This is a genomic window from Ramlibacter sp. (assembly GCF_028291745.1).
GTDB lineage: Bacteria > Pseudomonadota > Gammaproteobacteria > Burkholderiales > Burkholderiaceae_C > Ramlibacter.
Map to the genome: position 1 here is coordinate 1 of NZ_JAQGNQ010000112.1, position 52,753 is coordinate 52,753.

Annotated in this window: 63 protein-coding genes, 1 tRNA gene and 1 pseudogene (1 of these 65 cut by a window edge); 25 read left to right on the forward strand and 40 right to left on the reverse strand. The window is 67.4% G+C overall.

Features of this window, described 5'->3' with window-relative positions; genetic code table 11:
- Nucleotides 1-774: pseudogene (locus JWP60_RS20545) on the reverse strand (acetyl-CoA hydrolase); the annotation flags it as partial.
- A gap of 19 nt (nt 775-793) precedes the next feature.
- Entirely contained in the window at nt 794-1,774 is a 981-nt protein-coding gene (locus tag JWP60_RS20550; RefSeq protein WP_299795450.1) for a tripartite tricarboxylate transporter substrate binding protein, read from the reverse strand.
- 66 nt (nt 1,775-1,840) lie between these two features.
- On the opposite strand from JWP60_RS20550, the gene JWP60_RS20555 reads away from it, so the two are divergent.
- Genes JWP60_RS20555 through JWP60_RS20570 form a run of 4 tightly spaced genes read left to right on the forward strand, consistent with a single transcriptional unit; the run spans nt 1,841 to nt 5,817 of the window.
- Nucleotides 1,841-2,635: a GntR family transcriptional regulator gene (locus JWP60_RS20555; protein ID WP_299795451.1), complete on the forward strand. Its 795-nt coding sequence runs from the start codon at nt 1,841-1,843 to the stop codon at nt 2,633-2,635.
- Nucleotides 2,632-3,426 carry an enoyl-CoA hydratase-related protein gene (locus JWP60_RS20560; protein ID WP_299795453.1) on the forward strand — a complete coding sequence of 265 codons (795 nt, stop codon included), beginning with the start codon at nt 2,632-2,634 and terminating at the stop codon, nt 3,424-3,426. Before JWP60_RS20555 ends, JWP60_RS20560 begins: the two co-directional genes overlap by 4 nt.
- A gap of 22 nt (nt 3,427-3,448) precedes the next feature.
- Nucleotides 3,449-4,639 carry a CaiB/BaiF CoA-transferase family protein gene (locus JWP60_RS20565; RefSeq protein ID WP_299795455.1) on the forward strand — a complete coding sequence of 397 codons (1,191 nt, stop codon included), beginning with the start codon at nt 3,449-3,451 and terminating at the stop codon, nt 4,637-4,639.
- 17 nt (nt 4,640-4,656) lie between these two features.
- The gene (locus JWP60_RS20570) at nt 4,657-5,817 is read left to right on the forward strand and encodes an acyl-CoA dehydrogenase family protein (protein WP_299795457.1); all 1,161 of its coding nucleotides are present in this window, start codon (nt 4,657-4,659) and stop codon (nt 5,815-5,817) included.
- Nucleotides 5,818-5,838: 21 nt separating this feature from the next.
- Here JWP60_RS20570 and pcaF read toward each other — a convergent pair whose 3' ends face one another.
- The 3 genes from pcaF to JWP60_RS20585 are packed head-to-tail and all read right to left on the reverse strand — an operon-like array spanning nt 5,839 to nt 8,396.
- Nucleotides 5,839-7,044, reverse strand: coding sequence for a 3-oxoadipyl-CoA thiolase (gene pcaF, locus JWP60_RS20575; RefSeq protein WP_299795459.1), 1,206 nt, complete (start codon nt 7,042-7,044; stop codon nt 5,839-5,841).
- Between the two features lie 15 nt (nt 7,045-7,059).
- A complete protein-coding gene (locus JWP60_RS20580; RefSeq protein WP_299795461.1) occupies nt 7,060-7,698 on the reverse strand; it encodes a 3-oxoacid CoA-transferase subunit B in 639 nt (212 codons plus the stop codon).
- Nucleotides 7,695-8,396: a 3-oxoacid CoA-transferase subunit A gene (locus JWP60_RS20585; protein ID WP_299795463.1), complete on the reverse strand. Its 702-nt coding sequence runs from the start codon at nt 8,394-8,396 to the stop codon at nt 7,695-7,697. The genes JWP60_RS20580 and JWP60_RS20585 overlap by 4 nt, the downstream gene beginning before the upstream one ends.
- An 87-nt stretch (nt 8,397-8,483) precedes the next feature.
- Between JWP60_RS20585 and JWP60_RS20590 the strand changes: the two genes are divergently transcribed.
- On the forward strand, nt 8,484-9,287 hold the full coding sequence (locus JWP60_RS20590) for an IclR family transcriptional regulator C-terminal domain-containing protein (RefSeq protein ID WP_299795465.1): 804 nt from the start codon (nt 8,484-8,486) through the stop codon (nt 9,285-9,287).
- Nucleotides 9,288-9,324: 37 nt separating this feature from the next.
- Here the strand turns inward: JWP60_RS20590 and JWP60_RS20595 are convergent, their stop codons facing one another.
- Together JWP60_RS20595 and JWP60_RS20600 are read right to left on the reverse strand one after the other, a co-directional pair.
- Nucleotides 9,325-9,723: an OsmC family protein gene (locus tag JWP60_RS20595; RefSeq protein WP_299795467.1), complete on the reverse strand. Its 399-nt coding sequence runs from the start codon at nt 9,721-9,723 to the stop codon at nt 9,325-9,327.
- Nucleotides 9,724-9,843: 120 nt separating this feature from the next.
- Nucleotides 9,844-10,782 carry a dihydrodipicolinate synthase family protein gene (locus JWP60_RS20600; protein ID WP_299795469.1) on the reverse strand — a complete coding sequence of 313 codons (939 nt, stop codon included), beginning with the start codon at nt 10,780-10,782 and terminating at the stop codon, nt 9,844-9,846.
- Between the two features lie 122 nt (nt 10,783-10,904).
- Here JWP60_RS20600 and JWP60_RS20605 point away from each other — a divergent pair, with 122 nt between their 5' ends.
- Nucleotides 10,905-11,336 carry a DUF1841 family protein gene (locus tag JWP60_RS20605; RefSeq protein ID WP_299795471.1) on the forward strand — a complete coding sequence of 144 codons (432 nt, stop codon included), beginning with the start codon at nt 10,905-10,907 and terminating at the stop codon, nt 11,334-11,336.
- A gap of 199 nt (nt 11,337-11,535) precedes the next feature.
- On the opposite strand, the gene JWP60_RS20610 is transcribed toward JWP60_RS20605, so the two are convergent.
- Entirely contained in the window at nt 11,536-12,279 is a 744-nt protein-coding gene (locus JWP60_RS20610; protein ID WP_299795473.1) for a c-type cytochrome, read from the reverse strand.
- Between the two features lie 92 nt (nt 12,280-12,371).
- Here JWP60_RS20610 and JWP60_RS20615 point away from each other — a divergent pair, with 92 nt between their 5' ends.
- The 4 genes from JWP60_RS20615 to JWP60_RS20630 are packed head-to-tail and all read left to right on the forward strand — an operon-like array spanning nt 12,372 to nt 15,964.
- Nucleotides 12,372-13,214: a MoxR family ATPase gene (locus JWP60_RS20615; RefSeq protein WP_299795475.1), complete on the forward strand. Its 843-nt coding sequence runs from the start codon at nt 12,372-12,374 to the stop codon at nt 13,212-13,214.
- A 5-nt stretch (nt 13,215-13,219) separates the two neighbouring features.
- Nucleotides 13,220-14,137: a hypothetical protein gene (locus JWP60_RS20620; RefSeq protein ID WP_299795477.1), complete on the forward strand. Its 918-nt coding sequence runs from the start codon at nt 13,220-13,222 to the stop codon at nt 14,135-14,137.
- Between the two features lie 5 nt (nt 14,138-14,142).
- A complete protein-coding gene (locus JWP60_RS20625) occupies nt 14,143-14,748 on the forward strand; it encodes a GNAT family protein (RefSeq protein ID WP_299795479.1) in 606 nt (201 codons plus the stop codon).
- A gap of 25 nt (nt 14,749-14,773) precedes the next feature.
- On the forward strand, nt 14,774-15,964 hold the full coding sequence (locus JWP60_RS20630; RefSeq protein WP_299795481.1) for a VWA domain-containing protein: 1,191 nt from the start codon (nt 14,774-14,776) through the stop codon (nt 15,962-15,964).
- A gap of 158 nt (nt 15,965-16,122) precedes the next feature.
- Here the strand turns inward: JWP60_RS20630 and JWP60_RS20635 are convergent, their stop codons facing one another.
- The 3 genes from JWP60_RS20635 to JWP60_RS20645 are packed head-to-tail and all read right to left on the reverse strand — an operon-like array spanning nt 16,123 to nt 18,217.
- Nucleotides 16,123-16,953: an aldo/keto reductase gene (locus JWP60_RS20635; protein ID WP_299795483.1), complete on the reverse strand. Its 831-nt coding sequence runs from the start codon at nt 16,951-16,953 to the stop codon at nt 16,123-16,125.
- Between the two features lie 4 nt (nt 16,954-16,957).
- Complete coding sequence (locus JWP60_RS20640) at nt 16,958-17,242, reverse strand: PsiF family protein (RefSeq protein WP_299795484.1); 285 nt, start codon at nt 17,240-17,242, stop codon at nt 16,958-16,960.
- Nucleotides 17,243-17,290: 48 nt separating this feature from the next.
- Nucleotides 17,291-18,217, reverse strand: a complete 927-nt coding sequence (locus JWP60_RS20645) for a LysR family transcriptional regulator (protein WP_299795486.1) — start codon at nt 18,215-18,217, stop codon at nt 17,291-17,293.
- Nucleotides 18,218-18,346: 129 nt separating this feature from the next.
- Between JWP60_RS20645 and JWP60_RS20650 the strand changes: the two genes are divergently transcribed.
- From JWP60_RS20650 to JWP60_RS20660, 3 genes are read left to right on the forward strand one after another with little or no spacing between them, the layout of a single operon-like run.
- Complete coding sequence (locus tag JWP60_RS20650; RefSeq protein ID WP_299795488.1) at nt 18,347-19,309, forward strand: ornithine cyclodeaminase family protein; 963 nt, start codon at nt 18,347-18,349, stop codon at nt 19,307-19,309.
- A 25-nt stretch (nt 19,310-19,334) separates the two neighbouring features.
- The gene (locus JWP60_RS20655; RefSeq protein WP_299795490.1) at nt 19,335-20,333 is read left to right on the forward strand and encodes a tripartite tricarboxylate transporter substrate binding protein; all 999 of its coding nucleotides are present in this window, start codon (nt 19,335-19,337) and stop codon (nt 20,331-20,333) included.
- A gap of 25 nt (nt 20,334-20,358) precedes the next feature.
- Entirely contained in the window at nt 20,359-22,110 is a 1,752-nt protein-coding gene (locus tag JWP60_RS20660) for a CocE/NonD family hydrolase (protein WP_299795492.1), read from the forward strand.
- Nucleotides 22,111-22,145: 35 nt separating this feature from the next.
- Here the strand turns inward: JWP60_RS20660 and JWP60_RS20665 are convergent, their stop codons facing one another.
- Nucleotides 22,146-22,892 carry a sulfite exporter TauE/SafE family protein gene (locus JWP60_RS20665; protein WP_299795494.1) on the reverse strand — a complete coding sequence of 249 codons (747 nt, stop codon included), beginning with the start codon at nt 22,890-22,892 and terminating at the stop codon, nt 22,146-22,148.
- 85 nt (nt 22,893-22,977) lie between these two features.
- Here JWP60_RS20665 and JWP60_RS20670 point away from each other — a divergent pair, with 85 nt between their 5' ends.
- The 5 genes from JWP60_RS20670 (at nt 22,978) to JWP60_RS20690 (ending at nt 26,934) form a co-directional block, all read left to right on the forward strand.
- Nucleotides 22,978-23,892 (forward strand): LysR family transcriptional regulator, encoded by a 915-nt coding sequence (locus JWP60_RS20670; protein WP_299795496.1) that lies wholly within the window; start codon nt 22,978-22,980, stop codon nt 23,890-23,892.
- A 481-nt stretch (nt 23,893-24,373) separates the two neighbouring features.
- Nucleotides 24,374-24,733 (forward strand): hypothetical protein, encoded by a 360-nt coding sequence (locus tag JWP60_RS20675; protein ID WP_299795498.1) that lies wholly within the window; start codon nt 24,374-24,376, stop codon nt 24,731-24,733.
- 24 nt (nt 24,734-24,757) lie between these two features.
- The gene (locus JWP60_RS20680; RefSeq protein ID WP_299795500.1) at nt 24,758-25,333 is read left to right on the forward strand and encodes an ImmA/IrrE family metallo-endopeptidase; all 576 of its coding nucleotides are present in this window, start codon (nt 24,758-24,760) and stop codon (nt 25,331-25,333) included.
- Between the two features lie 169 nt (nt 25,334-25,502).
- Nucleotides 25,503-25,625: a hypothetical protein gene (locus tag JWP60_RS20685; protein ID WP_299795502.1), complete on the forward strand. Its 123-nt coding sequence runs from the start codon at nt 25,503-25,505 to the stop codon at nt 25,623-25,625.
- A gap of 982 nt (nt 25,626-26,607) precedes the next feature.
- Nucleotides 26,608-26,934, forward strand: coding sequence for a hypothetical protein (locus tag JWP60_RS20690; RefSeq protein ID WP_299795503.1), 327 nt, complete (start codon nt 26,608-26,610; stop codon nt 26,932-26,934).
- Nucleotides 26,935-26,970: 36 nt separating this feature from the next.
- Here JWP60_RS20690 and JWP60_RS20695 read toward each other — a convergent pair whose 3' ends face one another.
- Entirely contained in the window at nt 26,971-27,372 is a 402-nt protein-coding gene (locus tag JWP60_RS20695; RefSeq protein WP_299795505.1) for a hypothetical protein, read from the reverse strand.
- A 125-nt stretch (nt 27,373-27,497) separates the two neighbouring features.
- On the opposite strand from JWP60_RS20695, the gene JWP60_RS20700 reads away from it, so the two are divergent.
- Nucleotides 27,498-27,773, forward strand: a complete 276-nt coding sequence (locus tag JWP60_RS20700; protein ID WP_299795507.1) for a hypothetical protein — start codon at nt 27,498-27,500, stop codon at nt 27,771-27,773.
- A gap of 179 nt (nt 27,774-27,952) precedes the next feature.
- On the opposite strand, the gene JWP60_RS20705 is transcribed toward JWP60_RS20700, so the two are convergent.
- Nucleotides 27,953-28,306, reverse strand: a complete 354-nt coding sequence (locus JWP60_RS20705; RefSeq protein ID WP_299795509.1) for a hypothetical protein — start codon at nt 28,304-28,306, stop codon at nt 27,953-27,955.
- 132 nt (nt 28,307-28,438) lie between these two features.
- Between JWP60_RS20705 and JWP60_RS20710 the strand changes: the two genes are divergently transcribed.
- Nucleotides 28,439-29,374, forward strand: coding sequence for a terminase small subunit (locus tag JWP60_RS20710; protein WP_299795511.1), 936 nt, complete (start codon nt 28,439-28,441; stop codon nt 29,372-29,374).
- A 7-nt stretch (nt 29,375-29,381) separates the two neighbouring features.
- On the opposite strand, the gene JWP60_RS20715 is transcribed toward JWP60_RS20710, so the two are convergent.
- Nucleotides 29,382-29,687, reverse strand: a complete 306-nt coding sequence (locus JWP60_RS20715) for a hypothetical protein (RefSeq protein ID WP_299795513.1) — start codon at nt 29,685-29,687, stop codon at nt 29,382-29,384.
- 371 nt (nt 29,688-30,058) lie between these two features.
- Here JWP60_RS20715 and JWP60_RS20720 point away from each other — a divergent pair, with 371 nt between their 5' ends.
- Both JWP60_RS20720 and JWP60_RS20725 read left to right on the forward strand, forming a co-directional pair.
- The gene (locus tag JWP60_RS20720) at nt 30,059-30,364 is read left to right on the forward strand and encodes a hypothetical protein (protein ID WP_299795515.1); all 306 of its coding nucleotides are present in this window, start codon (nt 30,059-30,061) and stop codon (nt 30,362-30,364) included.
- Between the two features lie 56 nt (nt 30,365-30,420).
- A complete protein-coding gene (locus JWP60_RS20725; RefSeq protein WP_299795517.1) occupies nt 30,421-31,302 on the forward strand; it encodes a competence protein CoiA family protein in 882 nt (293 codons plus the stop codon).
- Nucleotides 31,303-31,421: 119 nt separating this feature from the next.
- Here JWP60_RS20725 and JWP60_RS20730 read toward each other — a convergent pair whose 3' ends face one another.
- From JWP60_RS20730 to JWP60_RS20815, 19 genes are all read right to left on the reverse strand, one after another.
- The gene (locus JWP60_RS20730; protein ID WP_299795519.1) at nt 31,422-31,877 is read right to left on the reverse strand and encodes a hypothetical protein; all 456 of its coding nucleotides are present in this window, start codon (nt 31,875-31,877) and stop codon (nt 31,422-31,424) included.
- A 510-nt stretch (nt 31,878-32,387) separates the two neighbouring features.
- Nucleotides 32,388-32,639: a hypothetical protein gene (locus JWP60_RS20735; RefSeq protein WP_299795521.1), complete on the reverse strand. Its 252-nt coding sequence runs from the start codon at nt 32,637-32,639 to the stop codon at nt 32,388-32,390.
- A gap of 5 nt (nt 32,640-32,644) precedes the next feature.
- The gene (locus JWP60_RS20740) at nt 32,645-33,463 is read right to left on the reverse strand and encodes a hypothetical protein (RefSeq protein WP_299795523.1); all 819 of its coding nucleotides are present in this window, start codon (nt 33,461-33,463) and stop codon (nt 32,645-32,647) included.
- Entirely contained in the window at nt 33,453-33,980 is a 528-nt protein-coding gene (locus JWP60_RS20745; RefSeq protein WP_299795525.1) for a hypothetical protein, read from the reverse strand. Before JWP60_RS20745 ends, JWP60_RS20740 begins: the two co-directional genes overlap by 11 nt.
- A 47-nt stretch (nt 33,981-34,027) precedes the next feature.
- Nucleotides 34,028-35,029 carry a hypothetical protein gene (locus JWP60_RS20750; protein ID WP_299795527.1) on the reverse strand — a complete coding sequence of 334 codons (1,002 nt, stop codon included), beginning with the start codon at nt 35,027-35,029 and terminating at the stop codon, nt 34,028-34,030.
- Nucleotides 35,026-35,628 (reverse strand): hypothetical protein, encoded by a 603-nt coding sequence (locus JWP60_RS20755; protein ID WP_299795529.1) that lies wholly within the window; start codon nt 35,626-35,628, stop codon nt 35,026-35,028. The genes JWP60_RS20750 and JWP60_RS20755 overlap by 4 nt, the downstream gene beginning before the upstream one ends.
- On the reverse strand, nt 35,625-36,362 hold the full coding sequence (locus tag JWP60_RS20760) for a hypothetical protein (RefSeq protein WP_299795531.1): 738 nt from the start codon (nt 36,360-36,362) through the stop codon (nt 35,625-35,627). The genes JWP60_RS20755 and JWP60_RS20760 overlap by 4 nt, the downstream gene beginning before the upstream one ends.
- Before the next feature lie 14 nt (nt 36,363-36,376).
- Complete coding sequence (locus JWP60_RS20765) at nt 36,377-37,234, reverse strand: helix-turn-helix transcriptional regulator (RefSeq protein ID WP_299795533.1); 858 nt, start codon at nt 37,232-37,234, stop codon at nt 36,377-36,379.
- A gap of 286 nt (nt 37,235-37,520) precedes the next feature.
- Nucleotides 37,521-38,108: a hypothetical protein gene (locus tag JWP60_RS20770; protein WP_299795535.1), complete on the reverse strand. Its 588-nt coding sequence runs from the start codon at nt 38,106-38,108 to the stop codon at nt 37,521-37,523.
- Nucleotides 38,109-38,238: 130 nt separating this feature from the next.
- Complete coding sequence (locus JWP60_RS26795; RefSeq protein ID WP_363320931.1) at nt 38,239-38,703, reverse strand: helix-turn-helix domain-containing protein; 465 nt, start codon at nt 38,701-38,703, stop codon at nt 38,239-38,241.
- Nucleotides 38,700-39,005 (reverse strand): hypothetical protein, encoded by a 306-nt coding sequence (locus JWP60_RS20775; protein ID WP_299795537.1) that lies wholly within the window; start codon nt 39,003-39,005, stop codon nt 38,700-38,702. Before JWP60_RS20775 ends, JWP60_RS26795 begins: the two co-directional genes overlap by 4 nt.
- 65 nt (nt 39,006-39,070) lie before the next feature.
- Complete coding sequence (locus JWP60_RS20780; protein WP_363320932.1) at nt 39,071-39,373, reverse strand: AlpA family phage regulatory protein; 303 nt, start codon at nt 39,371-39,373, stop codon at nt 39,071-39,073.
- 67 nt (nt 39,374-39,440) lie between these two features.
- Complete coding sequence (locus JWP60_RS20785; RefSeq protein WP_299795541.1) at nt 39,441-40,232, reverse strand: hypothetical protein; 792 nt, start codon at nt 40,230-40,232, stop codon at nt 39,441-39,443.
- 28 nt (nt 40,233-40,260) lie between these two features.
- Nucleotides 40,261-40,614, reverse strand: coding sequence for a hypothetical protein (locus JWP60_RS20790; protein ID WP_299795543.1), 354 nt, complete (start codon nt 40,612-40,614; stop codon nt 40,261-40,263).
- 15 nt (nt 40,615-40,629) lie between these two features.
- Nucleotides 40,630-40,926: a hypothetical protein gene (locus JWP60_RS20795; protein WP_299795544.1), complete on the reverse strand. Its 297-nt coding sequence runs from the start codon at nt 40,924-40,926 to the stop codon at nt 40,630-40,632.
- Nucleotides 40,927-41,603: 677 nt separating this feature from the next.
- Complete coding sequence (locus JWP60_RS20800; RefSeq protein ID WP_299795545.1) at nt 41,604-42,851, reverse strand: integrase arm-type DNA-binding domain-containing protein; 1,248 nt, start codon at nt 42,849-42,851, stop codon at nt 41,604-41,606.
- Nucleotides 42,852-43,026: 175 nt separating this feature from the next.
- Nucleotides 43,027-43,101, reverse strand: a tRNA-Arg gene (locus JWP60_RS20805).
- Nucleotides 43,102-43,135: 34 nt separating this feature from the next.
- Complete coding sequence (locus JWP60_RS20810; protein WP_299795547.1) at nt 43,136-43,930, reverse strand: alpha/beta fold hydrolase; 795 nt, start codon at nt 43,928-43,930, stop codon at nt 43,136-43,138.
- 26 nt (nt 43,931-43,956) lie between these two features.
- The gene (locus JWP60_RS20815) at nt 43,957-45,204 is read right to left on the reverse strand and encodes an ABC transporter substrate-binding protein (RefSeq protein WP_299795549.1); all 1,248 of its coding nucleotides are present in this window, start codon (nt 45,202-45,204) and stop codon (nt 43,957-43,959) included.
- A gap of 190 nt (nt 45,205-45,394) precedes the next feature.
- Between JWP60_RS20815 and JWP60_RS20820 the strand changes: the two genes are divergently transcribed.
- The 3 genes from JWP60_RS20820 to JWP60_RS20830 all read left to right on the forward strand — a co-directional run bounded on the left by JWP60_RS20820 (nt 45,395) and on the right by JWP60_RS20830 (nt 48,086).
- Nucleotides 45,395-46,084 carry a GntR family transcriptional regulator gene (locus JWP60_RS20820; RefSeq protein WP_299795551.1) on the forward strand — a complete coding sequence of 230 codons (690 nt, stop codon included), beginning with the start codon at nt 45,395-45,397 and terminating at the stop codon, nt 46,082-46,084.
- 29 nt (nt 46,085-46,113) lie between these two features.
- Nucleotides 46,114-47,637: an aldehyde dehydrogenase gene (locus tag JWP60_RS20825; RefSeq protein ID WP_299795553.1), complete on the forward strand. Its 1,524-nt coding sequence runs from the start codon at nt 46,114-46,116 to the stop codon at nt 47,635-47,637.
- Between the two features lie 221 nt (nt 47,638-47,858).
- A complete protein-coding gene (locus JWP60_RS20830) occupies nt 47,859-48,086 on the forward strand; it encodes a hypothetical protein (protein WP_299795555.1) in 228 nt (75 codons plus the stop codon).
- A gap of 144 nt (nt 48,087-48,230) precedes the next feature.
- Here JWP60_RS20830 and JWP60_RS20835 read toward each other — a convergent pair whose 3' ends face one another.
- The 6 genes in view from JWP60_RS20835 to JWP60_RS20860 are tightly spaced (at most 6 nt apart) and all read right to left on the reverse strand, a layout consistent with a single transcriptional unit that may run on beyond the window.
- On the reverse strand, nt 48,231-48,968 hold the full coding sequence (locus tag JWP60_RS20835; protein WP_299795556.1) for a lysophospholipid acyltransferase family protein: 738 nt from the start codon (nt 48,966-48,968) through the stop codon (nt 48,231-48,233).
- Nucleotides 48,965-50,269, reverse strand: coding sequence for a dihydroorotase (locus JWP60_RS20840; protein ID WP_299795558.1), 1,305 nt, complete (start codon nt 50,267-50,269; stop codon nt 48,965-48,967). Before JWP60_RS20840 ends, JWP60_RS20835 begins: the two co-directional genes overlap by 4 nt.
- On the reverse strand, nt 50,266-51,237 hold the full coding sequence (locus JWP60_RS20845) for an aspartate carbamoyltransferase catalytic subunit (protein ID WP_299795560.1): 972 nt from the start codon (nt 51,235-51,237) through the stop codon (nt 50,266-50,268). Before JWP60_RS20845 ends, JWP60_RS20840 begins: the two co-directional genes overlap by 4 nt.
- Before the next feature lie 6 nt (nt 51,238-51,243).
- Complete coding sequence (gene pyrR, locus JWP60_RS20850; RefSeq protein ID WP_299795562.1) at nt 51,244-51,765, reverse strand: bifunctional pyr operon transcriptional regulator/uracil phosphoribosyltransferase PyrR; 522 nt, start codon at nt 51,763-51,765, stop codon at nt 51,244-51,246.
- Complete coding sequence (gene ruvX, locus JWP60_RS20855; protein ID WP_299795564.1) at nt 51,762-52,181, reverse strand: Holliday junction resolvase RuvX; 420 nt, start codon at nt 52,179-52,181, stop codon at nt 51,762-51,764. The genes pyrR and ruvX overlap by 4 nt, the downstream gene beginning before the upstream one ends.
- Nucleotides 52,178-52,753 carry the 3' portion of a YqgE/AlgH family protein gene (locus tag JWP60_RS20860; protein WP_299795566.1) on the reverse strand. 24 nt of this gene lie beyond the right edge of the window, so 576 of the gene's 600 nt are visible here — the last part of the coding sequence; its start codon lies off the right edge, out of view; its stop codon occupies nt 52,178-52,180. Before JWP60_RS20860 ends, ruvX begins: the two co-directional genes overlap by 4 nt.

Here is a 52,753-nt window from a genome sequence, read left to right on the forward strand (position 1 = left end):
GACGCTGATCCCCGCATCGACCGTCTTGCGTGAATTGGTGATCACGCCGGCGCGCACCAGCTGCGCGGCCGCATCGCCCATCACACCGGAGTGGAAGCCGAGATCGCGCCGGTCGACCAGCTGGCGCAGGATCGCCTCGGGCAGGCTGCCGATGCCCACTTGCACGGTCGCGCCATCCTCCACCAGGCTGGCGACCTGGCGCGCCACCCCGGCCTCGGCGGGATGCGACTTCGCGGCCGGCGCCTCGAGCGGGGCACGGTCCGTGTACAGCACGTAATCGATGTCTTCGGGCGCGAGCGCGTGCGGCCCGCAAGTCGCGGGCGCCTGCGCGTTGACCTCCGCGATCACGACGCGGGCCCGCGCGATGGCCGGAACCAGGTAGTCCGCGGCCAGCGACAGGCTGTGGCGGCCATCCGGCCCGGCCGGTGCCAACTGCAGCAGGACGACGTCCACCGGATAGCTGCCGTCGGCGACCATCCGGCCGAACTCCGAGTAGTGGCAAGGCAGGATGTCCAGCTTGCCGGCGCGTGCCAAGCTGCGGTTGTTGCCCGCCGCGCAATACGAGACGAATGACACGCAGTCGGCATGCGCGGTCTGCACCGCGTCGGACCAGGAGATGCCCACGAAAGCGGTGAAGGCGCCGATCGCGTGGCGCTGCGCCATCAGGGCAGCGGTCAGCGGCGTCGGCTCGGCGGCGGCCTGGCCCCACATCACCACGTCGCCGGGACGCACGATGCCGTCCAGGCGCGGGTCGGCGGCGGCCAGCGACTTCACGTGTCGTTGCGATGAAGGCTCAGTCGACCTGCGCGCCCGAGTCCTTGACGATCCTGGCCCAGCGCACGAGGTCCTCGCGCACCAGGCTGGCCAGCTGTTCGGGCGTGCTGGCCGCCGGCTCCACGCCCAGCGCCAGGAAGCGCTCCTTCATCTCGGGCGTATCGATCGCCTTGGCGATCTCGCCATGCAGCTTCAGGACGATCTCGTGCGGCGTGCCGGCCGGGGCGAACAGGCCGTACCACGCGTTCGCGTACAGGCCTGGGATGGTCTCGGCCAGCGTCGGCAGGTCGGGCGCGAGCGCTGTGCGCTTCTCGGTGCACACCCCCAGCGCGCGCAACTGCCCACTCTTGACGAAGGGCAGCAGGCCGGCAATGCTGCCGAAGGTGATCTGCGCCTGGCCGCCGATCACGTCGGCGGCCGCGGCCGCCGCGCCGCGATAAGGCACGTGCACGATGTCGATGCCGGCGGCGGTCTTGAGCATCTCGCCCAGCATGTGGTTGACGGTGCCGTTGCCGGCCGAGGCGAAGTTGATCTTGCCCGGCTGCGCCTTGGCCAGCGCCACCAGCTCCCGCAGGTTGCGCACCGGCAGCGCGTTGTTGACGGCCAGCATGTAGGGCGCGACACCCACCTCCATCACCGGCTCGAAGTCCTTCACCGGATCGAAGCCGGCCTTGCGGTACAGGAAGGGGTTGATGGTCTGCACGCTCTGCGCGTTCAGCAGCAGCGTGTAGCCGTCTTTCGGCTGGCGGGCAACGTAGCCCGTGCCGAGATTGCCGCCGGCACCCGGTCGGTTGTCGACGATCACCGCCGCGCCGATGGTGCCCGCAAGCTTCTGCGCCAGCGCCCGGCCGATCACGTCGTTGGCGCCGCCGGGCGCCTGCGGCACGACGATGGTGATCAGCCGGTTCGGATAAGGATCCGCCGCGCGGGCGAGACCGGCGAACAGCAGGGACGTGGCCAGCGACGTCGCTCCGGCAAGGAAGGTTCTTCGGGTGCTCAAGGGCTGGTCTCCGTGCGCTCGGTCGGCGCTTATACTTGTCCGTACAAGCAGACAGCATAGCAGCCGATGCCTCCCTCCACAACGCGCAAGACCCCGCACTCCGAGACCGTCGGTGGGGTCGCCGCAAGCCTGCCCAAGCACGGCCGGGTGGCGCAGGCGCTTTCGGCCGAGATCCAGCGTGGCAAGTACAAGGTGGGCGATCTGCTGCCGTCGGAGGCACTGCTCAGCCTGCGTTTCGGCGTCAGCCGGCACACGGTGCGCGCGGCGCTGCAGACCTTGCAGGGCCTGGGCCTGGTCAGCAGCCACCAGGGGGTGGGCACGCAGGTGCGGGAGAGGCACCCCGTCCCGCGCTACAGCCACTCGTTCACCTCCGCCGAGGACCTGCTGCAGTACGCCACCAGCACGCCGGTGCGCACGCTCGATCGCAAGGAGGTGGCGGTGACCGCCGCGATGGCGGCGCAATTCGGCTGCGAGCCGGGCGAACACTGGTGGCGCGTGCGCACGGTCCGCATGGACCCGGCCAGCCGCACGGTGGTCGCCTATTCCGAGATCCACATCCCGCTGGCTTTCGGCGCCGTGCTGGCGGAGACGGCGAAGAGCCGCCAGCCGATCTTCGCGCTGATCGAGCGGCGCTTCCAGGAAGCCATCGTCGAGATCCAGCAGGACATCACCTGCATCGCCCGGCTGCGCGCCGAGGAGGCGACGCAGCTGCAAGTCGCGCGCAACGCGCCCGGCATGGAGATCACCCGCCGCTACATCGGCCGCAAGGGCCGCGTGCTGGAGGTGGCGCGCTCCGTGCACCCCAGCGAGGTCTTCAGGTATTCGATGCGCGTGCAACTGCGCCACGAAAGCGATTCATGAATTTCCCCGGCTACGACACGGTGCAGGTTGTGCCGCACGACGAGCACGTGCTGCTCGCCACCTTGAACCGGCCGCCGGTGCTCAATGCGCTGAACACGCAGATGGGCCGCGACCTGTTCGACCTGTTCTCGCGGCTCACCGCCGACGCGGGCGGCGTGCGCTGCGTGGTGCTCACGGGCGCCGGCAAGGCCTTCTGCGCCGGCGGCGATCTGAAGGAGCGCGACGGGATGACGCGCGCGCAGTGGCAGGCCCAGCACGAGCTGTTCGAGCGCGCCTTCGTCGCGCTGCTGGAATGCCCCACCCCGGTGGTCGCGGCCGTCAACGGGCCGGCCTTTGGTGGCGGCTTCGAGATGGCGCTGTGCTGCGACTTCCTCTATGCCGCCGCGAGCGCGAAGTTCGCGCTGCCGGAGGTGAAGCTCGGGATCATGCCGGGCGGCTGCGGCACGCAGAACCTGGCGCGCGCCGTCGGCGAACGCCGCGCCAAGGAACTGGTGCTGACCGGGCGCGCCTTCACAGCGCAAGAAGCGCTGGCCTGGGGCGCGGTCAACCAGGTGTGTGCGCCCGACGCCCTGCTGCCGGACGCACTGGCCACCGCGCGGGCGATCGCCGACAACGCGCCCTTGTCGGTACGACAGGCCAGGAAGTCCATCCACTACGGGCTGCAGGTCGACCTGCTGACCGGCTACCGCTTCGAGATCGAGGCCTACAACCGGCTGGTCGACACCGAGGACCGGCACGAGGGCGTGCGCGCGTTCAACGAAAAGCGCAAGCCCGATTTCCAGGGCCGCTGAGCCCGCAGCAGGAAGCAAGCGGATGAAACCCCTGTCCGGACAGCGCGTCATCGACCTGACGCAGAACGTCGCCGGCCCCTACTGCACGCAGGTGCTGGCGGACCTCGGTGCCGAGGTGATCAAGATCGAGCGCCCGGGCGCCGGCGACGACACCCGCCACTGGACGCCGCAGGTCGGTGAGGGCCTCTCGGCGACTTACGCCACGCTCAATCGCGGCAAGCGCAGCCTCGCGCTCGACCTCGACCAGCCGCAGGGACAAGCGCTGCTGCGCCGGCTGCTGCGCCCCGACGACATCGTCGTGCACTCGCTCAAGCCGGGCAGCGCGGAGCAGCGGGGCCTGGGCTACGAGCACCTGCTGCCGCACTGCCCCGGCCTGATCTACTGCGCGCTCAGCGCCTTCGGCAACATCGGCCCGCTGTCCGCGCTGCCCGGGTATGACCCGCTGATCCAGGCCTATGCCGGCATCATGTCGGTCAACGGCCACGACGGCCAGCCGCCCGCGCGGGTGGGCGTGTCGCTGGTGGACATGGGCACCGGCCTGTGGTCGGTGATCGGCATCCTGGCCGCCCTGGCGCGCCGCAAGGACAGCGGCGAGGGCGCGCGCGTCGACACTTCCCTGCTGGAGACCGGCCTCGCCTGGATGACCAATCCGCTGGCCAACTACAGCGCCAGCGGCAAGCTGCCGCGCCGCATGGGATCGGCGACGGCGATGCTCGCGCCCTACGAGGTGTTCGAGACCGCCGATGCGCACGTGTTCATCGGCTGCGGCGCCGACCGCATGTTCCAGAAGCTGGCCGCTGCCCTGGGCAGCAGCCAGCTGGCGCAGGATCCGCGCTTCACTCGCAACGCGGACCGCGTCGCCCATCGCGATGCGCTGCACGAGGCGATCGCCACCCTCACCCGGGCGCAGACCACGCAGGCGGTCGTCGACCAGCTGCGCGCCGCCGGCGTGCCGGTGAGCGCGGTCAACGACCTGGCTGGCCTGCTGCAGGATCCCCAGGTGCAGACCCTCGCTTTGCACCAGCCGATGGCTTCGCCGTCCGGCGCGACGCTCAGCGCCGTCGGCACGCCGATCCGCATCGACGGCCAGCGCGCCTTCGACGCGCACCTCAGCCCGCGCGTCGGCCAGGACACCGAGGCCGTGCTGCGCGCAGCCGGTCTGTCGGCCGACGAGATCGCCACCCTTGCCGCGCAGGGCGCAGTGCAGGTCTGAAACCCACGAGAGAACCCATGGACTTTTCCTACTCCGACACCCAGCAAGAGATCGCGGCTGCGGTGCGTGACCTGTGCGCGCGCTTTCCCGCCGAATACTGGCGCCGCTGCGACGCCCAACTGGCCTACCCCGATGAATTCGTCGCGGCGATGACCGAGGCCGGCTGGCTCGCGTCGCTGATTCCCGAGGCCTATGGCGGCTCGGGCCTGGGCCTGCTCGATGCGTGCGTGATCCTGCAGGAGATCAACGGCCAGGGCGGCAACGCGGCCACCTGCCACGCCCAGATGTACACCATGGCCAGCGTGCTGCAGCATGGCAGCGAACAGCAAAAGCAAGCCATCCTGCCGCGCATCGCGGACGGCTCGCTGCGCCTGCAGGCCTTCGGCGTCACGGAGCCGGGCGCGGGCTCCAACACGCTGCGGATCAAGACCTTCGCGAAGAAGGTCGCCGGCGGCTACGTGATCAACGGCCAGAAGATCTGGACCTCGCGCTTTCGCCAGTCCGACATGTACCTGCTGCTGGCGCGCACCACGCCCTATGAGGAGGTCGAGAAGAAGACCGATGGCCTCAGCCTGTTCCTCGTGGACATCAAGAAAGCCGGCAAGGCGCTGCAGGCGCGCACCATAGACACCATGCTGAACCACCACACCAACGAGGTGTTCATCGAGAACCTCGAGGTGGGCGAGGAGTGGCGCGTCGGCGAGGAAGGCAAGGGCTTTCGCTACCTCCTGAGTTCGCTCAATGCCGAACGCCTGCTGGTGGCCAGCGAATGCATAGGCGATGGCCGCTGGTTCATCGAGAAGGCGCGCAGCTATGCAACCGAGCGCATCGTGTTCGACAGGCCGATCGGCGCCAACCAGGGCGTGGCCTTCCCGATCGCCAAGGCGCACATGAACGTGAGCGCCGCCGAATTGATGCGCAACCAGGCGGCGACGCTGTTCGATGCCGGCAAGCCCTGCGGCGGCGAGGCCAACATGGCCAAGTACCTGTGCAGCGAGGCCTCCTGGGAGGCAGCCGAGGCGGCGATGACCACCTTCGGCGGCTTCGGCTTCGCCACCGAATACGACATCGAGCGCAAGTGGAAGGAGACGCGCCTGTTCCGCACCGCGCCGATCTCCAACAACCTGGTGCTGGCCTATGTGGCGCAGCACCTGCTGGAGATGCCGCGCTCCTACTAGGGCCTGCTCAGAGGCCCTGACTCAGACGCGTTCCAGGATCACCGCGATCCCCTGCCCCACGCCGATGCACATGGTGCACAGCGCGAAGCGGCCGCCGCCCACGTGCAGCTGGTTCACCGCCGTGGTGGCCAGCCGCGCACCCGACGCGCCCAGCGGATGCCCCAGCGCGATCGCGCCGCCGTTCGGATTCACGCGTTCGTCGTCGTCCTTGAGACCCAGCATGCGCAGCACGGCCAGGCCTTGCGCGGCAAACGCCTCGTTCAGTTCGATCACGTCCATCTGCTCCAGCTTCAGGCCGGTGAGTGCCAGCACCTTCTGCGTCGCCGGCGCCGGGCCGATGCCCATCACGCGCGGCGGCACGCCGGCCGTGGCCATACCGACCACGCGGGCGCGCGGCGTCAGCCCGTTTTTCGCGGCAGTCGCCTCGTCGGCCAGCAGCAGCGCGCAGGAGCCGTCGTTCACGCCGCTCGCGTTGCCGGCCGTCACCGTGCCATCAGGGCGGACCACGCCCTTGAGTTTGGCCAGCGCCTCCAGCGAGGTCTCGCGCGGATGTTCGTCCCTGGACACCACGATGGCCTCGCCCTTCTTCTGCGGGATCGTGACGGGGATGATCTCGGTGTCGAAGAAGCCGCGCTTCTGCGCCGCGACCGCCTTCAGCTGCGACGCCAGTGCCATGCGGTCCTGCGCCGCGCGTTCGATCTTGAAATCGGTCGCCACGTTCTCGGCCGTCTCGGGCATGGAGTCGACGCCGTACATCTCCTTCATGCGCTTGTTGACGAAGCGCCAGCCGATCGTGGTGTCGTACACCGCATTCGTGCGCGAAAAGGCGCTCTCCGCCTTGGGCATCACGAAGGGCGCGCGCGACATGCTCTCGACGCCGCCGGCAATCATCAGCGTGGCCTCGCCCGACTTGATCGCGCGCGCTGCCGTGCCCACGGCATCCAGGCCCGAGCCGCACAGGCGGTTGATGGTGGCGCCGGGCACATCGATCGGCAGGCCGGCCAGCAGGGAGACCATGCGCGCGACGTTGCGGTTGTCCTCGCCGGCCTGGTTGGCGTTGCCGTAGATCACGTCGGTCAGCGCCTGCCAGTCGACCTTCGGATTGCGCGCCATCAGCGCCTGCAGCGGGATGGCGCCGAGGTCGTCGGTGCGCACCGAGGACAGCGCGCCGCCGTAGCGGCCGAAGGGCGTGCGGATCGCGTCGCAGATGAAAGCTTGTCGGGTCATGGGTGGGCTCCGGGTTCAGGCCGCGATCGGCAGGTTGATGAGACGTTCGAGTTCCGCGCGGCTCAGGCCTTCGACCGTGTCGATCAGCTTGAGCCCCTGCGGCGTGCATTCCAGCGTGCCCAGGTCCGTGTAGATGCGCTTGACGCAGGCGATGCCGGTCAGCGGATAGTTGCAGCGCTCGACGACCTTGCTCTCGCCCTTCTTGGTGAGCAGGTCCATCATCACCCAGGTCTGCTTGGCGCCGATCGCCAGGTCCATCGCGCCGCCGACCGCGGGGATGGCGCCGGGCTCGCCGGTGCTCCAGTTGGCGAGGTCGCCCCGGGCCGAGACCTGGAAGGCGCCGAGCACGCAGATGTCCAGATGGCCGCCCCGCATCATCCCGAACGAATCGGCGTGATGGAAGTAGGCGCCGCCCGCCAGCAGGGTGACCGGCTGCTTGCCGGCGTTGATCAGGTCGTAGTCTTCCTGGCCCGCGGCCGGCGCCGGGCCCATGCCCAGGATCCCGTTCTCGCTTTGCAGGATCACCTCGCGACCGGCCGGGATGTGATTGGCGACAGTCGTCGGCATGCCGATGCCGAGGTTGACGTAGGCGCCGTCGTGGATGTCCTGCGCCACGCGCGCGGCCAGCTGGTCCTTGCTCCGCTTGTTCATCATGCAGCCTCCTTGAAGCCGCCGGCCTGCGTGGCCACGCGGGGAATCTTGACGATCTTGCCGACGTAGATGCCAGGCGTCACGACCGCTTCCGGATCGAGTTCGCCCAGTTCCCTGATTTCGTACACGCTGGCCACCGTGAGTTTCGCGGCCGTCGCCATCACCGGGCCGAAGTTGCGTGCGGCCTTGCGGTACACGAGGTTGCCCCAGCGGTCGGCCGCCTCGGCCTTGATCAGGGCGACGTCGCCGTGGATCGGGTACTCCAGCACGTACTGCCGGCCGTCGATCTCGCGCGTCTCCTTGCCCTTGGCCAGCTCGGTGCCGTAGCCCGTGGGGCAGAAGAAGGCGCCGATGCCGGCGCCCGCCGCGCGCATGCGTTCGGCGAGGTTGCCTTGCGGCACCAGTTCGAGTTCGAGCTTGCCGCTGCGATACAGGCCGTCGAAGACGTGGCTGTCGACCTGGCGCGGGAAGCTGCAGATGATCTTGCGCACGCGGCCGGTCTTCAGCAGCGCGGCGAGACCCTGGTCGCCATTGCCCGCGTTGTTGTTGACGACCGTCAGGTCCTTCGCGCCCTGCGCGATCAGGCCGTCTATCAATTCACCGGGAATGCCCGAGGTGCCGAAACCGCCGATCAGGACGGTGGAGCCGTCTTTCACGCCCGAGAGCGCATCGGCAATGGAGGCCGCGATCTTGTCGATCATGGAGGGAATCCTTGGAGAGGGATCTTGCGGGGGAGCTTGCGAGCTGATGTTCGCTATGCGAACAAGTGTTCGTATAATGAATTCTACATGCCAGCTCCCGCGCGATCGCAAAGCCCCACGGCCGAGGCGCGCCCCGGCGATGCCTACGTGCAGTCCTTCGCCCGCGGGCTGGAAGTGATCCGCTCCTTCAGCGCCGCCGCGCCGCGCCAGACGCTGAGCGAAGTGGCCGGCCGCACCGGTCTCACCCGGGCCGGCGCCCGCCGCATCCTGCTGACCCTGCAGACGCTGGGCTATGTGGAAAGCGATGGCCGGCTGTTCGCGCTGACGCCACGCATCCTGGACCTGGGCTTCGCGTATCTCTCTTCGATGCCGATCTGGAACATCGCCGAGCCGGTGATGGAGACGCTGGTGGAGCAGGTCAAGGAGTCGTGCTCCGCCGGCGTGCTGGAGGGGACGGACATCGTCTACGTGCTGCGCGTGTCCACGCGCAAGATCATGCGCAACACGCTGGGCGTGGGCTCGCGCCTGCCGGCGTACTGCACGTCGCTGGGACGCATGCTGCTGGCCGGCCGGCCCGACGACGAGGTACTGCGGCTGCTGCGCGCCAGCAAGCTGGAGGCGCGCACGCGGCACAGCCTGACCGACAAGGATGCGATCCTGGCCAAGGTGCAGCAGGCGCGGCGTCAGGGTTGGTGCCTGGTGAACCAGGAACTCGAGGAAGGGCTGGTGTCCATCGCCGCGCCGGTGCTGGATCGCGCCGGCCGCACGATCGCCGCTCTCAACATCAGCGGCCAGGCCAATCGCACCCCGCCGCGGCAGATGCAGGAGACGATGTTGCCGGCACTGCGGGAGGCGGCGGCACAGGTTTCGCAGCGGCTCCTGATGGCCTAGGTTTTGCTCCCTCTCCGGGTGGGAGAGGGAGCAACGCTCACGCTAGCTCCGTCGCGATCTCGAACCGGCTCTGCAAGGCCTTGTGGATCGGGCAGGCATTCGCCACGCGCAGCAGATCCGCGCGCTGCTGTGCATCCAATGCGCCGGTCATCGCCACCTTGCGATTCATCCGGTAGCTGCCACCGCCTTCATCGTGCGTGAGGCTGACTTCGACGCTCTCCAGGGGATATTGCTTGCGCTTGGCATAAAGCTGCAGCGTCAGGATGGTGCAGGCCACCAGCGCCGAATCGAGCAGGTCGTGCGGATCGGGATCGCCCCCCGCGCCGCCGGCCGAAGGCGACAGGTCCGCCCGCCATTGCGCCGTGCCACCCGCGAGTTCGACCGCGGTGCTGCCGGCCACGCTGCGGCCGGTGATGGGATAGGAGGATGCGCTCATGGCTTCACCTGGCTTTCTCGTAGGCTGGGCTTCGCACCAGCGAACCCCAGCGATGCGCGGCATGAACGCTGGGGTGCGGCTGCGCCGCAGCCCAGCCTACACCGTGCAGCCGGCGCGTGCTCACGCCAGCTCGCGCAGCCGCTTGTCCTGCCTGCGCACCAGCAGCGCGATGTCCGCGACATCCTGCGCCGACAGCTTCGGCCCGGGCTTGCGCACGAAGGCGGAGGCGATCACGCCGCGCTGCTGGAACAGGTGCTTGCGCACGGCCAGGCCAACGCCGGCCTGCTGCTCGTAGCGGGCCAGCGGCAGGTACGCGTCGAACAGGTCGTGGGCGCGCTCGCGGTCGCCGCGCGCATGCGCCGCCACCACGTCGACCATCATCTCGGGATAGGCGAAGCCGGTCATTGCACCGTCGGCGCCGCGCGTCAGCTCCTCCGGCAGGAACAGTCCGCCGCCGTTGCCGGTGAGGATGGACACGCGCCGCAGCTCGCCCTTCTCGCTGGCGGCGCGGAGCGTGGAAAGCTTCGCGAGGCCCGGCCAGTCCTCGTGCTTGAGCATCACGCAGGTCGGCGAATTCTTCAGGATGCGCAGGATCACCGAGGGCGACATCTGCACGGTGGTGGACACGGGATGGTCCTGCAGCACCCAGGGCACCCTGGCGCCCAGCGTCTCGTCGACCATCTGGAAGTACGAGACGATCTGGTCGTCGGTGCGCACCGTGGCCGGCGGCGCGACCATCACGCCGGAGGCGCCGAGGTCCATTACCGAATCGGTCAGCTCCTTCATCGCCGCGAAGCCCGGGGCCGAGGCGCCGACCACCACCGGCACCTTGCCCTGCACGCGGGCCAACACCTGGCGCACGAAGGTGCGCGACTCCTCGATGGTGAGCTTGGTCGCCTCGCCCATGATGCCCAGCACGGTGAGGCCGGTGACGCCCTGATCGAGGCAGAAGTCGATCATGCGGTCGGTGCTGCCGAGGTCCAGCGCGCCGCTGTCGCTGAAGGGGGTGACGGTGATGAGGTAGACGCCCTTGGCGGACGTGTCGAGTTGGTGGGTCATGGGGTGCTCCGGAGATCCTTCATGTCGGAGCGTACCAGCACCTTTGGCAATGTCATTGCGGGCTTTGGCCCGCAATCCACCACGGCGCCTCAGCCGCAGCGCGTGCTAATCTCGATCGCACCATGTTCAATCCGTCCCAGGAAGACGTGCGCCGATTCTTCTGCGGCGTGCATGCGAAGGCCCGTTCGGGGCAGCTGCTCGATGCGCTGGAAACGCTGGCCAGCGAATGGCTGAAGGAACACCCCGAATACGACCCCGACATGGCCGACGCGCAGGCCGCGGTCGCGCGCGTCTACGACGGTACGGAGGGCGCGAGCAATCCCTTCCTGCATCTGTCGATGCACCTGTCCATCAGCGAGCAATGCTCCATCGACCAGCCGCGCGGCATCCGCCAGGCCGTCGAACTGCTGGCAGCGCGGCGCAACTCGCTGCACGACGCGCATCACGAGGCCATGGAATGCCTCGGCCAGATGCTGTGGGAAAGCCAGCGCGCCGGCAGGCCGCCGGACGGCGAGGCGTATGTGGAGTGCGTGCAGCGGCGGGCAACGCGCTAGGCGGCGCGTTCGTGAAGAGATTTGAACGCAGAAGTCGCAGAAGAAAACCAGACACGCAAAAGCAGAATGAACGCGAAGCATCAGTGCATTGCGTCCTTCTGCGTCTTCTGCGTTCAAGGTTGCCGAATGCCGCACGCCGTCGACAAAGCGCCAAAGCAAAGGGCCCCGCGGGGCCCTTCGTCCTTGATGCAGCCAGTGCTTACTGGTGATGAAAGCGCGACTCCTGCACCGTCTGCAATTCGCTGTCCAGCGAGCCCACGTAATTGGCCAAAGCCTTGAGGTCCGCATTGGAGAACTGCTTGGCGATCGCGCCCATCACGCCGTTGTTGCGACCGAAGGTGGGGTTGTTCTCGGTCTTGTAGGCCTTCAGCGCCACGAACACGTAGTCGGGATACTGGCCCGAGATCTTCGGATAGCTGGGGTCGATCGGCTTCGACAGGTTGGCGCCGTGGCACGAGAAGCAGGCCGCCTTCTGGACCAGGCCGGCCACCTGCGCATCGGCCTCGCGGTTCGGCTTGTCGCCCAGCGTGGCGCGGCCCTGCTTGCCCAGGTTTTCGTAGTAGTTGGCGATGTCCGAGATGTCCTGCTCGCTCAGGCTCTCGGCGATGCCGCGCATGGTGGGATGCTTGCGGTCACCCGTCTTGTACGCATTGAGCGCCGCGGCGATGTACTTGGCGCCCTGGCCCGCGATCTTGGGAACGCGATAGACCTCGGGGAAGCTGGCCTTGTAGCCGACGATGCCGTGGCAACCCACGCACATCGCCACCTTGGCCTCGATCGACTTCGGGCTGGCCGGCGTCGCTGTCTTCGCCGGTGCGGCGGCCGCGGCAGGCGCTGGCGCGGCAGCGGTTGCGGGGGCGGCGGCAGGCGCTGTCTGCGCCTGGCCCATGCTGGTCGCGCAAGCGACAAAGAGGGCGAAAAGCGTGGTCAACAACTTGTTCATTTTGCGCGCACAATCCCGCGAAGGTCAGTTTCTTTCGATCAACCGGCGATTATAGGGGGCGGCCCCGACGCCCTTTGCCCACCCCCCGCACCATGAAGTTCCAAGGCTCCCAGAACTACGTTGCCACGCAAGACCTGATGCTGGCAGTGAACGCCGCGATCACGCTCAAGCGCCCGCTGCTGGTCAAGGGAGAACCCGGCACGGGCAAGACGATGCTCGCCGAAGAGGTCGCGCAGGCGCTCGATCTGCCGCTGCTGCAGTGGCACATCAAGTCCACCACCAAGGCGCAGCAGGGCCTGTACGAGTACGACGCGGTCAGCCGCCTGCGCGACTCGCAACTCGGGGACGAGAAGGTCAGGGACATCCACAACTACATCGTCAAGGGCGTGCTGTGGCAGGCCTTCACGGCGGAGCAGCCGGTCGCGCTGCTGATCGACGAGATCGACAAGGCCGACATCGAGTTTCCCAACGACCTCCTGCGCGAACTCGATCGCATGGAGTTCTACGTCTACGAGACGCGCGAACTGGTGCGCGCGCAGCACCGCCCGCTGGTGTTCATCACCTCGAACAACGAGAAGGAATTGCCGGACGCCTTCCTGCGCCGCTGCTTCTTTCACTACATCAAGTTCCCGGATGCCGAGACGATGAAGCAGATCGTCGACGTGCACTTTCCCGGCCTCAAGAAAGACCTGCTGGCGTCGGCCCTCAAGACCTTCTACGACGTGCGCAACCTGCCCGGCCTGAAGAAGAAGCCCAGCACCTCCGAGCTGCTCGACTGGCTGAAGCTGCTGGTGGCCGAGGACATCCCGGTCGAGGCCCTGCAAAGCAGGGACGACAAGGTGGCGGTGCCGCCGCTGGTGGGCGCCCTGCTGAAGAACGAACAGGACGTGACGCTGTTCGAGAAGCTGGTGTTCATGCAGCGGCACAACCGGTGAGCACGATGCGTCGCGTTGTTCTCGCCCTCTCGCTGGCCATCTTCTTTGGCGCCGTCGCCGCGCAGGGGCAGTCCGCGGCGCCCGCCGCGCCAGCCCCCGAGCAAGAACTGCGTCGCCTGTGCGCCACCATCTCCATGGCGCCGGTGGACGGCCGCGAGATGGCGCGCCGCGCCGAATGCGTGCTGGCCGGCGTGCTTCCGAGTCCGGACCCCATCAAGGAGGCGCGCGGTCTCTCGCGCGCCGCGCTCGCCGCTGGCGAGCCCATGGGCGGCCTGATGCTGTACCTGGCGTACCAGCGCGATCCGGCCAACCAGTTCCTGCGCGATGGCAAGGTCGACCCCGATGCGTATCGTCGGCTCGCCGCGCGCAGCATCGAGCAGCGCAAGGAGCAGATCGATGCGATCGAGGCGCTGGGCTTCGCGGCGGGCAAGGGCAACTTTGCCGCGGGCGTGCTGCTCGCCAACTACTTCCACGACACCCTCGCGCCGCGCAACGTGGCGCGGGTGGGTGCAATCACCGCGCTGACGATGCGCAACGGCCAGCGCACCCCCATGCTCGAACGCATGGCCGGCGAGGCTGACGCGATCGCGAAGAATGCCGGTGCCACCAAGACCTCGGTGCGCAGCTTCTTCGAGGCGTACCACGATGCCAGCGTCGCCGCGGAGGCAGGCTACCAGGCGCAAAGCGGCGGCCAGACCTGCAGCGCGCTGCAACTGCAGTCCGTCAGCTCCGGGGAGGTCGAAGACCCCGAGTACCTGCCGCTCAAGGGCACGCTGGTCGCCGACAGCTATCTGCTGCGCGGGCACTGGTCCGAGTTCTGGAGCTTCCAGGGCTGCGGCCAGGAGGTGCCGGTGAAGGTCGACTTCGCCGCCGACGGTGCGGGCGGAAGCAGTTCGCGCGCCGGCTACAACAAGGGAGGCTGAAGGCCATGCAAAAGCCGCAGCCGGTGACTCTGGGCTCGGCCTCGGCCTCGGCCGCGGTGCGGCTCGAGCCGATGACGCGCGACCACGTCGCCGGCCTGGAAGCGGCCGCACGCGATGGCGAACTCTGGAACCTGCGCGTCACCTCGGTGCCCGCGCCGGGCGAGGCAGCCAGCTATGTCGCGGCCGCCTTGCAAGGCCGGGAGGACGGCCACATGCTGCCCTTCGTGGTGGTCGACGCCGCGAGTGGCAGCGTGATCGGCAGCACGCGCTATCACGACATCGTGCCGGCCGTGGAGCGGCTCGAGATCGGCTACACCTGGTATGCCAAGAGCTGGCAGCGCACGCACGTCAACACGACCTGCAAGCTGATGCTGCTGCAGCATGCCTTCGAAACCCTGGGCGCGCAGCTGGTGGGCTGGCGCACGGACAACTACAACTTCGCCTCGCAGCGCGCCATCGAGCGGCTGGGCGCGAGGAAGGACGGCGTGCTGCGCCACCACGCGCTGCGCCGCGACGGCACCGTGCGCGATACGGTGATGTACAGCCTGGCCGCGGGCGAGTGGCCGGAGGTGAAGGCGCACCTGGAGTACCAGCTGGCGCGGGCGCGGTGAAGCCGCCAGCGAAGCGGAGCCTGACATGCTGATCGACTTCTTCTACACGCTGCGCAGCGCCAAGCTGCCCGTCTCCGTCAAGGAGTACCTCGTCCTGCTGCAGGCCTTGCAGGCAGGCGTGGTCGGGCCCGAGAGCGACGGGCAGTACAGCCTGGACGACTTCTACTATCTCGCCCGCACGGCGCTGGTGAAGGACGAGAAGCACTACGACAAGTTCGACCGCGCCTTCGCGGCCTACTTCAAGGGCGTGGAGCTGCTGGCCGACTTCACCAAGGAGATCCCGCTCGAGTGGCTGCGCAAGAACCTCGAACTCGAACTCTCGCCCGAGGAGAAGGCGAAGATCGAGAAGATGGGGTGGGACGAGCTGATGGAGACGCTGAAGAAGCGCTTCGAGGAACAGAAGGACCGGCACGAAGGCGGCAGCAAGATGATAGGCACCGGCGGCACCTCGCCTTTCGGCGCCTACGGCTTCAATCCGCAAGGCATCCGCATCGGCCAGGACAAGAGCCGCAACAAGAGCGCGGTGAAGGTGTGGGACCAGCGCGCGTACAAGGACTACGACGACAGCCAGGAGCTGGGCACGCGCAACATCAAGATCGCGCTGCGCCGCCTGCGCAAGTTCGCGCGCGAGGGCGCCGAGGAAGAACTGGATCTCGACGACACCATCAGGGCCACCGCGGCGAACGCAGGGTGGCTGGACATCAGGATGGTGCCGGAGCGGCACAACAACGTGAAGGTGCTGCTGCTGATGGACGTGGGTGGCACGATGGACGAACACATCCACCGCGTCGAGGAGATGTTCTCCGCGGCCAAGGCGGAGTTCAAGCATCTGGAGTTCTACTACTTCCACAACTGCGTCTACGACTTCATGTGGAAGAACAACCGCCGGCGCTTCAGCGAGAAGTTTCCGACCTGGGACATCCTGCGCAAGTACAACAAGGACTACAAGCTGATCTTCGTGGGCGACGCGACGATGAGCCCGTACGAGATCCTGCAACCGGGCGGCAGCGTCGAATACAACAACGAGGAGGCGGGCGCGCAATGGATCCAGCGCCTGACCAGCGCCTTCCCCAAGTTCGTCTGGATCAACCCCGAGCCGCAAGGCGTGTGGCAGTACCGCCAAAGCATCGCGGTGATGCAGCAGTTGATGAACCACCGCATGTATCCGCTGACGATCAAGGGGCTGGAAGAGGCGATGCGGCTGCTGGTGAAGTGAGGGCTGGTGGGGCCTTCGGCAACCCACGCCACGAGAGTCCACGGCCGCGAGTGCCCTTGCCTGGATGTCATTGCGGGCTTGACCCGCAATCCACGCTGCGACGGCGGATGCGCCGTCGTGGATCCCGGGTCAAGCCCGGGATGACATCCGCTGGGGTCTCACAACATCGCCAAGGGCGTCGCCTCCTGCGGCGGCGGGAACAGGCGATCCAGTTCTTCGAGCTGTGCGGCAGACAAGGGCCGCGCCAGCGCCCCGGCGTTCTCCTCCACCCGCTCCCGGCTGCCGCTCTTCGGAATCGCAATCACGCCCTCCTGCGCCAGCAGCCAGGCCAGCGCGACCTGCGACACCGTCATGCCCTGACGCTGCGCGAAGCGCACCAGCGCCGGCGCGCGCAGCAGCCGTCCCTGGTCGAAGGGCGAATAGGCCATCACGGGAATTGCTTGCGCGTGCAACCACGGGCGCAGGTCCCAATCGATGCCGCGCTCGGCGAGGTTGTAGAGGACCTGGTTGACCTGCACCGCGCCGCCGCCGGGCGTGCCCCACAGGTCCTGCATCGCATCGGTGTCGAAGTTGCTCACGCCCCAGTGGCGGATCTTGCCCGCCCGGCGCAGTGCCTCGAAGCCCTCCACCGTCTCGGCCAAGGGAACGCTGCCCGGCCAGTGCAGCAGATAGAGATCGATCGTCTCCACCCGCAGCCGGCCAAGACTCGCCTCGCACGACTTGCGCATTGCCTTGGCCGACGCGTTGTGCGGGTAGACCTTGCTGACCAGGAAGACCTGGTCGCGGCGGCCGGCGATCGCCTCGCCCACCAGCAGTTCCGAGCGGCCGTCGCCATACATCTCCGCCGTGTCCACCAGCGTCAGGCCCAGGTCGAGCCCGCGGCGCAGCGCTGCAATCTCCTGCTGGCGCAGAGCCGGATCGTCACCGAGGTTCCAGGTCCCCTGGCCGAGCGCCGGCACCGTTTCGCCGCAGGGGAGGACGCGCTTCATGCCTTCACCTCCTGGAGCATTCGCTGATGAACGCGCGCCGTGCCTCGCCGGTCTTGCCGCGTGCCTCGGCATTGCACTCCTGCATCACCTTCTGCTGCCGCTGGCGGCCGGCCGCGAGGCAGGCGCCCAGGAAGCGATTGTGCTCGCTGCCTTTCAGCTCGCGCGTATCGGCCTCGTAGCGGCAGGTCGTCATCAATTGCTGCTGCGGCGTCGGCTCGCGCCGCAGCTGCTGCGCCTGGACTGCGGTCGCCAGGAGCATGGCGGCGAGGGCGATGGCGGTGCGCTTCATCGGGTTCCTTCCAGGGCAGTTGGGTGAAATTATCGGCCACCCTGCGGCTCAGGCGCCCTGCAGGTCGGGCGCCAGCCGGATCAAGGCGCCGCGCGCGGAGGCGGCGATCTGCAACTGCTCGATCAGCATGCGGTTCATCTCGGAGATCGCCACCGTCCGCGGCCGGTCGGTGCGCCACACCAGATGGCGCGAAATCGACAGCGCCTGCACCGGCCCGCCGGAGAAGCTGCCGCCGTCCGCATCGCCGCCCACAACGGAGTACGGAGTGACGTGATAGCCCACCCCTCGCCGCACCAGTTGCTTGATCACGTCCAGCGCCTCCGCCTGGATCACGATGTTCAACGCGAAGCCGTGGGCGGCGGCCGCCTTCTCCAGCAGCATGCGCAGCGAGTTGTGGTGGCTGGTCTGGATCAAGGGCAGCTGCCGCAGGTCCGCGATCGCGTAGCTGCGCTGTTCCCCGCCCGCGGGGCCCAGGAGCCACAAGCCCTCCTCGAACAGCAGCCGCGATTCCAGCAAGGGGTGGCTGTGGAATTCGGTCATCACCGCGACATCTAGGCGATCCGACAACATCCATTCCTGCAGCACCTGGTTGTAGCCCTCGGCGAGGCTCACCAGCACGTCGGGGTAGTGGGCACGGTAGCGCGCCACGGTGCTGCCGATCAGGAGATTGCCCACCGAAGGCGGAAAGCCGATGCGCACCGTGCCGGTCGGCACCTGCGCGCGCGAGATCACGTCGATCCGCGTCTGGTCCGCCATGCGCAGCAGGGCGGCGGCACGCACCTCGAGCAGCCGGCCGGCTTCGGTGGGCTCGGAGCCGCGGCTGTGCCGGTGGAACAGCGGCACGCCCAGCTCCTCTTCCAGCAGGCGGATCTGGCGGGTGATGGCCGGCTGCGCCACGTGCAGCGCGTCCGCCGCCTTGCTGAAACTGCGCAGTTCGGCCACGCGCAGGAAGTACTTCAGCTGGGTCAGGTCCAAGGTCACGGTCTCCATCGGCGAACTCGCTGACAGGGTGCTGCAGCGTCGTGTGCCATTCAATTATCTGATGGCGAACGTCACAATTTGGTATTTCCGCGATGACGGGCGCCTCCCTATAGTGCGCCGCAGATGGCACGATTTCTCAGCGAGCAGGACGTCGAACACCTGCTGACCATGCCCCTCGCGCTCGAGGCCGTGGAGCAGGCGATGGCCGAACTCGCGCGCGGCGAAGCCACCAACCTGCCGCGCGATCGCCTGCGCTCGCCCGAGACCAGCATGCACCTGCTGCAGGGGCTCGTGCCCAGCCAGGGTGCGATGGGCTACAAGGTCTACACCGTGCACCGGGGCGTCGTGCGCTTCCTGCTGCATCTGTATGACAGCCGCAGCGGCCGCTTGCTGGGCATCCTGCAAGCCGGCCTGCTCGGGCGCATGCGCACAGGCGCGGCCAGCGGGGTCGCCACGCACCAATTGGCCCGTGCCGACGCGCGCACCCTGGGCGTGTTCGGATCGGGCAAGCAGGCGGCTGCGCAGGTCGAAGCCGTGTGCCTGGTGCGCCCGATCGCCACGGTGAAGGTCCATGCGCGCGATCGCGATCGGCTGACCGTGTTCTGCGATGCGCTGGCACGGCGGCTCGGCGTCGATGTGCGCCCCGCCGCGAGCGCGCGCGAGGCGGTCGAAGGCAGCGACATCGTCACCACCATCACCAGCAGCGAGACGCCCGTCTTCGACGGTGCCTGGCTTGCCGAGGGCACGCATGTCAATGCCGCGGGCAGCAACATGCTGAGTCGGCGGGAACTTGACGAAACCACCCTTGGCCGCTGCGAGCTGATCGTGACGGACAGCCGCGAGGTCGCGCGGCGCGAGTGCGGGGACCTGCTGCCGATGATCGAAAAAGGCCGCATCGGCTGGGGCCAGGTCGCGGAATTGGGGGATGTCCTGATCGGTCGCGCGCCCGGCCGTGCACACGATGGCCAGATCACCTGTTTCGAGTCGCATGGCCTGGCCGTGCAGGACGTGGCGGTGGGCGCCCGCCTGCTCGCGTTGGCTGCGCAACGGGACGTCGGCAGCGCGCTGCCCCCGGAGCTCGAGTGAAGACCCATACCAAGGAGACAAGCAGATGAATCCAATGCGCACCGAAGCGCGCAGGCCGCGGCTGTTACGCCGCGCCGTGCTGGCCCTCGGCCTCACCCTGGCCGCCACCGGCGCGATGGCGCAGGCGTGGCCCAGCCGCCCGATCCGCATGATCGTGCCCTTCCCGGCAGGCGGCCCGACCGACGTCTATGCGCGCGTCATCGGGCAGCGCCTGAGCGAAGTGCTCGGCCAGCCGGTGATCGTCGAAGACAAGCCGGGCGCCACCGGCGTCATCGGCAGCACTGCCGTCCGCGATGCGCCACCCGACGGCTACACGCTGCTCTTCACCTCGAACAGCGCGCACGTGATCGGGCCGCTGCTGCACAACCCCGCGCCCTTCGATCCCGTCGCCGACTTCAAGCCGGTGATGATGGTGCTGCGCTACCCGATGTACCTGCTCACCTCGGCCAAGCTGCCGGTGACCAACGTGAAGGAGTTCGTGGCGCTGGCGAAGTCGAAGCCGGGCAAGCTGAGTTATTCGAGCGTGGGCATCGGCAGCGGTGGCCACCTGGCGTGCGAGCTGTTCAACATGGCGACCGGCATCAACACGCTGCACGTCGCCTACAAGGGCGCGGCGCCCGCGCAGGCCGCACTGGCCGCGGGCGAGGTCGACTACATGTGCGACAGCGTCGGCTTCTCGCAGCCGCTGGTGGACGCCGGCAAGCTGCACGGCCTGGCGATCATCGGCCCGAAGAGGGTCCCTGCCGTGCCCAGCGTGCCCACGGTCGCCGAGCAGGGCATCCCCGGTGTCTCCGCCTTCATCTGGCAAGGCGTCTACGGGCCCAAGGGCCTGCCCGACGCAGTGCGCGATCGCCTGAGCGCGGCGCTGACGAAGATCGTCAACGAGCCGGCTTTCAAGGAGCGCGTGGACAAGAACGGCTACGAACTGATGGCCAGCACGCCCGAGCAGCTGACGCGCGACACCGTTGCCGAGAAGGCGATGTGGAGCCGCATCATCACCGAGAAGAACATCAAGGCCGAATGAGCGGCCGCACCGACCAAGGAAATCCATGACTGCAGTCGATTACAAGAGCGAGGTCCGCGACGGCATGCGGATCGACTGGGATGTGCCCATCCCCATGTCCGATGGCGTGGCCATGCGCTGCGACATCTTCCGGCCGGTGGGCGACGGACCCTACCCGGTCATCCTGAGCTACGGCCCGTATGGCAAGGGCCTGTCATTCCAGGAGGGCTACTCCACCGCCTGGAAGCTGATGATCGACGAGTACCCGGACGTCGCGCGGGGCTCGTCGAACAAGTACCAGAACTGGGAGGTGGTCGATCCCGAGAAGTGGGTGCCGGACGGCTATGTCTGCATCCGCGTCGACTCGCGCGGCGCGGGCCGCTCGCCCGGCGTGTCGAACCAGCACTCCCCGCAGGAGACGCAGGACATCGTCGAATGCATCGAGTGGGCGGGGGTGCAGCCGTGGTCGACCGGCAAGGTCGGCATGAACGGCATCTCCTATTACGCGATCAACGCATGGCGCGCCGCCGCCAGGCAGCCGGCGCACCTGGCGGCGATCTGCTGCTGGGAGGGCAACACCGACCGCTATCGCGAAGCATCGCACCACGGCGGCATCCTCAGTGTGTTTGCCAAGAACTGGCACGACATGCAGGTCAAGACCGTGCAGCACGGACGCGGCGAGCGCGGCGCCCGCAGCGCCGTCACCGGCGAACTGGTCTGCGGACCCGAGACGCTGCCCGACGAGGAACTGGCGAAGAACCGCGTCAACATGTGGCAGGAGTTCCTGGAGCACCCGCTGGACGACGCCTACTACCGCGCGCGTTCGCCGGACTTCTCCAGGATCGAAGTGCCCCTGCTGTCGGCGGCCAACTGGGGCGGCCAGGGCCTGCACCTGCGCGGCAACATCGAAGGCTTCATGCGTTCGGCCTCGCCGCAGAAATGGCTGGAGGTGCACGGTGGCGCGCACTGGGCGGAGTTCTATACCGACTACGGTGTCGCCCTGCAGAAGCGCTTCTTCAACCACTTCCTCAAGGGCGAGGCCAACGGCTGGGACCGGCACCCCGCCGTGCAACTGAAGGTGCGCCGCATCGACCGCTTCGAGGTGCGGCTGGAAAACGAATGGCCGCTGGCGCGCACCGAGTGGACGCGCTTCTATCTCGATCCGCGCACCATGCGCCTGGGCACGCAGGCGCCCGCCGATGCGCAGGACACCGAGTACGAGGCGATGGGCGACGGCCTCACCTTCATGAGCGAGCCGCTGAAGGAGGAGACCGAGATCACCGGGCCTTCGGTGCTGCGCCTGAACCTCTCGTCCGAGACCACCGATGCCGACGTGTTCGCGGTGCTGCGCGTGTTCGATCCGCAAGGCAAGGAGGTCGTGTTCCATGGTGCGCTCGATCCGAACACGCCCATCGGCCAAGGCTGGCTGCGCGCCTCGCACCGCAAGCAGGACGCCAGGCTGAGCCTGCCCTACCGGCCGTACTACACGCATGACGAGGTGCAGCCGCTCAAGCCGGGCGAGTGCGTCGCGCTCGATGTGGAGATCTGGCCGACGTGCATCGTGGTGCCGCCGGGTTATCGCATCGGCCTGTCCGTGCGTGGCAAGGACTACGAGTTCGACGGACCGGCCGCGACCCTGTCGAACATGAAGAACCCCATGAAGGGCTGCGGCCCCTTCGTGCACGACGATGCGGGAGATCGCCCGCCCGAGGTTTTCGGCAAGCGCAACCGCCTGCACTTCAGCGGCGGCAAACAGAACTACGTGACGCTGCCGCTGATTCCGCCCAAGCGCACGTAGTACACGTGCAGGTGTGTTGAGCAAAGTCGCCGGCCTCACCCGCCGGCGACGATAGCCCACGCTCCCAGCAGCACCAGCCCCACAAGGAAGCAGCGGCGGAACCCGGCCTCGCTCAGGTGCGAGCGCAGCCGCTGGCCGACGGCCATGCCCGCCAGCGCCGGCACGAGCGCGAGCGCCGACTGCAGCGATGCCGCCATGCCCAGCTCGCCACGCGCTGCGAGCAAGGCAGCGAGCGCGATCGTCGACGTGGAGAAGGACAGCCCCAGCGCCTGCGCCAGCGCGTCGCGGTCGAGTCGCAGCCACTGCAGATAGGGCACAGCCGGTAGCACGAAGACGCCGGTCAGCCCGGTGACCAGCCCCGTCGTGACGCCCGCGATCGTGCTGGCCAGGGCTTCCCGCCCGGGCCGGGGCCGCCGCGGGCGCCAGCCGGCCAGTCCACCGACGCCATAGGCTAGCAGGCAGGCACCGAGCAGTTGCCGGCCGAGCCCCTCGTTGGGCAGCGGCAGCCAGGCCGCGGCAGCGACGCCCACGACGATCGCAAGTTGCAGCGGCCACAAGCGTCGCAGCAGCGGGCGCAGGCCGGGCCCGACCAGGCCCTGCCACAGGTTGGTCAGCAGCGAAGGCAGAGTGAGCAGGCCGGCCGCCTGCGGCACCGTCATGAGCAGGCCGAGAAAGCCCATCGCGAAGGTGGGCAGTCCCATTCCAAGCACGCCTTTCACCACGCCCGCGGCAAAGAAGACGAGGCCCACGAGCGCCAGCTCGGGAAGATGCGCGAACGACATGGCGGGCAGTGTCGCGGCCTCGCAGGGCCGGCACCATCCATCTTTCATTGAGGCTCGCGCGTGGGCGCCTGCCCATAATCGATCCATGCGCTTCGACTGGACCGACCTCCAGGTCTTCCTGCAGGTATGCGACGCCGGCAGCATGACGGCCGCTGCGCAGCGCTGCCACCTGACGCTGGCGGCCGTCAGCGCCCGCATCCGGGCCCTCGAAGAGGCCAACGAGCTCGTGCTGCTGCACCGGCAGGCGCGCGGCGTCACGCCGACGCTGGCGGGCGAGATCCTGGCGCGCCATGCGCGGCTGGTCTTCGAGCAGGTCCAGCGGCTGGAGCGCGATCTGCTGCTGGCGCGGGGCGCACCGGTGCAGCCCCTCGTCGTTCTCGCCAACAGCTCCGCGCTCGCGCGGCCGCTGGCACCGGCACTCGCCGACTGCGCTGGGGATGGCCGGACTGTCGTGGTGCGCGAAAGCGCGAGCGAAGCGACCGTGCAGGCTTTGCGCTCGGGCGCGGCGGAGGTCGGCATCGTCTCGGATGCGGTCGACACGCGCGGGCTGCTGGCGCGCGAACTCGGGCCCGATCCGCTGGTGCTGGTGGTCGCGACTGGCCACGCGCTGGCGGCCTGCGAAAGCGTGCCCTTCGCGGCCGTGCTGGGTCAACCCTGGGTTGCGTGGGGCGAACAGAGCGCGCTGTCCGCGCACCTGCAACTGCGCGCCGCGGCACTCGGCGCAAGGCTGCCAGCGCGATTCACGTATCCGCAAGCGGCAGGCGTGCTGCAACTGGTCGCCCGGGGGGCGGGAGTGACGGTGCTGCCGCAGGCCGTGGTGGACCTGCATGCGGGCGCAGCGGTGGCGTGTGTGCGGCTGGAAGAGCGATGGGCGCAGCGGCGCCTGCTGGTGTGCCACCGCGAAGGTGGCCCTGCCCTGCGCGCGCAGGTGGCCGACGCGCTGCTGCGCGCATGGCGGCTGGTGGCGCCCCCGGCGGGAGTCCAATTACCCCCCGTTTGAGCTTGAAAGCATAGCTCCTTCGCCGCATCCGTTCGCGAGGTACCGTCAGAAGTACCGTCGTTAGCACCGGCTGGCGGATGGTGAGCACCACCGGTATCAGGGCGCACCGGGCGGTCCCGATCATCCGCCGCCGCAAGCTGGTGGTGGGCCAGTAGCGGGTACGCCGGACGGTAGCGCGACGCGAAGGCGGATCAACCAGCACGAAGCTCCAAGAGCACCACACCGCGCGCTGGTGCCGCACGCCCGCCCAGCGGCCAGCTCAGGCTCGTGGTGGGGCATCAGGCAGCATGGGCTTCAGCACGCCCATGCGCGGTGCTTCGGGTGACGCCGCCCTTGCAGCCGTGCGGGGCAAGTCTTCGTGCAAAGCCGCCCGGGAACTTGTGCTCTGCACAACGAATTTATTTTCCATTTGGAAAATGTCTGTGCTACAGTAGAGACGCTCACGCAAAGACCCACCCGCAACGGAGACCAGGAGAAAAGGATGCGCCTCAATGAATTCGGGAAGAAGGCCCGACTACTGCGAATGGAGCTCGATCTTTCGCTGAAGGAGCAGGCCGAAGCCATGTTGATTAGTTCCGCGCACCTGAGCGCGTTGGAGTACGGCGATAAGAAGCTGAACGAGGGCCACATCGATATGGCGGTTCGCTTCTTTGAGCGTGCCGGCGTGCCGAAGAACGAGCTGGCGGCGCTGCGCGACGCCGGTGCGAAGTCGATCGAGTCCATCAACACGAAGGACATGTCGGCTGATGCGCGCGCGATGGTGTACGCCTTCGCGCGCAAGCTGCAAGAGAACGGCAAACCGCCCACGGGCATCGAGAACTGGCTCAAAGACCGGAAGTAACCACACTAGAGGACCGAGGAAGACATGACGACGCTAGGGAACGGACATCGCAGCAGGCTGCCCACCGGTATGAAGGTCGCCCCTACCAGCTACGCTAAGCTGGAACTCGCGGCGGACAGCCTGCGCCCCCTGCTCCCCCGGGAGCGCGGCTCGCAGTACAAGATCGACGGCGCGCGCGTGCTTGAGCGCACGCTGCGTCAGGCGGAATACGAGTTTCACGTCGAACACGCTCACAACCTGGAAGACTGCGCGGCCTTCACCATCCCTGACGAGGGCCTGGTGGTGCTGCGGCAGGACGTCTACGACGGCCTGTTCCGCGACTCCGTCTTCTCGCGCAGCACCGTGATCCACGAGGTCGCGCACATCGTCCTGAAGCACCATGTCACCCTGCGTCGCGGCGCTGTCGGCCAGCACAAGTTCTACGAAGACAGCGAGTGGCAGGCCAAGGCAATGACGGCGGCGGTGATGATGCCGATGGACGCGTGCCAGCAGGCGCGAAACGCGTATGACTTGGCAGAGATGTGTGGCACCAGCGTCGAGGCCGCTACGTACCGCCTAGAACGGCTGATCAAGGAGAGGCTGATCTCGCGCAAGCTGTAAAGAAAAAGCCCACGAAGTGGTTGCAACACTTCGCAGGCCTGTGGTTGGTGAAGCGGGTTTGACCAGCCACCCCGAACCGATGTCTTGTCAGGACCCCGCGAGTTTACGCCCGCGGCGACGGTTTGGGTAGAGAACATCCCGGATAGCCCCTTCAATTCAAGGAGGTCGCATGTCGACCAACGAGAACCAGCAGGGCGGCCGTTGGGTGTATTGCCGGTCCATTCGTCTCAAGAATGGCCGTGTGATCTACCCGAAGAACGCCCAGTTCTTCCGCTTCTGGGTCAAAGCCTGACCCGCCGTTAGCGGCGTAGACGCCCGGTTCATACCGGTATGGACGGTCGAAGACCGTGTGCGGGTCGCAGCCTGACGCTGTGGCTTCAACGATCCGACGAGTGCCAGGGGTTGGCCCTGGCACCGTCATCACCAACGCCACATCAAAGGACATCAACATGTCAGGCAACAAAACGACTCCCCGCGGCCGCGATGCGAAATCGGGCCAGTTCATCCCCGTGCGCGAGGCGCAGCGGCGCCCGAGCACCACCGTGGTGGAACGCGTCGCCGTCCGCTCTCCTGCGCCGAAACGAAAGGCGGGCCGGTAATGGAGGACTCGAAGACCAACGCTCGCCCGCCGCGCGACGCACTGGGAATCGGGTTCGGACTCTTCCTAGTCTTGGCCGGCGCCCTCACCTTGGCAGAGAACGCCGGGTGGATTTCCGCCCTGAAGTGGGGAGCCCCCGTCTTCTGGACGGTGGTCGGGTCCGTCATCTTCTACAAGTCGCTCCGAACCAAGTAACAGCGCTGGCTCACTCCCCTGGCCCGCTTCGGCGGGCTTTTTCAGTGGTGCTCGCAGAACCGGCAGCACAGTCTCACGCCCGGCGGTGACGTGCATCAGGAGGGGCGGCGCCACCCCTAGGAAGATTCGTGAATGCGCATCAACTCACCAGAAGCACTTGGCCTGGCGTGGCCTGCGCGGTCTGAGGCCGATGCGCGAGCGAGCGCTGCGGTGGCGCCTACTTCAACTGCAGATGCAGCCGTCGCCACGGCGCAATCCTCGTGGATGAGGAGTTGCCCCCGGTACAGTTCGGGGCGCCCTTCTCAGGTTCCCGAGCCCTACCGTCAGCCGGTTGACTGCCTGGACGGTCAGCCGAGGAGTCGATGGAGAGGTTCATGACCCATCTGGCGTTGCTGAAGAATCGGGCTTTCGCGAGCGGGGCGCGGGCGTCGACCAGGGCTCCAGTATCCGGAGAATGCACCCTCAACAAAGGAGTAGCGCGATGACAACTGGCCCATGGCCCGCCTCGACGAGCGTGCATGCACCGACGCCGGGACCGTGGATCATCGTCCGGCAGCCAGGCGGCAGAAACCCGATCCTGATCAAGAGTGCAGCCCTTCCGATGACTGCGCCGGCGGTGTTCCGCCTGCGTGACCAGAAGATGCACAACCTTGAAGCGAATGCACAGCTCGCCGCAGCATCGTGGGAACTGCTCGATGGTGCCAGGCGCGCGCGAGCACTACTCGCAAGCGTCGGGAATACTGAAGCGCGTGCGGTAGTCGAAGCGCTGGATGCCGCCATCGCCAAGGCTACCGGGGCCGGCCCATGAGCAATCTCCTCCTGCGCAGTCTGCGAAGAGCAGGTCTCAGCTCGGGACCCGCGTGAGCCAGTACGCGGCGGCGGAGACGATGGCCGCCGCGAGCGAGACGAGGGCACTCCACATCGCATATCTCGCTGCCCGTTCGGATGCTAGGGCTGAGCGCTGCGCGGCGCGCACGGCTTGCCGCTCCAGCTCCAGGGATTCGGCTGCCTTTGCGTCGGCTCGGGTCCGGTCTTGCCGATCCAGCCACTCGTTGATGAGGGATAGGATGCGCGGGTATCCACCGCTAGCCTTGGCAGCCGCATCGCGAAGGGCGACCTCTCCGGCTTCGCCACCGCCATGCTCGTCCACCCATTGCTGCACTTCTTCGACGCTCTTGAAGTCACGCAGGCCCGCGCCCGTGATCGCCGCGCCGCGCGCCATTTCAATCCTCCACTCACTGTCCATCTAACCTCCGGCTCGGGGCAGGAGGGCTTTGCTGATGTTCGCGCCTCTCCTCACGTCGATTGTGCCGGCTGGGAGTTCAGCCTCTCATTGCGCCCCGCAGCACCCGCGTCCAGCCACAATCGGCCATGAGCAACCTTCGCCTACGCGGCCTGCGCGAAGCTGGGGTCATTACCGGCCAGGTGCTGCCCTTCGCGCGTGTCGGCGCGGCGGCGGCTGTTGCCACGCGCCACAACGAGGTGCACCCGGATGCGCCGTGGATCGTCATGATCGTGGAGGCCATGAACAGCGGCGACTACTGGGTGGTCAGCGAAGAGGATGCCCAGCGCCTGGAGGCGAAGGGCTACACCCGGTACGTCACGAAGCAAGGCCTGCCGGAGACCTGGTCCCCGTTGCTCCATTGACGAATTCGTAGGCGCGGTCGCAGCCGTTGCGTTGGCGCTGCGCGACTTCGTCGTCCGCGCAATCGGCTCGCCGAAGCGCGAGGCGGTCAGTCGCTGGAGGCCAGGGCGTACCAACAGCCGCTGCCGACGATCAGGAGGGGCTTGGGCGAGATGGGCCGGCCGTCCGGCATCCAGACAAGCTAGCCGGGAACGCGGGTGATGAAGTACGTCGCAGCGAAAACGATCCCGGAAGCGGCCGAGATGAGCGCGCCCCACATCGCGTACCTGGCGGCGCGCTCCGAAGCCACGGCTGCGCGACGGGCTGTTTCCAGGCTCGCCTCTGCGTACGCATCGGTGCGCTTGCGCTCTTGCAGCTCCAACCACTTCTCCGCCACCTGCGAGTTGTAGACGAACTCTCCGTTGGCTAGACCGGTACGTACGCGCAGTTCCCCGCCGTTGTACTTGGCCCAGGTGCCCACGGCCTCCACCGACTGCAGCCGCGACGGCGACTGGTTGCTGTAGTAACCCTCCTCCAATTCGTCGTCTTCGCCCATGCGCTGATTATCGCGTCGCGATGCATTCCGCATGGCTGGCTCCCCCGCATGCCTCATGCACCAGCAGACCCTGCGAGGGACTGCCGGAAAAGCACGGGAGAGCACGAGAGCACGCTGCGGACAATCGCTTCCATGTCCGATAAGCACTCCCCGCCGTCGAAGATGAAGCCAGAGGCCGCCAAGAAAGCGGGCAAGCCCAATGCACCGGCGCACGCGAGGAAGTTCGTCCTGCAAGCCGACCTTTCAGAGGAGGACGCCTGGGCGCTCGCTGAGGCCAAGAACCTCACCGCGAACGAGGAGCTGTTCGCCCAGGCGTACCTCGCGAACGGGCTCAATGCCACCCAGGCCTACATGGCCGTGCACCCCAAGGCCAAGCGAGGAACCGCGACTGTGGAGGGGTCCCGAACGCTTGCGAAAACCCACGTTTTGCGACGGGTGCGCGAGCTGGTCGCCGAGCGCAGCAAGAAACTGGAGATTGACGGCGAGGAGCTGCTGCGGCACACCCACGCGGTGGCGACGGCCGATCACCGGCACCTCACCCAGTATCGCTACTTCAACTGCCCGTACTGCCGTGGCCTCGACCACCGGCGCCAGCGCACGCTTGCCCAATTTGAGGATGACCGCCGCCGACACGAAGACGAGGAGCGGAAGCGCGAGGCGCACTGCGTAATCGCGGACAAGGCCTATGTGCCGGACGACTTCGACGAGGAGGGTGGGCCCGGGTTCAACGAGTGCGCCGCGCCGGTCGAGGACTGCCCGAATTGCTTTGGCAACGGGGTGGGTCGCACGGTGATCGCCGACACCAGCAAGGTGCCAGCCGATGCCGCGATTCTGTTCGCCGGGGTGAAGGAAACGAAGGATGGCGTGGAGGTGAAGTTCCACGACAAGCTGACCGCTCAGAGCATGTTGTTCAAGCACAAAGGCCTATTCGAGGCCGACAACGCGCAGCAGGCGGCGGCCACCTCACCCGAGGCGCTCGCGGCCATGGCTGCGGCCATGGAGGTCGGGCGAGCCAAGCAGCTCCAGAAACTCGCGGAACGCCGGGCGACCGGCTTCAGCGGGGATTAGCTTGTAGCTACGCGGCAGGGTCAATGCTGTCCTGGGGGTCCGGCCAGTTTTCCCGCAGCGTGCGGTAGACCTGGTCCACCCATCTGCGGTCATTCTGGGCGTCAGGACCGACGTACCCGGTCCCCATGTCGAAACTCCCCATCCGAAATACCACGCCGTCCAAGGCTAGGTTGCCGACGGCGGAGGACATGTACGCCGTGCCGTCAGCCCGCACTCTCAACTGCCACGCCTGCGTGTCAGTAACGGAACCCAGCAGCCGCGCAATGTTGTCACGGGTGAACTGAGACGGGTCGTTGAGGTCGACGGTGAACATGCGCAATTCTCGCGCGGATCCGGCCTGCGTTTGGCTTGATGCATCCGAATTTCGGCGCAGCCGGCGCGCGGGTCGGTGCAGTGCGGTACGAGCGCTGATCCGCCTAGCGCAGGCGATCCGAGTCCTGCGGCTTGCATGCGTCCCTCAGGCGCCGGGCCGGCCGCAACCTGGCTGCGGACGAAGCACTCTCCTCGCGTGCTCCATGCTGTGGCGGACGCTCGTGCGAAACGAAGACCCGCGCGAATGTGTCCGCCCGGAGGAGGGCGAGGCCCACGGGTCGCCCCATTGTTCCCGAGCGGTGACCGGCTCAGGGCAAGGCGCTATTTTCAACGGCTCAGCTTTACAGTACCGTCGCGGCCGGAGGAAATTCAATGAGTGATGCTGAACTGCTGCTGTTGGTCGAGAGCAAGAAGAAGTCGGGGTGGGTCGCCGCCTTCCTGAACCTCGTGGTGCCCGGCGCCGGCTATATGTACTGCGGGAACTGGATCTTGGGCCTCGTGGCCTTCCTGTTTGCCGTGGTGGTTCTCGTGGTGACCCTGGGAGCCGGAGCGGCCGTGGTTTACCCCGTGGTCTTCATCGACGGGTTTCTCGCGGCGGGTCGCGCCAACAAGAACATGATCCAGAAGCTGATCGCCGACCGCGCTGCGATTGCGCGAGGCGAAGCGCCTGCGATCTAGAGCGCACCGGCCGAGAGGCCGGCCTCACCTGGTAGATCGTTTCGGGAGCGCCCGGGTTGGATGACGAGTTAGGGGCCGCCGAGAAGGCGCGCAGGCGTGAAGCAGAGGAGTTCGGCTGCTACGGACTCGTGGGCGGGGCGGCTCGCCAGCTACGCACCCACAACTGGGTGAGGGCCTGCGAGGTCACGAAGCAAGATGGCCCGTTCTACTGTGGCCGCTGCTACTCCGACGCCATCGTGCGGAAATGCGATGAGAAGGTCGACCACTTCGCACACGAAGCCCCCAGGACTGCGGCGATAGGTGCAAAGGAAGGCGAACTCCACCTGGCCTGCAAGCGGCAAATCTGCGCAGAGCTTGCTGCCGGCTCGCCGGACGGAAGCTGGGAGGCCGAGCGGACCATTCCAGCAAACGCGAAGCGCGGCATTCGTGAGGTGCGCCCGGACATCAGCGGGAGGCTGCGAAACGGGCGTGTGGCCGTGGAGGTACAAGCGAGTGCTCTGAGCATCACCAGCATTCTGAAGCGGACCCTGACGTACACGCAGCGTCGGATCCCTGTTCTCTGGGTGGTGCCACTGCACGCGGAACTGCCCGACGCCCAGTTCCGCCCGCGCCTGTACGAGCGCTATTTCCAGAGCATCTACTTCGGGCGCACCTACTACTGGTGGCCCGGGCTGGGCGCCTCGGTGATGCCGGTGCACTACGGCATTGCTAAGCGGCACATCCCGTACGCTGAATGGTACGAACAGGGCGGCGAGCACATCGAGGTTGGCGGCTACGAAGTAGATTACAAGGCCATCAAGCGGCCCGTGTTCGGTCCCTTGCTGAAGATCGACAACCACTTCGCGCCGCACCGACGGGACGCCTTCACTCCGGAGAACGAGCGGAAGGCCGTCCCCGAATGCGACCTCTGGTTCGACCACATGGAGCCTTGGTGGTGAGGTCTGGCCGCTGCGGGCCCTTGAGCCGGGCCTGTGCGGGCGCCGCGACTGCAGCACGCGCGGTCGTCCCGGGCGGTGCTGCGCAGGGCCGACGCTCAGCCCGCAATCTCGCGGACCTATTACACCGGCTCGCCTGCTGCGGCTCGCGCGTCCCTCTCCAAGGGAGCGTCCCGGTACCCGCACTGGGCGATCTGGGCCAGATAGACTGGCATGAAGCCCTCGACGCCGCCGAGGCTCTCGTACTGGTGCACGTGCCGCAGCTCGTGGGCTACTAACTGGTCGTTCCATTTTCCGGCGACAAGGTAGATGCCGTATCCGAGCGTGACGCCGCCAGTGTGCGGGCCGAAAACACCCTGCTCCACCACGATCCTCGCCATGACGGGATCGTCCGGAGTTGGGATCGCCGGAACGACTTGCAGCCGGACACGGGTCGGATCCACCACGCCGACTCGCTGCGCAATGCCGATTCCAGATGGGCTCAGCGGAACTCCGGCGCGCAGGATCGCGGCCTCTTGGCTCTTGGCCCAGGTGATCGCCTTGGGCACGAGGACGGGCAGTAGCTCATGAATGTCCATCGCCTGATTGTCGCTCGCGCCGACTACGCATGCGAGGCACTGCACGCGTCATGCGAACTGCCGGTCAGTGTGATTCCGGTCGGCAGGCAGGGGCAGCGTTCGGCGCTGCATTCCTCGCGCGCCGCACGGCGGTCGCTGTCGGACGACGACTGTTTGGACGGTCCAGGCGCACTCGCATGATGGGTGCAGCGTGGGGTAGGGCCGGGAACGCGGGCCGGCGGCCGCGCGAGGTCTCGGAATCAGGCGGAGTACATCTCCGCTGCAACCGCACACGGCGGTCCCAGCGCGGATCCATTGCGGGTCGGACAATCCAGGCTGAGAGGCCTTGCCTGCGCGGTCGACCTTGCGCCTTGGCGCGGGCGCTCGGCGCGCCAGACCCAGAGGCGGCGCGTGGTGTCGGCAAGTTGCTGCCACGGTGGACCCTTGGGGTACTTGCTGCGGTCGGCAGCAATCGCCTCCAGCTCCAATGCGCGGATGGCTTCCGGCGTGCCTGGCGTGGTGGTCGGTGCGTCAGCCAGGTGCATCGCAGCCCCGTCGCCTGTCCTCGTAGCACGCGAGCACATTGAGCACTTCGCCCTCGGGGACTCCGCTCTGAAGGAGGTCCCAGGCGAGCGCCTGCAGCTCCGCCTGGTAGCTCGGATACGCGGCGTGAGCGAGGGCGTGGGCCTTCCGGTTGGCCGCCTTTGCAATTCGCGCGGGGAGCGACACCGACGCGCGCCGGCTGCGCACTGTCAGCGAGTCCTCATAGGTGAAGCTGTTCATGCCGATCAGAACCGGCGGAAACCGGCCCAGTCGTCTTTGCCGATGGCCGTGAGGCTCGCCAGGGAGAGCGCCATAGTTCCGTGGATCAGGTTGCCTGCGCTGTCTCGCGGCCCGGTGAGCGGATACGGGATGCCCTCGATGACGAGCGGCTTGAACAGCTTGTTGGCGTAGCTCATCCCGATGATCTGCGGCGCCTCCGACGGATACATCGTGCGAAAGCCCTTCTCCTGGGACGAGTCCAGCGCATTGCCCACGAGGCCCTGCTGCGCGAGCTTCTTCGGCACCGCCCAGGACATCAATTGATCCATGGGCGCCTCGACTTCGGAGGCGCCGTCATAGATCGCGCGGAAGTGCGCGGTGACGGAGAGCTTCAGGGGCGGCATGCCGCTGAAAACCTGCGTCGAATTCAGCTTCGTGACGGCGGTGCGTCCTTCCAGGCTCTGCACGCTTTGCTGGCCTGCTGACAGCGCGTTCGAGAAAAGATCGTTGCCTGCTGGGATGTAGGCTTGCAGGGCGTTCAGGATCGCCTCGAAGCCGCCGGCCTGGAACATGGAGGACAGGCTGGACAGCTTCGCGTCCGCGGTCTGGTTCTCGAACGGCGAATGCCAGTTGGCCGTCTGCTCCAGGTTGCCGTCGGTGACCGGCGCCTGCACTTCGACGGAGCCAGGCACGCGCTCCCATCGCACGTTCGTTCCTTCCACAACGCGCCGCACGGGAAAGAAGCTCGCGATCAATTTCGGCGACAACCCCGTCCAGTCCGAAGAGAGGACCGGGTTCTCGGTCCCGGCGGACTGGCCGGCGTAGGCATTCGAGTTAGTGGGCATGGATGTGGTCAGGCAGAGTGGCGGCCTCTTCGTCCGAGGCGGCGTTGATCAAGCCGAGATCGGTCCGGAGGTGCAGGATGGCCTCGCCAGGCTCCAGGGTGAAGACGGCGATGGAGTCGGGTTCCGGAGGGTGAGCCGCGTGCGCGTCGCCCAGGTCTGCAGCCGAAATCAGCACCTCGTACACGAGGGCGGACCCGTCGGCCAGGAGCACGGCAAGCAACTCGCCAATCGCGGGCAGAGGGGCGTCGTCGCGCATCTCCACGACGGCGCGCAGGTACTGGCCGGACGCCTCCACCTCGACGCAGAGCTTTTCGCGCACGAAGTCGCTCTCGTCGGTGCCGGTGATCACGAGCCGGCCGCGGCCGAGGCTCTCGATGTCCTGGGCAGCATCGGCGAGGGCGTCGACCTTCAGCCAGTCATCCGGGTTCTCGTCGTTCAATGGGGTGCCGTTCTCGTCCACGATGCGCGCGCGCAGCAGCGTGAATTCGAAGGCGGATTCTTGGTTGGGCTGTCGCATGTGATTCTCAGTTAGTAGGGGACGGCTGCGGCGGGTTGGCCGGCCGCTCATGACCCTGCGGGTTGCTGGAGGACGCGCTGGAGCGCCTGCAAGATGGCTCCGGCGCTCACGTCCGTGCGGGCCTGGAGCGCGGAAAGGGTCGCGGCTACGTCGGCCCTTGCGTCTCCCGCGCCCCGTGTCGCCAGCGCACGGCGAACGCCGGCGAGCACGGCGCTCCGGTGAGCATCGTCTGTCGTGCGGATCGCGCGCGGCTTCACCGTCACGCCCTGCGCGGCCTGCTGCTGGCGCACCAGAATGACCTGAGGCTTCACGCGCCGCGGCGCCTCCAGGCGCTGGCGGTCTGCTTCGATCATTCCGGCGATCTGCCGGCGCGTGAACATGCCTGATTTCAACTCCGAGGCAACGCGTACCACGTGCTTGCAACAAAGTCCGCGCAGGTGCGGGTTCCGGATCTTCGGGAACCCAGGCTCGGCGCGGCCCGCGTTGAAGCCTCCGATGGAGCTGAGAAATCTGTAGAAGTAGCGGTGCCGTTCGCAGTCGCAGTCCAGCTTCAAGTGGCCCTGCTGCCCCAGCCACGCAGCCGCTTGGAGCGCGGTCCCGGGGCGTGACAACGCCGCGCCGTAGCCTGGGAAGAGGATGGTGACCATGTGCCGGTTCACGCGGCTCTCCGGGCCAGCGCTGACGCTGAACACGACCTCGCCGGCGCGCAGGCGCGCGGGGATGGCGTGCGGGATCTCGCGTCGGGCGCGCTCCCGATCTGCCGGCGTACTGAGGTCGATCACCTCCTGCGCCGTGATGCCCGCCTGCAGCTTGCCGCCCACGGCCGCGACCGACTTCCGAAAGGCGACGAGGTCCGCCTGGGTGATCGGTCGCGCCTCTCCGCGCAGGGTCGTCCAAAGCAGGCGCGCCGGCGAGTGCTTGCCGCCCTGCATGGCCTCCGGCGTGAGGATCGTGGTCGCGCGCTGGCGGCTTTGCAGATCGTTCAGCCGTCGGCGGTTCAGCTCCGCGACCGCGTTGCCGACTTTTGGGGGAAGGGGGCGAGTGCTCATGCTGCGAGGGGCGCCTTGGCCCGGAGGAGATGGTCGATGCCGACGCCGCGCAGGTGGCGCAGGTCTCGCTCAGGATCATTGCGCCATGCGTCGACGGCCCTCGCCAGGCGGTTTGCCTCGCGCGCGGCAGCCTCGTGGAGCGACGCGCGCATAGCCTGCGCCGTCGGCCCGCCGCCGAATCCGAAGACCGGCGCTGCGCTCGGGGCGTGCGCCTCTGCTGCGTGCGCGAGGCACTCGTCGACCACCTCCTCCAGTTGCTGACGCTTGTCTCCCAGGCGGTCGGCTGCGAGAGCAGATTCGTCGGCCCACGACCGGCGCTCCGCCTTCAGCGCCGCCAGCAGGTCGAGGAGGGCTTCATGGACCGGGAGGCCCCCCTGGTCGCCTGCTTCGACCGCCAGCGCGAGGAAATGCCAGGGGCCGGCGTCCTTCACCAAGCGATACAGCTCGCGCGTGCAGCGGACCGCGAGATTCCTGTTCTCAACGTCTGCCCTTGCGCGCACGAGTCGGGCGCGTACCGGTGGCGAAGGGGCGGCCTCTTGCCCGAACGGGTGGGCCTGCATGTTGCGGCCGCCAGTGCCCAGCAGCGCCTGGTGCTTCATGCCGGGACTGCGCTGCGGTGGATCTGCGCGTCGACCAAGTCATCGATCCCGATCCCGCGAAGGTGCTCGGCATCGTGCAGCGGGTCGTCATGCCAGCACTTGATGGCCTTCAGGACCGTGTCGGCATTCCGAAGGGTCTCCTGGTGTTTCTGCACTTCCGCATCCCTCTCCGCTGCAGTCTGAGCTGCCGCGCTCTCGACCCCCGGCATCACCTCGCTCATCTGATGCACGGTGAGGCCGGCGGCCAAGAGCTGTTGCCACCGCGAGATGTTGCGGACCGGCTCGCGTGCGCTGCGAAGCAGGGCGTCCAGCGTCCGCAGAGCGCCGCCGCGGGCGGCAGTCATCCGGAAGTCGAGCTCGCCGACCGCCCGGGTGAGCGGCGCGCTACGCTCCATTTCCGCGCGGCGACGACCCACAGCCGTCTGGCCCTCCTGCTTGAGCGTCTGCTGTTCGGCCTGGAGCTTGCCGAGTTCGACGCGAAGCCATTCAGCGGGCGTAGTTTCCAGGGCGGCCGAGCCGTAGGTGGCGCCGGTCAAGAAGTGCTCCAGCGCGCCCTGTTCGACGAGGCGCGTCAACTCGTAGGCGCAGGACTGGGCCAGTCGCGTGACTTCGCGGTCGGCGACGGCAAGCTTGTGCGCGCGCACGGTCTCCACGTCCGGAAGCACCGCGCCCCCCGTGAGGGGGCCATGCAGGAAGCGCCAGAGGCTGTTGGAAATTGAGGTCGCGGGGTGCATAGGATGTCCTTTCGTCAGGTGGTTTGAAATTCGCCTGCGCTACGGCGGCCGCGCGCAGTCGTGAGCTCGCCGGCACGGGAGAGTGCATGCGCACGCGCGTATGCGGATCTCTCCAGGAACCGGTCAAGTTGTGCGGTGGAATCCCGCATGTCGCGTGACGTGCGGAGCAATGTGGCGCCGCCGCGCGCGTCGTCGAACAGGCGGGAGTTAAGCTGCTTGAAACGTTCGATGGCATCGCACAGCGCGTTCGCGCGAGTGGAGAACCTCGCCACGCGGAGCTCGTCTCCAGCCGGCGATGCGCACGCGTCCAACAGGCATTGGGCGACGGTCTCCGTGTTGAACCGCAGAAGCCGCTCGACCCGCCGGAGCACCGCAAAACGCGACGCCAATTTCGGGTCACGGTCGAATTCCGGACTCTCGCCGAGCAAGTAGTCCACTGACACGGAGTAGACCTTCGCCGCCTTGATTAGCACATCGTGCGGCGGCAGGCGCTTGCCTTGCTCGACGAGGGAGACCTGGGTCGAATTGGAATATCCGAGGCGCGCAGCAGCTTCTGTCTGATCGAAGCCATTGATACGTCGGGCCTCTTGCATGCGCTCTCCCACCACGCGCCTGAGGTGAGCATTCGACTGCGCACGTGGACCACGTTCTCCAGCGACCTCGTCCGGGCTTTCCAGCTCCTCCAGGTCCTCCTCCACCAGTGCCGCGAGCTGCGCGGGCAAGTGCGGGGCCTGGCGAGTGGCGGATTCGAGTTCGGCTGCGGGTGATGTCACTGCGATGCGCTCCGTGTGATGAAGACCGCATGCTGGCCTGCGTGGACTCGCAACGCCCAAATGTTTTCCCAATTCAGCCTTGTGCTGCGCGACGTTCATCGAAAGCCGGTATAGAGCCGCGCGTCGACCTAACGGGGCGGGAGCCGTCAAACGAGTTTTGAAACGAATAAGGTTTTGCGAGGGTGCCGCCACGCGCGCAACAGCCCCGAAAGCGTCCTGTCGCGAGTGGGAGAACTGCTGCCTGTCATTGGGGGCAGCGACGCCGCCGCCTGCGAAAGTGCGATGCGACGGCGTCACCCTAACCACCCCCACGTAGCCCTAATCACCCCCACATGCCGACGGCGTGCGCGGCGTGCGCGGTGAGCCAAGGGAGGGCTCGCGAGGCTCACAGCTTGGCCCTCGCCGGTTGGGGCCGCGCACGCTGGCTTTGCTCCGACAGAAAGGTGCCGCGACCCGTCCTGACATTCAGCGCAGCGTGCCGGAGGACTCCATGCCCAAGGCATGAGGGGCACTGCGGATGAGGCGGCTTCGTCGGGTCGAATCCATCCCCGCCTTCCGGATCGAAGGGCCGAGCCCTGTAGATCTTTCCGGCTCTCTCATAGAGGCCGCGCATCTTGGCCTGGTCGCGGCGATGTGCTCGCCGGTCCGCCTGCATCTCCTGCCGCGTGCGCTGGCGGCGGTGGTCGCGGCCGTGGCAGTACGCGCAAGCCTGGTGGACTGAAACCAGTACGGCGAGGTCCTGGCCGCCACTGGTGTGCCCGCTATCCGGCTCGTGCGCGTCGCGGTCCCGCATTGCGGCGAGCAGCGCCTGTACGTCGGGCCGCCTGGCGAGCCGTGGCCCCTCCCTGACCGCGGTGCCCCAGCTCGCGCGCGGGTGCGCCCGTAGGTAAGCCGCCACCGGGTCGCGGTCGACGATGAACTCGCGTGCGAACTTCTCGCATTCGGCAGGTCGGTCACAGGCCTTCAGGCTCATGACGCAATCCCTCTTGCCGCGCAAGCAACAACAAGAGGCGAAGCCTCTCTGTGACGGTTCCTCTGATGGTTCATGACGGTTCTATGGTGATTTGGGTGCAACGGGGTTCAGGGGGCTACCGAACCGTAGTTCACCCCGTTGTGAACGCTGGTGCAGGAGGGGGTGCAACTGCCTGCACTGCTCCCGACGGGATTCCACTCGGCATCCCGTCGGGCTCCCGACGGGAGAATGGAGCGTCGCAAGCTCCTGAACTCGTTTGCAGGGGTGCACTCGGGTTCAGGGATGCAGCGGGGTTCGGGGGCGCACTGGATTGCGCCGGTGGCGCTGTGTCGGCCTCAGGCAGCACGATCTGATAGAGGTTCGTTCCGTTTCTGCCGGCGCCCCGATGCGCACGAAGCTCGCCGCGCTCCTGCAGCCCCTTCAGGAGGTACATGGCGTTCCTTTCCCCGGTGCGGCACTTGCGCGCGAGAGTCGGGATCGACGGAAAGGCGCGGCCCTGATCGTCGGCGTAATCCGCAATCGCAAGAAGCATCAGAAGCTCCGTGCCCGATGACGCGGACTGCTCCCAAACGCGCGTCATCACCCTGATGCTCATGATCGCTGCCTAGCCTCTGGATCGCCAGAACGCCTCTCCGCGCCCACGTCCAGCCACGATCCAGCGATAGCGCCACGGGCGTGCAGGTGATTCAGCCAAGCGCCGACCTGCTCCCGGTTCTCGAAGCGGATCGTCTCAGCGCCACGGGTGGCGATCAGCACCTCGCAGCCAGCGTCGTCCTCCATCTGCACCAGCGTGAAGCTGGCGAAGGCCGCCTCCGCCGTCAGCGCGCTCAGCTCCTTCGCGTCCGCACGGCTTGCATGGCGCACGTATGGCCGACGGCCGGCACGGGCGTGCATCAAGCCACGGACTAGGGCAGCATCGGCTCCCCACCCATGCGTCGAGGAAACGTGATTACGGCGCTGCATCACTCGCCCTTGTGCGCCTGGGAGTCCCGCCACTGCAGGAGGCTGTCCTCGTTGAACACGGTGCACCTGGGGGACAGGCGAATCCCCTTCGGGAAGTCCACTCTCTCACGGTTCCAGGTCCACAGCGTGGAAATGGAGATTCCGAGGGTTGCGGCTGCTACTCGCGGCCTGAGTGAGCGCCCTTTTCCGTGGGGCGTGGTGATTGCTTCCGACACTTGCTGCTCCTTGTTGTAGTTGCTCGTACAACGTGGGCAGATGGTCATCCTTTCGGCTTGCGGCGGGAAGACAGGTGCCCGGCACATGCATGCACATGCCGGGCATCTACAGGGGTGGGTGATCGCTACTCCGCGCGCCGCAGAACTCCGCGAGCTACTTGCCTTTCAGCCAAGCGCGCACCGAGTCCCAGTCGGGGGCGTCGTCCCTGTACTCCTCCTGGATCAGTGGGTGGAAGTGATCGGCGCAGGCCTTCTTGGTCGCTGAAGGATTCGCTCGCCGCCAGTCCAACATCTGGCTCAGGTACTTCGCCTTCGCTGCGCCCGCCCACCGCTTATCTGCCTTCTTCTTCTGCACGCCGGAGACGTTGCGCGCACGCTCGGCCTCGGCTGCTCTGAGCGCGTCAACCTTCTCCCGAAGGCCTCCGATGACGGCGCGCGACGCATCTTCCAGAGCGCCAGCCTCCTCCTCGGCGTCGCAGCGCACCGACTCGCCGAATTGCATCAGCACGTCGAGCGGGACTGCTGCTTGCCAGATGGTCTCGCGCGCCCGTGGGTTCGCAAAGACCCATGCGCGCTTGCGGAACGCATACACGAGCGCCAGGCCGGCCATGGCGCTGTAGTTCGACCGCTGGCGAACTGCCTCTGCGCGATCCACGGAGGAACTGGAGCCGCCTGTGGCCTGCAGCCGTTCGAGTGCCGTTCGATTCGACTCGATCAGCGAGGCCCATTCCGCGCTGCTTGCTCGCGTGAGCCCCAGGTCGCGCAGGAGGCCGGCGGGCGCACAACCGAGAAGAATCGCGATCACATCTTCGCCGGTCGGCTCGCGGTGCCCCTCGATACCGGGCGACGGCAGGCTGCCATGCGCCTGCACGGGCCCCACTCGCGCCCTCAGTACGACCACGTTCGAATGCTGCTTCTTGGACTGGCCTTCTGGATCTTTCTTCATTGTCGGTTTCCTGCGCTGGGCGCAGACGCTATCGCTGCCCCAGGGCAATCGCCGTTTCAACAAGGGTCTCGTACGCGGCCGCGTTTATTCCATGAGCTTGCTGAAGCAAGGCGACAACCCCGTCCAGGGCCTCGCGGGAAGCAGCGCCACGCGAACCGGCGGGGCCGCTGCGCATCTGCCGCAGCTTCGCGACTGCGGCGTCGAGCGACTGCGACACAGCCTCCATCAGCGATTCGACGGTGCGGCCAGCAGGAATCACGATGGACCTGCTCCCCGCCTCCAGCTCGAAGGAGTGCGTCGTCTCGGCGTCCACGATCCAGAGCCCCGCCGGCTGCGCAGCGTGTTGCACCTTGCGCGGAAGAACAGAATGTCGATGTGCCATTTGGATCTCCAAGGGTTAGGCGGCCTGCCCAGGCCCGCCCTGCATGCCGAGAGACGCGGCGGGCGCGGCCGGGTGACGCTCGCGCCGCCACGAACGAACCAGGTACACATCACCGGCCCGGCGACAGGCGCGCTTCAGCAGCCGATTCGCGACGCCGATGCTGGTGACGCGACGCGACACCGGCACATCCGCCAGCCGCTCTCCAGTGGCGAGCACGAGCGTGCGCGCGACGAAGTAGCTGAAAGTGCCTGCCGCAGCCAGCGCGGGGGGCTGGTCAAGGCCAGCGGTGTTGACGACAATGCTCGAACCCATGGTGTAGCGCCTCCAACGCGCTTACTTGGTTAGGCCAGGCCCCCAGGGTTGCCGCCCCGGGGGTCTGTCCGATTTGCCCAGCTCTTAGTGCCGCCGCTGGGCGTGGCGGATCAATGCACGGCGACGTAGGTGTCGTGCAGCCGCTTGATCTCCAGCATGGCGCCGAGAAACGGTCCCACCCAGCCCGGGATTGGGACTGCGCCCCTCGCCCAGCGGCTCGGCGTGTTCGGCCTGCACCCTGCCCTGCGGCAAAAGTCGCTCTGCTTCCATCCCAGTTCGGCCAGCGCCTGAAGAAATTCCGTGCTTGTCACATCGCCTCGTATTGCGGTTAGATCGAAGACTACCACTTTACCGAAATGTCGACAAAGATAGACTTTCTATCACCATCCAGTTGATACAACGTCCATTATGTCAAATGGAAAACGCCGCGATAGACGCTCTATCACGGCGCTGCGAACGGGTCGTTCACCGTATGGGAGGTCGCGGTGGAAGCGGCAAGTCGAAGCCGGCGGCGCGGAGCGTCGACAGGCGCCAGCCCATCGTCCTGAGACTAAGTTTCACGTCGGGCGGGGGCAGCTTGCCGCGCTTGATCCACACGCGAATCGTCTCGCCACAGACCCCGCCGCACATCTGCCGCAGCTCGTGGCGCCAGATCACCACATCGTCCGGCGGATGCATCAGGCGGCCTGCGCACGCAGTTCGACAACATCCGCGCCTCTGCGCAGCTTGTCCAGGTAGTCCGCCCACTCGCGCATCATCTTGCGGCGCTGCTCCAGGTAGTCCGCACGGTCGTAGGCGGCGCCCAGAGGCCCCGACTTGCCGTGCGCCAGTTGCGCCTCGATCACCTCCGGGTCAACACCGGATAGTCGCTCCACCATCAGCGTGCGCGCCATGGCGCGGAAGCCGTGCGCGGTCATCTCGTCGGTGCTGAACCCCATGCGTCGAAGCGCCGCGTTGATGGTGTTGTCGGACATGGGCCGTTCCCCTGTGCGCAGCGACGGGAAGACGTAGCGGCCGTGCCCGGTGAGCGAGTGCAGCTCGCGAAGGATCGACACCGCCTGCGGTGCCAGCGGCACCAGATGGGGCCGGCCGTTGATCTTCTGGTGCAGTCGGCGCTTCATCGCCTGGGCCGGGATGGTCAGCATGCCGCTGTCTAGATCGACCCAGGCCCATTCCATCTGCCGAATATTCCCCGGCCGCTGGAACACAAGCGCCGAGAGTTGCAGCGCAGCGCGGGTCATGGGCTGGCCGTTGTAGCCATAGATCGCGCGCAGGAGGCCGCCAGCCTGCACCGGCTCCAGGACGGCGGCCATGTGTTTCACCACCAGCGGCTTAAGCGCGCCATGGAGGTCGGCAACCGGGTTGCGCTCACAGCGCCCCGTCTGGATTCCATAACGGAACACCTGACCGAGGGTCTGGCGCAGCGTGTGCGCCGTCTCGCTGACCCCGCGCTTCTCGACCTTGCGCAGCGCGTCAAGCAGCATTGGAGCGGTGATCTCCGGGAGAGGTAATCGGCCGACTTGCGGGAACAAATCCTTCTCCATCCGCTGGATCCAGAGCGCCGCGTACTTGGGGCTCCAGGCGCTGGCCTTCGTGACGTGCAGCTCACGGGCGACCGCCTCCAGCGTGTTCGCCGCTGCAGCAACGGTGGCCGCCTTTTCGGCACGCTTGGCGATGCCGGGATCTACTTGTTCCGCCAGCAGCTCGCGCGCCTTGTCGCGGCGCTGGCGAGCCTTCGCCAGCGAGACCTCGGGGTAGATGCCCAGCGCCAGCGTCTTGCGCTTGCCGGCGTAGCGATAGTCGAAGCGCCAGTACTTGCCAGCCGCCTTGACCAGCAGGTACATGCCCGCGCTATCCGTGTGTTTGTCGCCCGCCGGCTTGCCGGTATGCTTGACCTGGCGGACGAAGGTGTCGGTGAGTGCCATCGGTGCCCTGCTGACGGTATCCAGGCAGCAAGGTCCCAGCGATACCGCCAAAGATACCGCCAAATAGACGGTATTTCATGATACTACGGCAGAGTACATCGCACTAACGGCGAGGGCCCGCGCCCTCTGAAATCAGCCGTTTTCGCACTACAGCGGATCTCATCGCACGCCGATGTGGCGCCCCCGGCGGGAATCGAACCCACATCTAGCGCTTAGGAGGCGCTCGTTCTATCCATTGAACTACGGCGGCGGGACCGGTCATTGTATGGCGGGCGCAGCGCCGCTCACTCAGCGATGAAGGACGCGATGGCGTCCAGGAACTGCCCGGGCGCCTGCAGCTGCGGCACGTGGGCACAGCCGGCCAGCAGCTGGAAGCGCGCATCGGGCAGCAGCGACGCGAGTTCGCGCGCCATGGCGGGCGGCGTGGCCTCGTCCTGCTCGCCCACGAGCACGAGCACCGGCACCTGCACGCCCGCGGCCTGCTCGCGCAGATCGAGCGTCGCCAGCGCGGCGCAGGCGGTATGGAAGGTCTCGGGGTGCACGGCGATGAAGCGCTCGCGGCGCTGCGCAATCAACTCCGGGTGCTGCGCCTGGAACTCGGGCGAGAACAGGCGGCGCATGGCGACGTCGGCGATGCCGGCAAGCCCCTTGGCGGCAGCAGCGGTCGACATCCCGCGAAAGGCCTGCCGGCCCGGCTCGGAAAAGGCCGCGCCGCAATCGGCCAGCACCAGCCGGCGCGCAATGCCCGGATGGCGGATCGCCGTCAGCAGCGCGACGAAGCCGCCATAGCCGTTGCCCAGCACGATCGGCGCTTCGTCGAGTTGCAGCGCACGGATTGCGTCGGCGACGCGGTCGGCCACCGCCTCGAGCCCGCCCGCCACCGGATGCGAACCCGCGAAGCCCGGCAGGTCCGGCATCACCACCCGGTGCGTTGGCGCCAGCAACTGCGCGAGCGGCTCGAAGCTGCTGCTGTCGGCCAGCAAGGAGTGCAGCAGCACGATGGCGCGGCCCTGCCCCAGCACGCGTGCGCTGACGGCTTCCTCGCCGACGCGCAGGGTGATCTCCCGGGTGTCGCTCATGTTCTTGTCCTTGGTTGTATCGGCAATCATTTTTCCAGGTTCTTCGCCGGCGGCCAGTCGCGCGAATACACCGGGTTGGCCAGGAAGTCCCTGGCGTCGTATTTCCAGAACTGGCTGACCGCGGGATAGGTCTTGACCACGGTGTTCACCAGCTTGCCGTCCTTGCGCTCCACCTTGCGGATATAGACGTCCATCAGCGGATTGCCCAGTGCGTCGAGCCGGATGGTGCCGCGCGGATCGTTGGTCAGTTCCACCTTGCGCAGCGCCGCCATGAAGGCCTGCTTGTCGGCGATCTTTCCGTTCACCGCCTTGACCGCCTGCTCCAGCATCAGCGCGGCACCGTAGGCGCCGATGGAGTAGTAGCCCGGGTCTTGCTGGTACTCGCGCTGCATGGCGGCCACGAAGCGCTTGTTGCTGGCGTTCTGGATGCCGGCCGAATACCAGCCGGAGGAGACGATCCCGAGCGCCTCGTCGCCCATCGTCTTGAGCACGCCCTCGTCCACGGTGGTCATCGCGGCCAGCACCGGGATCTTCGCCTTCATGCCGTACTCGTTGTACTGCTTGAGGAACTTCACGCCATTGCCGCCGGCGAAGACCGCGAACACCGCATCGACCTTCGGATTGATCTGGCTGATGTAGCTGCCGTAGTCGGCCACGTTCAGCGGCGACCACAGCTTCTGCACGATCTGGCCGCCGTTCTCCTCGAAGGTGCGCTGGAAGCCGGCGGCGCTCTCGTGGCCGAAGGCGAAATCGTCGGCAATGATGGCGACGCGCTTGTACTTCAGCTCCCTGGCTGCGTATTCGCCCAGCGGATGGTTCGATTGCGCCGACGTCCCGACCGCGCGCACGAACCACGGGTTGGGTTTGCGCTGCGTCAGGTCTTCGGCCGCCGCCGAGGGCGAGATCACCGGGATCTGCACCTTGCGGATGTAGTCGTCCACGGCCAGCGCCTCGAAGGCGGCGAGCGGGCCGATGATCACGTCGACCTTGTCGCGCTCGACCAGCTCCTGCGCCTTGGTCTTGGTGATGGCGGGCTGGCCGCCGGTGTCGGCCGTGAACAGTTCCACCCGGCGGCCGCCGATCTGGTTGTTGCGCTCCTTCAGGAACAGCTTGAGGCCGTCCTCCATCTGCTTGCCGCCGGCCGCGAGCGGGCCCGACTTGATGGTCAGGAAGCCTAGCCGCAACGGCTCCCCCTGCGCGTACGCCGGCACGCTGAAAAAGGAGGCCGCCACCATCGTGGCCGCGGACGCGATCGAACACCAGGTGCGCAACATCGGAAGCTCTCCTTGGATCGCGCCTGAGATATCAGGCCAGCGAGCTCGCGACCATACAAAGCGCGCCCCGCCCTTCCAATGGGGGAATACCACGACGGTGTTTCCCCTCGGACAGCGCTTCGAGAGCGCGCTCGGCCGGCTATCATGCGCCGCGCCCCTGATATCTCAGGCGCCTGAACCAGGATGCCCCGTGCTGGCCGCCGTCCCCGCCAATTCATCGACCGAACAAGCGCCCAAGGGCCTGCTGCGCGAGCAGGTCCACGAGCAGCTGCGCGCGGACATCATCAGCTGCCGCATCGCCCCGGGCGCGGAGATCCGCGAGGGCGAACTGGCCTTGCGCTTCGGCACCAGCAAGTCGCCGGTGCGCGATGCGCTGATGCACCTGCAGCGCGAAGGCCTGGTCACGCCGCTGCCGCGCCAGGGCTACCGCGTGGCGTCCATTTCGCTCAGCGACGTCCAAGACATGTTCCACCTGCGCGGCGCGCTGGAGCGCGCGTGCACGGACCGCATCGTGCGGAACGCGAGCGACGCGCAACTGCAGGAGCTCGATCGCTTTCGCAGCTTCGTGCCCGGCGAGTGGCCCGGCGGCTTCATTGCGTACAACCGCGCCTTCCACTGCAGCCTGGCGCTGCTGGCGGGCAATGCGCGTCTGCTCGACCACTTCACCGGGCTGATCGACCAGATGGAGCGCGCCGTGCTGGTGAGCGTGGCCAACGTGCGCGGCGGCGATCCGCAAGCACTGGTGCGCGAACACTGCGAAATCATCGCCGCGCTGCAGGCGCGGCAAGGCCGCAAGGCCGCCACTCTGGCCGAGCGCCACATCGCGGCCGCGGGCAAGCGCGTCAGCACTGCCATCGCCCGGATGGTGGTGACCGGCTGAATCGAATCGGACACAGGAAAGGGATCCCCATGTCGGCAAGCGAAAGCGCACGCGTGCGCGTGCACGGTCTGTTCATCGATGGCGCCGAGGTGCCCGCCGCCAGCGACGAGCGCCTGGACGTCCTCAATCCCGCCACCGGCGAGGTGATCGCGCGCATCAGCCATGCAAGCGGCGAAGACGTGGATCGCGCGGTCCGCAGTGCGCGCGCCGCCTTCGAGGCCAGGGAATGGGCGTCGCTGTCCAACCGAACTCGCGCGAAGTTGATCAACAAGCTGGCCGACGTGTTCGAGGCGCACCTGGAAGAGATGTTCACGCTGGAGACGGCCAACAACGGCCGCTCGGTCAACGAGACGCGGGCGCAGATCTCGCGCCTGCCGGACTTCTTCCGCTACAACGCGGGCCTGGCCATCGCGCGCCGTGATTCGGTCATTCCGGTCGACGGCAACTACCTGAATTACACGTTGCGCACGCCGGTGGGCGTGGTGGGCAACTCGACGCCCTTCAACCATCCGCTGATGATCATGGTGAAGTCGCTGGCGCCCACGCTGGCCTCCGGCTGCACGACGGTGGTCAAGCCCTCGGAGTACACCCCGCTTACCACGCTGCGGCTGGCGGAACTGTTCGTGGAAGCCGGCTTGCCGCCGGGGGTGTTCAACGTGGTCACCGGCCTGGGCCCCACCACCGGCAAGGCGCTGGCCGAACATCGCGGCATCAACAAATGGGTGCTGACGGGCGGTACCGAAGCCGGTCGCATCACGGGTGCGCTGGCCGGCAGCAACTTCGCCCACCAGACGCTGGAGCTTGGCGGCAAGACGCCGGTGCTGGTGTTCGAGGATTTCGATGTCCAGCAGGCGGTGAACTACGCGGCTTTCGGCGCCTTCATCGGCGCCGGCCAGACCTGCATCTGCGGCAGCCGGCAGATCGTGCACGAGAGCATCTACGACGAATTCGTGGCGAAGCTGGCGGCCAAGGCGCAGACCATCCGCATCGGCAACCCCGTCGATCCTTCGGTGCAACTCGGGCCGGTGGTGTCCAGGCGCCAGCAGGAGCGCGTGCTGCGCTATGTCGACATCGGCCTGAACGAGGACCATGCGCGGCTGGTCGCCGGCGGCAAGGTGCCGGCCGATCCCGCCCTGGCCCGCGGCTTCTTCGTGGAGCCGACAGTGTTCGCAGATGTCACGCCGGCCATGCGCATTTTCCAGGAAGAGGTTTTCGGGCCCTTCGTATCCGTCAGTAAGTTCAAGACCGAGGAAGAGGCCCTCGCGATGGCCAACGACTGCGACTTCGGGCTGGCGGCCGCCATCCGCACGAACAACGTCACGCGCGCGCACCGCGTCGCTGCGCGCCTGAAGTGCGGCATCGTCTGGGTCAACGACCACCACCGCCTCGATCCCGCCTCGCCCTGGGGCGGCGTCAAGGATTCGGGCACGGGCCGCGAGTCCGGCAGCGAATCGTTCGACCAGCACTTCGAAACGAAGAGCGTCATGGTCCGGCTGGATGACGCACCGTTCGACTGGTATCAGGACACAGCGAACCAGCCACGGCTGAATTGACTCAGGCAGGCAAAGGATTCCGCCTACTTGAGCTTGGGCCTTTCGCTACAGCCGAGGCCGCGGCCGCAGCGGATGCGCTGCGCCGCACCATTGCATCGCGTTACAGCTTCAACACTTCGTTTGCAAACAGGTGTCTTCGCAGGGTCACAAAGGGCCCCTAGCATGGGGAAACCAGCAAGGGAAACGCAGTAGCGAAGCAAGCAAGCCCAGGAGACAGCCAGATGACATCCGCCGACTATCGGATCGAAAGCACCCAGCCCATCGCCGGCCGTTTCTGGCCCGTCGCCGGCTCGTTGCAGCTGGCCGTGAAGGACCGCGCCCTCGCCGTCAGCCTGGCGGCCAAGAGTTTCACGAGCAACAGCGAGATCCGCGTGGTCCACGTGCCGACCGGCGAGGTGGTGTTCCGCAAGCCAGGCCAACGGGCGGAGTGGAACGGCGAGGATTTCTAGGCGGACGTCCTGGAGGTTATTGATGTCATCCCGGGCTCGGGATCCATGCTGCGGTGGTGCAAGCGCCGTCGTGGATTGCGGGTCAAGCCCGCAATGACATCCAAGGTAGGCCCGCAATGACATCGTGGCAATGACAGGGAGCGATCACGGCAGCCGCAACTGCTCCACCGCCTCCCGCAAATCGTGCGCCCACGCGCGCCGGTCCCGCCCCTCCGCCCGCTGCATCTGCCCGAACCGCACCTGCGCCACGAAGGGCCGGCCCGCGAGCGTGCGCCAGAGCGAGCCCAGCAGCGTGTCATCCCCGAGGTAAAGCGGCCCATCGCTGTCTTCGCCGGTACGCGCATCGACGAACCGCAGGCCCACCGGCTGCACCGGCACATCGGCAGAAATCGCGGCCTGGATCAGGTTGCCGTGAAAGGGCAGCAGGCTCTTGCCATCGCCGGTCGTGCCCTCGGGAAACACCGCGACGATCTCGCCCGCCTCGAGGCTTTGCGCCATGTGGTGCACCACGCGCATGGCATCGCGCCGCTTCTCGCGCTCGATGTACAGCGTGCCGCCGCCGGTGGCCAGCGTGCCGATCAAGGGCCAGTGCTTGACGTCGGACTTGGAGACGAAGCGGCAATGCCGCGCCGCATGCATCACCAGGATGTCGAGCCACGAAATGTGATTGGCGACCAGCAGCACCGGCCCGTGCGGCGGCGGCCGCCCCTGCACCTGCAGCGGAATGCCCAGGATGTGCAGCATGCCCCGCGCCCAGGCCTGCACCATGGCCTGCCGCCGCTGCTCGGTCCAGTGCGGGAACAGCAGCACGATGGTGAGCCAGCCACGCAGCGCATGCCCCACCGCGCGGGCCAATCGCCAGAGCGCGCGCAGCGACTTCACCGGGCGGGCGCGGCTTCGTAGGCGACCTGGCCGCCGACGATCGTGAAGCGCACCTGGCCGGGCAACTCGTGGCCGGCAAAGGGCGTGTTGCGGCCCTGGCTGCGCAAGGCAGCGGGCCGCACGGTCCAGGCCGCGTCCGGATCGAAGATGCAGACGTCGGCCACGCCGCCATCGAGCAGCTGCCCTGCGCTGGCCTGCAACGTGCCAAGGGCGCCGCCCAGCACCCGCGCGGGCTCATTGGTCAGCACCGCCAGCGCACGCGCGAGGCCGGCGCCGCTGTCCTTCCCCCATTTCAAGGCGAGGCCCAGCAGCAGTTCCAGCCCGGTGGCGCCGGGTTCGGCTTCTGCAAAAGGGAGCACCTTGGCGTCTTCGTCGACGGGCGTGTGATCGGACACCAGAGCGTCGATGGTGCCGTCAGCGAGACCGGCACGCAGGGCATCGCGATCGCGCTGCTGCCGCAGCGGCGGCGACAGGCGCATGCGGCTGTCGAAGTAGCCGATGTCGACATCGGTCAGATGCAGCGAATTGATGCTGACGTCGCAGCTGACCTTCAGCCCCTCCTGCTTCGCCTGCCGCACGAGCGCGACGCCGGCGGCGCTGCTGATGCGGCACAGGTGCACGCGCGCGTCGGTCGCGCGCATCAGCTCGAAGATCACGTGCAGCGCAATCGTCTCGGCGGCCACCGGAATTCCCGCCAGCCCGAGCCGCGTGGCGAGCGGACCACTGGCCGCCACGCCCTTGCCCAGGTGGTACTCCTGCGGCCGCAGCCATACGCTGTAGCCGAAAGTCGAGGCGTACTGCATGGCACGCTGCAGCACCTGCGTGTTCTGCAACGGCACTTCGGCCTGGCTGAAGCCGACGCAGCCGGATTCGGTGAGTTCGGCCATCTCGGTCAGCACCTCGCCCGCGAGGCCGCGCGTGAGCGCGCCAAGCGGGAACACGCGCGCCTGGTGCAGCTTCTCGGCGCGGGACTTCAGCATGTCGACCAGGCCCGGCTCGTCGAGCACGGGGTCGGTGTCCGGCGGGCACACCACGCTGGTGACGCCGCCGGCCACCGCCGCTGCCATCTCGGACTCCAGCATGCCCTCGTGCTCGTGGCCCGGCTCGCGCAGGCGCACGGCGAGGTCGATCAAGCCCGGCGCGACCACGCAGCCGCGCGCGTCGATCGTGCGATTGGGCGCAAAGCCCTCGGGCATCTGGCCGACGCCGATCACGCGGCCAGCGGCCAAGGCCACGTCGCACACCCTGTCGAAGTTGCGGGCGGGATCGATCACGCGGCCGCCCTGGATCAGGATCTTCATGCCGCCTCCCGCACGTTGCCGGCCACGATGCCCATGACCGCCATGCGCACCGCGATGCCGAAGGTCACCTGCGGCAGGATCACGCTCTGCTTGCCATCGACCACGGCGGAGTCGATCTCGACGCCGCGGTTGATCGGCCCCGGATGCATCACGATGCAATCGGGCTTGGCAAGCGTCAGCCGCTCCGGCGTGAGCCCATAGCGCTTGAAGAATTCCTGCGAGGACGGCAGCAGCGCGCCGCTCATGCGCTCGTTCTGCAGCCGCAGCATGATGATCACGTCGCAGCCCTTGATGCCCTCTGCCAGCGAATGGCACACGCGCACGCCCATCTGCGCCATGTCGTTGGGCACCAGCGTCTGCGGGCCGACCACGCGGACCTCGGCGCAGCCCAGCGTGGTCAGGGCGTGGATGTCGGAGCGCGCCACGCGCGAATGCAGCACGTCACCCACGATCGCCACCGTGAGATTGCTGAAGTCCTTCTTGTAGTGGCGGATGGTGTACATGTCCAGCAGCCCCTGCGTGGGGTGGGCATGGCGGCCGTCGCCGGCGTTGACCACGTGCACGTGCGGCGCGACATGCTGCGCGATCAGGTAAGGCGCACCCGATTCGCTGTGCCGCACCACGAAGATGTCGGCGGCCATCGCCGACAGGTTGGCGATGGTGTCCAGCAGCGACTCGCCTTTGCTGGCCGAAGAGCGCGCGATGTCCAGGTTGATCACGTCAGCCGACAGCCGCGTGGCGGCGATCTCGAAAGTCGTGCGCGTGCGCGTGCTGTTCTCGAAGAACAGGTTGAACACGCTCTTGCCGCGCAACAGCGGCACCTTCTTCACCTCGCGGTCGTTGACGCTGACGAATTGCGAGGCGGTGTCGAGGATGTGCGTGAGGATGTCGCGGGGCAGCCCCTCGATGGAGAGCAGGTGGATCAGCTCCCCGTTCCGGTTCAATTGCGGGTTTCTTTTGTAGAGCATGGGATCTCAGCTTGCGCGCTCCACCTGGAAGCTGAAGCGCCCATCGTTGGCGCGCGCCAGGGCCAGCGACTGGTCGGCCGGCAGCGAAACGCGCGCGGCCGCATAGTCGGCCTGGATCGGCAGCTCGCGCCCGCCGCGGTCCACCAGCACCGCGAGCAGCACGCCAGCCGGTCGGCCGTAATCGAACAGTTCGTTCAGCACGGCGCGAATCGTGCGGCCGGTGTAGAGCACGTCGTCGAGCAGCAGGATGTGGGCGCCGTTGACGTCGAAGGGCAGTTTGGTCTGCGCGGTCGCCGACAGGCCACGCCGCGCAAAGTCGTCCCGGTGCATCGCCGACGAGATCACGCCCGGCTCGCCCGCCAGAGCGAGGTCTTGCTGCAGGCGCTCGCCCAGCCAGGCGCCCCCGGAGGTGACGCCCACCAGCCGCGTGCCGGCCTGGCGCAGGTTCTGCACGCCGCGCAGCAGCTCGCGGTAGAGCGCCTCGGCGTCGAGCGTGAGCGCGCCGGATGGGACGGGGGCGGAATTCAAGGCAGGCTCCTCAGGAACTGTTCCAGGATGACGCAGGCCGCGCCGGCGTCGGCATCGCGTGCGCCGGATGCCAGCGCTTCGGTGGTGCTGTAGCGCTCGTCGACTTCGTACACCGGCTTGGCGCAGCGGCCGCGCAACTGGCGCGCGAACTTGCGCGCGCGGGTCGTATTCTCGTGGCTGGCGCCATCGGGGTGGAAGGGCACGCCGACGACCAGCGCGTCGGGCTGCCACTCCTTCACCCGGGCCTCGCACTGCGCCAGGCGCGCGTCGCTGCCCTCGGCCCGGATGGTGGGCTGGGGCGTGGCGCTGCGCAGCATCCGGTTGCCCACGGCGACACCGGTGCGCCTGAGGCCGAAATCGAAAGCGAGAAAGGTCTGGAAATGCGCGGGAACGTCGGGCACGGAGTCCGCGTTCATGCGTGCCCGGCTCCGGGCGAAAGCATCCACAACTGCAGGCCCAGGAGGCCCAGCGCTTTCGTGTAGCGCTCTTCGATGGGCGTGTCGAAGATCACCGCAGGGTCGGCGCTGACGGTCAGCCAGCTGTTCTCGGCGAGCTCCGACTCCAGCTGGCCTTCGCCCCAGGCGGAGTAGCCTAGCGTGATGAGCAGCTTGCGCGGGCCGGAGCCGGTGGCGATGGCCTCCAGCACGTCCTTGGAGGTGGTCATCTCCAGGCCGCCGGGGATGGTCATCGTTGACGCATAGACCGACTCGCTGGCGTCCAGCCCCTCGGCATGCACGGCCTCGTGCAGCACGAAGCCGCGCTCGGTCTGCACCGGGCCGCCCTGCAGCACCGGGGTGCGCGCGAGTTCGTCCCGGCCCAGCGGTAAGTCGACTTTCTCGAACAGGTTGCCCAGGTTGATGTCCGTGGGCTTGTTGATGACGAGGCCGAGCGCGCCCTTGGCGCTGTGCTCGCACAGGTACACGACGGAGCGTGCGAACGAGCCGTCCTGCAGGCCCGGCATGGCGATCAGGAAGTGGTGCGTCAGGTT

Bases quoted from the DNA above. Each gene is read 5' to 3' on its own strand.
- JWP60_RS20555 (WP_299795451.1), top strand. From the start codon at position 1,841: ATGCCTCCCTCCACAACGCGCAAGACCCCGCACTCCGAGACCGTCGGT.
- JWP60_RS20560 (WP_299795453.1), top strand. From the start codon at position 2,632: ATGAATTTCCCCGGCTACGACACGGTGCAGGTTGTGCCGCACGACGAG.
- JWP60_RS20565 (WP_299795455.1), top strand. From the start codon at position 3,449: ATGAAACCCCTGTCCGGACAGCGCGTCATCGACCTGACGCAGAACGTC.
- JWP60_RS20570 (WP_299795457.1), top strand. From the start codon at position 4,657: ATGGACTTTTCCTACTCCGACACCCAGCAAGAGATCGCGGCTGCGGTG.
- pcaF (WP_299795459.1), bottom strand. From the start codon at position 7,044: ATGACCCGACAAGCTTTCATCTGCGACGCGATCCGCACGCCCTTCGGC.
- JWP60_RS20580 (WP_299795461.1), bottom strand. From the start codon at position 7,698: ATGATGAACAAGCGGAGCAAGGACCAGCTGGCCGCGCGCGTGGCGCAG.
- JWP60_RS20585 (WP_299795463.1), bottom strand. From the start codon at position 8,396: ATGATCGACAAGATCGCGGCCTCCATTGCCGATGCGCTCTCGGGCGTG.
- JWP60_RS20590 (WP_299795465.1), top strand. From the start codon at position 8,484: ATGCCAGCTCCCGCGCGATCGCAAAGCCCCACGGCCGAGGCGCGCCCC.
- JWP60_RS20595 (WP_299795467.1), bottom strand. From the start codon at position 9,723: ATGAGCGCATCCTCCTATCCCATCACCGGCCGCAGCGTGGCCGGCAGC.
- JWP60_RS20600 (WP_299795469.1), bottom strand. From the start codon at position 10,782: ATGACCCACCAACTCGACACGTCCGCCAAGGGCGTCTACCTCATCACC.
- JWP60_RS20605 (WP_299795471.1), top strand. From the start codon at position 10,905: ATGTTCAATCCGTCCCAGGAAGACGTGCGCCGATTCTTCTGCGGCGTG.
- JWP60_RS20610 (WP_299795473.1), bottom strand. From the start codon at position 12,279: ATGAACAAGTTGTTGACCACGCTTTTCGCCCTCTTTGTCGCTTGCGCG.
- JWP60_RS20615 (WP_299795475.1), top strand. From the start codon at position 12,372: ATGAAGTTCCAAGGCTCCCAGAACTACGTTGCCACGCAAGACCTGATG.
- JWP60_RS20620 (WP_299795477.1), top strand. From the start codon at position 13,220: ATGCGTCGCGTTGTTCTCGCCCTCTCGCTGGCCATCTTCTTTGGCGCC.
- JWP60_RS20625 (WP_299795479.1), top strand. From the start codon at position 14,143: ATGCAAAAGCCGCAGCCGGTGACTCTGGGCTCGGCCTCGGCCTCGGCC.
- JWP60_RS20630 (WP_299795481.1), top strand. From the start codon at position 14,774: ATGCTGATCGACTTCTTCTACACGCTGCGCAGCGCCAAGCTGCCCGTC.
- JWP60_RS20635 (WP_299795483.1), bottom strand. From the start codon at position 16,953: ATGAAGCGCGTCCTCCCCTGCGGCGAAACGGTGCCGGCGCTCGGCCAG.
- JWP60_RS20640 (WP_299795484.1), bottom strand. From the start codon at position 17,242: ATGAAGCGCACCGCCATCGCCCTCGCCGCCATGCTCCTGGCGACCGCA.
- JWP60_RS20650 (WP_299795488.1), top strand. From the start codon at position 18,347: ATGGCACGATTTCTCAGCGAGCAGGACGTCGAACACCTGCTGACCATG.
- JWP60_RS20655 (WP_299795490.1), top strand. From the start codon at position 19,335: ATGAATCCAATGCGCACCGAAGCGCGCAGGCCGCGGCTGTTACGCCGC.
- JWP60_RS20660 (WP_299795492.1), top strand. From the start codon at position 20,359: ATGACTGCAGTCGATTACAAGAGCGAGGTCCGCGACGGCATGCGGATC.
- JWP60_RS20665 (WP_299795494.1), bottom strand. From the start codon at position 22,892: ATGTCGTTCGCGCATCTTCCCGAGCTGGCGCTCGTGGGCCTCGTCTTC.
- JWP60_RS20670 (WP_299795496.1), top strand. From the start codon at position 22,978: ATGCGCTTCGACTGGACCGACCTCCAGGTCTTCCTGCAGGTATGCGAC.
- JWP60_RS20675 (WP_299795498.1), top strand. From the start codon at position 24,374: ATGCGCCTCAATGAATTCGGGAAGAAGGCCCGACTACTGCGAATGGAG.
- JWP60_RS20680 (WP_299795500.1), top strand. From the start codon at position 24,758: ATGACGACGCTAGGGAACGGACATCGCAGCAGGCTGCCCACCGGTATG.
- JWP60_RS20685 (WP_299795502.1), top strand. From the start codon at position 25,503: ATGTCGACCAACGAGAACCAGCAGGGCGGCCGTTGGGTGTATTGCCGG.
- JWP60_RS20690 (WP_299795503.1), top strand. From the start codon at position 26,608: ATGACAACTGGCCCATGGCCCGCCTCGACGAGCGTGCATGCACCGACG.
- JWP60_RS20695 (WP_299795505.1), bottom strand. From the start codon at position 27,372: ATGGACAGTGAGTGGAGGATTGAAATGGCGCGCGGCGCGGCGATCACG.
- JWP60_RS20700 (WP_299795507.1), top strand. From the start codon at position 27,498: ATGAGCAACCTTCGCCTACGCGGCCTGCGCGAAGCTGGGGTCATTACC.
- JWP60_RS20705 (WP_299795509.1), bottom strand. From the start codon at position 28,306: ATGGGCGAAGACGACGAATTGGAGGAGGGTTACTACAGCAACCAGTCG.
- JWP60_RS20710 (WP_299795511.1), top strand. From the start codon at position 28,439: ATGTCCGATAAGCACTCCCCGCCGTCGAAGATGAAGCCAGAGGCCGCC.
- JWP60_RS20715 (WP_299795513.1), bottom strand. From the start codon at position 29,687: ATGTTCACCGTCGACCTCAACGACCCGTCTCAGTTCACCCGTGACAAC.
- JWP60_RS20720 (WP_299795515.1), top strand. From the start codon at position 30,059: ATGAGTGATGCTGAACTGCTGCTGTTGGTCGAGAGCAAGAAGAAGTCG.
- JWP60_RS20730 (WP_299795519.1), bottom strand. From the start codon at position 31,877: ATGGACATTCATGAGCTACTGCCCGTCCTCGTGCCCAAGGCGATCACC.
- JWP60_RS20735 (WP_299795521.1), bottom strand. From the start codon at position 32,639: ATGAACAGCTTCACCTATGAGGACTCGCTGACAGTGCGCAGCCGGCGC.
- JWP60_RS20740 (WP_299795523.1), bottom strand. From the start codon at position 33,463: ATGCCCACTAACTCGAATGCCTACGCCGGCCAGTCCGCCGGGACCGAG.
- JWP60_RS20745 (WP_299795525.1), bottom strand. From the start codon at position 33,980: ATGCGACAGCCCAACCAAGAATCCGCCTTCGAATTCACGCTGCTGCGC.
- JWP60_RS20750 (WP_299795527.1), bottom strand. From the start codon at position 35,029: ATGAGCACTCGCCCCCTTCCCCCAAAAGTCGGCAACGCGGTCGCGGAG.
- JWP60_RS20755 (WP_299795529.1), bottom strand. From the start codon at position 35,628: ATGAAGCACCAGGCGCTGCTGGGCACTGGCGGCCGCAACATGCAGGCC.
- JWP60_RS20760 (WP_299795531.1), bottom strand. From the start codon at position 36,362: ATGCACCCCGCGACCTCAATTTCCAACAGCCTCTGGCGCTTCCTGCAT.
- JWP60_RS20765 (WP_299795533.1), bottom strand. From the start codon at position 37,234: ATGAACGTCGCGCAGCACAAGGCTGAATTGGGAAAACATTTGGGCGTT.
- JWP60_RS20770 (WP_299795535.1), bottom strand. From the start codon at position 38,108: ATGAGCCTGAAGGCCTGTGACCGACCTGCCGAATGCGAGAAGTTCGCA.
- JWP60_RS26795 (WP_363320931.1), bottom strand. From the start codon at position 38,703: ATGAGCATCAGGGTGATGACGCGCGTTTGGGAGCAGTCCGCGTCATCG.
- JWP60_RS20780 (WP_363320932.1), bottom strand. From the start codon at position 39,373: ATGTGCCGGGCACCTGTCTTCCCGCCGCAAGCCGAAAGGATGACCATC.
- JWP60_RS20785 (WP_299795541.1), bottom strand. From the start codon at position 40,232: ATGAAGAAAGATCCAGAAGGCCAGTCCAAGAAGCAGCATTCGAACGTG.
- JWP60_RS20790 (WP_299795543.1), bottom strand. From the start codon at position 40,614: ATGGCACATCGACATTCTGTTCTTCCGCGCAAGGTGCAACACGCTGCG.
- JWP60_RS20795 (WP_299795544.1), bottom strand. From the start codon at position 40,926: ATGGGTTCGAGCATTGTCGTCAACACCGCTGGCCTTGACCAGCCCCCC.
- JWP60_RS20800 (WP_299795545.1), bottom strand. From the start codon at position 42,851: ATGGCACTCACCGACACCTTCGTCCGCCAGGTCAAGCATACCGGCAAG.
- JWP60_RS20810 (WP_299795547.1), bottom strand. From the start codon at position 43,930: ATGAGCGACACCCGGGAGATCACCCTGCGCGTCGGCGAGGAAGCCGTC.
- JWP60_RS20815 (WP_299795549.1), bottom strand. From the start codon at position 45,204: ATGTTGCGCACCTGGTGTTCGATCGCGTCCGCGGCCACGATGGTGGCG.
- JWP60_RS20825 (WP_299795553.1), top strand. From the start codon at position 46,114: ATGTCGGCAAGCGAAAGCGCACGCGTGCGCGTGCACGGTCTGTTCATC.
- JWP60_RS20830 (WP_299795555.1), top strand. From the start codon at position 47,859: ATGACATCCGCCGACTATCGGATCGAAAGCACCCAGCCCATCGCCGGC.
- JWP60_RS20840 (WP_299795558.1), bottom strand. From the start codon at position 50,269: ATGAAGATCCTGATCCAGGGCGGCCGCGTGATCGATCCCGCCCGCAAC.
- JWP60_RS20845 (WP_299795560.1), bottom strand. From the start codon at position 51,237: ATGCTCTACAAAAGAAACCCGCAATTGAACCGGAACGGGGAGCTGATC.
- ruvX (WP_299795564.1), bottom strand. From the start codon at position 52,181: ATGAACGCGGACTCCGTGCCCGACGTTCCCGCGCATTTCCAGACCTTT.